Here is a 57671-nt window from a genome sequence, read left to right on the forward strand (position 1 = left end):
CAACTCCCCGGCGATCAGTTGATCGCGGATTTTTGTTACCAGTCGCTCCGCCAACGAAAGGCTTTCATCCTCGTCTGCCATAGGTCCCTCTTGTCCAACCGCGAACATGTTCAGCGGCGGCCATCCTTCGCCGGGACTATTGCCGATGCCCTCCGGCAGAGCAAGGCAGTGCGGAAAACGGGGCAGACTTGCCCACACCATTGGCATGTCATGCCGATATCGCAGGCAAGTCGCCCATGAAATAAACAGAATGATGGAACGATAAAATAAAATTGTTCAACAATATTGACGGAATTGTGAAACGTGGCAGACTGCCTGCATGGATCATCCGCAGAGGGGCGGATGACGATAAAACGGAGCAAATCCATGGGGCAAAATAAGCTCGCCACCGCAGACGCAGATTCAGACGCCAACGGCAATCCGGGCAAGCCGAAATCGGCCAAGGCAAAGCGTTACGCCTTGCTATCGGCCATGTTCCTGATGTCGATGTCGGCTGTTGGCCCAGGTTTCATTACTCAGACAGCCACTTTCACCGTCAAGCTCGGTGCAGCTTTTGCCTTCGGCATCTTCGTTTCCATTATTATCGATTTCATCGTCCAGGCGAACATCTGGCGGCTCGTCACAGTCACCCGCATGCGCGCCCCGGCCATTGCCAACAGCGCCATTCCCGGCTCAGGCTACGTGCTGGCCGTGCTGGTCATCATTGGCGGGTTGTTCTTCAATATCGGCAATATCGGCGGCGCCGGTCTGGGCTTCAACGCCATGATCGATCTCGATCCGAAGATCGGCGGTGCCATCGGCGCACTTGCGGCCATCGGTATTTTCCTGTCTCGCCGGGCAGGTGTCGCCATGGACCGGGTGGTCTTTGTTGCGGCCTTCGTCAAACTCGCCCTCATTCTCTACGCAGCAATCGTCTCCGGCCCGCCGGTTGCCGAAGCGCTGCGCCAGACCATTTTGCCTGACACGATTGATTTCGCCACCATCACCACCATCGTCGGCGGCACCGTCGGCGGCTATATTACCTATGCTGGTGCCCACCGCCTGCTCGACAAAGGCATGGGCGGCGTTGAGAATATCGGTGCCGTCAACCGCGCGGCGTTCAGCGGCATCGCCATTACCGGCGTACTGCGCTACATCCTGTTTCTCGCCATTCTCGGCGTTGTCGCCAGCGGCACGGTCATCGACCTCTCCGGCAAGGCTGCCAATCCAGCCGGCCAGGCCTTCCATGCGGCAGCTGGCAATATCGGCTTTCGTCTGTTCGGCGCGGTGCTGCTTGCATCGGCCATGACCAGCATTATTGGTGCGGCCTATACATCCGTCTCCTTCCTCACCGCCTTCAAGAAAGACATGACAGAGCGTCAGCGCAATTTTGCCACTGTCGGCTTCATCGCCTTCTCGCTGATAAGCTACATGCTGATCACCACCCCGCCCGCGGCCATGCTGGTCTTCGTTGGCGGCCTGAACGGTCTCGTCCTGCCCATCGGCCTGTCGATCTTCATCTATGCCGCCTGGGCGCGCTCCGACCTGATGGGCGGCTATCGCTATCCGCGCTGGCTTTTGATCCTCGGCGTCCTCACCTGCGCGCTGACATGGTACATGGCCTATAAATCGGTCGGGCCAATCTTCGCCCTGCTCGGCCTGTAAAAAGCTGGCCCTTGATAAACAAGGAAGGAAAGCACATGGCTGCCATCGATCTCAACAGCGACCTTGGGGAAAGCTACGGCGCATGGAGCATGGGCGACGATGCGGCCATGCTGGCCGTGGTTTCCAGCGCCAATATTGCCTGCGGTTTTCATGCGGGCGACCCGTCCGGCATCTGGAAAACCGTCAAGGCCGCCGCTGAAAATGGCGTATCGATCGGCGCCCATGTCTCCTATCCTGATCGCGTCGGCTTTGGCCGGCGCGACATGGACGTGACCAGTGAAGAGCTGATCGCCGACGTGATCTACCAGATCGGCGCACTGAAAGGCATGGCGGCGGCGGCCAACACCCGCGTCACCTACGTCAAGCCGCATGGGGCGCTCTATAACCGGATCGCCAATGATGCCCGTCAGGGCCAGGCGGTGATCGATGCCGTCAAAGCCATCGATCCCTCGCTGGTGCTGATGGGTCTCGCAGGCGCACCCATCCTTGATCTCGCCCGCACGTCCGGCTTGAGTACCGTGGCGGAAGCCTTCGCCGACCGGGCCTACACGCCGCAAGGCCAGCTTGTCTCGCGCCGGGAAGCGGGCGCGGTGCTGCATGACGCGGAAAAGATTGCCAGCCGCATGGTGCAGCTTGCCCGCCAAGGCACGTTGGAAGCCATCGATGGCAGCGTGATCAAGGTGGAAGCGCAATCAATCTGCGTGCATGGCGACAGCCCCGGCGCGGTCGCCATTGCCCAGGAAATCCGCAGGCGATTTGAGGCTGAGGGCATTGCCATGCAGTCGTTTGTAACTGCTTAAAGCGTGTTGCGGCTTATCAGCCTCAAGCAACACGCTTTAAGTTTTTGTTTTTACGCATGTCGTTACCGCAAAACCGCTGCACACTTTTGCGCGACATGCTCTAGGGAGAGAGACGATGATTGCCTTGAAGCATCTGGCGCATTGGGATGTCGAACCGGCGCGTGCTGCCCGCGCCCGTTATCGCAGTGGAGACGTGGAGCCGACTTCCGGCATTGCCCCTGGCTTCACTCAGGCTAATATGATCGTCCTGCCGCGCGACTGGGCTTTTGACTTCCTGCTCTATGCGCAGCGCAATCCCAAAGCCTGCCCGGTTCTTGACGTTTCCGATCCCGGCTCGCATCTGACGGAACTCGCCAAAGGTGCCGATCTGCGCACCGATCTGCCGCTCTACCGGATCTGGCGCGATGGCAAGCTGGCAGAGGAAACACCCGATGCCACCGCCGCCTGGGCCGAGCATCCCGATCTCGTCAGCTTCCTGATCGGATGCAGCTTCACCTTTGAGACGCCGATGGTGGAGGCCGGCATCGAGATCCGCCACATGACCGATAAAAGCAATGTGCCGATGTATCTGACCAATCAACCCTGCCGCCCGGCAGGCCGGTTGCATGGCAATATGGTGGTGTCGATGCGGCCAATTCCTGCCTCGCGGGTGGCCGATGCTGCGACGATTTCCGGGCGGTTCCCGGCTGTGCATGGCGCACCGGTTCATGTCGGCGCGCCGGAACAGATCGGCATTGTCGATCTGGCCAAGCCGCAATTCGGCGATCCCGTCCGCATCGAGCCGGGCGAAGTGCCGGTGTTCTGGGCCTGTGGCGTCACCCCGCAGGCAGCCGTAATGGCATCGGGCGTCCCCTTTGCCATCACCCATGCGCCCGGCCATATGTTCATCACCGATATTCCCGATTCCGCCTATCACGCCTGAGGTTCCGATGCGCTTTCTCCCCGTCAGCCTGACGACGATGCTGGTCGAGCTTGCCGATCTCGATGAGACGCTGGCGTTGTTCGCATCGCTTCAGGCAAGCCCCATCCCCGGCATCGACGAAATGGTGCCTGCCGCCCGGACCTTGATGATCCGGTTTCGTCCGCAGACCATCAGCGCGCAAGCCCTGGCGGCTGAGGTCAGTACCCGCGACCTTTCAGCCAAACTGGCCCCATCCGATCATCTGGTCGAAATACCCGTAGACTATGACGGCGAAGATCTGGCCGATGTGGCAGAACTGACCGGACTTGCGATTGAAGAAGTTATCCGCCGCCATACGGAAAGCACGTTTACGGTTGCTTTTTGTGGCTTTGCGCCGGGCTTCGGCTATCTCGTCGGTGGCGACCCGGCCTTGCACGTGCCGCGCCGCAAAAGCCCGCGCACCCGCATTCCCGCTGGCGCCGTGGCACTGGCAGGCGCCTTCAGCGGGGTCTATCCGCAGGCCAGCCCCGGCGGCTGGCAAATCATTGGCGTCACACCGGTGAAAATGTGGGATCTCAGCCGTGATCCGCCAGCACTGTTTCAGCCTGGCTATCAGGTTCGCTTCACCGATATGGCAAAAGCGGTCCATCCCGTTGTTATTCCTGCAAGCGCAGCAGCTCCTGCCAGTCCGTCTGGTGGGCTTTCCGAGACGAATGGCGCGGGGCATTTGACCGTACTGACTGCCCCCATGCCTGCGGTGTTCCAGGACCTTGGCCGTCTCGGCCAGACCGGCCAAGGCGTTTCCGCCTCCGGCGCTTTGGACCAAGGGGCTTTGAAGGCCGCCAATCGTGTGGTGGGCAATCCATCTGGCTATCCTTGCCTGGAAATTACCCTCGGCGGATTTTCCTTTGAAAGCGATAGTCGCGCCGTCATTACGCTGACCGGTGCGCCCTGCCCGGTCACTATTCGGGATGTCTCAGGCCGAGTCACTCAGGCTGAAACCTATCAGCCGATTGCGCTGGAATCCGGTGATACCATCAGCCTTGGCCAGCCACCTAAGGGCATGCGCAGCTATCTTGCCGTGCGCGGTGGCTTTGCAGTCCAGCCGGTGCTGGGCAGCTATGCCACCGATACGCTGGCCGTGGTTGGCCCTGAGCCGGTGACGGCAGGCACGGTTCTAACCCTGAAGGGCAACAGCGAGGGCCTCACCGCCGTTTCACTGCACGAATCTGCGCCGCAGAACCTCCCGAGCACAGGTGATATCGTCACGCTGGACGTTGTGCTTGGGCCGCGCACCGATTGGTTTACCGAAGATGGTCTGGCGACGCTGACGGACCAGCTTTGGCAGGTGACGCCGCAATCCAGCCGCGTCGGTATCAGGCTTGCGGGCGACGTGCCGCTGGAACGGATCGATACCGCCGAACTGCCAAGCGAAGGCACCGCCACCGGGGCCATTCAGGTGCCGCATAGCGGCCAGCCGGTGCTGTTCTTGGCAGACCATCCGCTGACCGGTGGCTATCCTGTCATTGGCACGGTTGCCGAATATCATCTGGATCTTGCGGGACAGATCCCGATCAACGCCCGCATCCGCTTCCGGCCCATTGCACCCTTCGCAGACATCGCACCCACCCCTGTCCTTGGCCCTGCCGCGAACGCATAGTGATAAAAGAGGAGACACCGATGAAGAAAGTGCTGATCGCCAACCGGGGCGAAATCGCCGTTCGCATCATCCGCGCCTGTCGCGATTACGGGCTACAATCCGTTGCGGTCTATGCCGATCCGGATATCGACGCGCTATTTGTGCAGCTTGCCGATGAGGCCTATGGGCTGTCCGGTGCCAAGCCGTCTGAAACCTATCTCGATATCGCCAAGCTGATCGACATTGCCAAACGATCCGGCGCGGACGCCGTCCATCCCGGCTACGGCTTCCTGTCGGAGCGCGCCGAATTTGCGCGGGCGGTCATCGATGCCGGTCTGACCTGGATCGGCCCTGATCCGCAAGTCATCGAAGCGCTGGGCGACAAGGTCGAGGCACGGCGGATTGCCACCAGCGTCGGTGCGCCACTGGTGGCGGGCAGCGATGGGCCGGTGGACACCGCCGAGGAGGTGATTGCCTTTGCTGAGCGCCACGGCCTGCCGGTCGCCATCAAGGCGGCCCATGGCGGCGGCGGACGCGGCTTGAAAGTCGCCTGGAAAATGGAGGAGATTCCGGAGCTTTACGCATCGGCAGTCCGCGAGGCGACCGTGGCTTTTGGCCGTGGCGAATGCTTTTTGGAGCGCTTCCTCGACCGGCCCCGCCATATCGAAGCGCAGGTGATTGCCGATAAGCACGGCACCGTGCTGGTGCTCGGCACCCGCGATTGCTCCTTGCAGCGACGCAATCAGAAACTGGTGGAAGAAGCCCCGGCTCCTTTCCTCATCGATACGCAGCGCCAATCCATCCATGACGCGGCAAAAGCGATCTGCGCGGCGGCGGGCTATAGCGGCGCGGGAACGGTGGAATTTCTGCTGGGCGTTGACGGCACGATTTCGTTCCTTGAGGTGAACACCCGGCTACAAGTCGAGCATCCGGTGACGGAAGAAACCACTGGCATCGATCTCGTCATCGAACAGTTCCGCATTGCAGAGGGCCTGCCCTTGGCGATTACGGAAACACCCGTGCCACGCGGTCATTCCATTGAATTTCGCATCAATGCCGAAGATCCGGGCCGGGGCTTTCTGCCGACACCGGGCACGATCACCCGGTTTGCGGCCCCGTCCGGCCCCGGCGTGCGGCTCGATAGCGGCGTCGATACCGGCTCCACTATTCCCGGCGTCTACGATTCGCTGATGGCCAAGCTGATCGTCACCGGTGCCACCCGCGAGCAAGCCTTGCAAAGGGCGAGACGCGCCCTGAAGGAATTCCAGATCGAAGGCGTGGCAACCGTGCTACCCTTCCACCGTGCCGCGATGGAAACCGACGATTTCATCGGCACTGATGGTTTCAAGGTCCATACCCGCTGGATCGAAACCGATTTCGCCGCCATGCCTGAAGCAGCTATGCGACCAGAGCCAGCCGCCGACACGTCGCTGATCCGCACCCATGTTGAAATCGATGGCAAGCGCCATGCCCTCGGCATTCCGGCCCAGCTTCTCGCAGGCTTTGGCAGTCTCTCAGTCAATGCCGGACAGGCCGTAACAAGTGATGCGGGAAATACGCCGGAAAAAGGCGCAATAGCCGCCCCGGTGTCCGGCACGGTTCAGTCTTTCAAGGTGAAGGATGGAGATCGGGTTGCGGCAGGTGATCTTCTCGCTGTCATGGAGGCGATGAAGATGGAAACCCAGATCACCGCGACAACAGCCGGAACCGTCAATCTCGTTGCAAGCGAAGGTGATTATCTGGCTGCGGGAAGCCTGCTCTTGAAGATTGTCGCTTAACGACGCGCCGCAACGCTTCGTCATGCTCGGGCTTGTCCCGAGCATCTGCCTGCGTTGGCGTCACAACGATTTTCCAGCCGATGTAGGAGGTTGCCTTATCGGGCAGCAGACCCTCGGGACAAGCCCGAGGGTGACGAAGAATGTGGGTTTCTCGAAACTTACGAAAAATCCAGCGCGCGGTCGCCGTCTTCATCCTTGATGCGGGTCGGCAGGCCGATATGGTTGAGGATGTTGAGGAAAGGCCGTGGCGGTAATTCTTCGACATTGGCCATTTTCTTCACGTCCCATTCGCCGGTCGCAACCAGCATGGCAGCCGCGACGGGCGGAACGCCAGCCGTGTAGGAAATGCCCTGGGAGCCGACTTCGTTATAGGCTTCCTTATGGTCAGCGACATTGTAGATGAAGACGGTCTTTTCCTTGCCGTCCTTCAGACCCTTCACATAGTCACCAATGCAGGTCTTGCCTTCATAGTCGGGCGCTAGCGATGACGGGTCGGGCAGGCAAGCCTTGACCACTTTCAGCGGCACGACTTCGGAGCCATCGGCCAGCTTGACCGGCTGTTCGGAAAGCAGACCAATGCTCTTCAGCACGGTAAACACGTTGATATAGTGGTCGCCGAAGCCCATCCAGAAACGCACATCGGCACCGTCCATGTTCTTGGCCAGCGAATGCACTTCGTCATGACCGCAGAGATAGGCTCGGCGCGTGCCGACCACCGGCAGGTCGTAATCCTTGCCGATCTCGAACATCTTGTTGACCTGCCATTCGCCCTTCTGCCAGGAATAGACGACGCCAGTGAACTCACGGAAATTGATTTCCGGGTCGAAGTTGGTGGCGAAATATTTGCCATGGCTGCCAGCATTGATATCGACGATATCGACATCCGTGACCTTGTCGAGATATTCATCCTTGGCAAGGCGGGCATAGGCATTGACCACGCCGGGGTCGAAACCAGCACCGAGAATGGCGGTAATGCCCTTCTCTTCACACTCAGCAGCCCGCTTCCATTCGTAGTTTCCATACCATGGCGGCGTTTCACAGATCTTGTTCGGCTCTTCGTGGATTGCGGTGTCGATATAGGCAACGCCGGTATCCATGCAGGCGCGCAGCACCGACATGTTGAGGAAAGCCGTGCCGACATTGATGACGATCTGCGAGCCGGTCTTTTCGATCAGCGCCTTTGTGGCGTCAATATCCAGGGCGTCAAGCGCATGGCCTTCCAGCACGCCCGGCTGCTTCATGGCGTTCTTTTCATGCACGGAGGCGATGATGGCGTCGCATTTGCCCTTGGTGCGCGAGGCGATATGGATATCGCCCAGCACGTCGTTGTTCTGGGCGCATTTATGCGCAACGACCTGGGCGACGCCGCCAGCGCCGATAATGAGCACGTTCTTCTTCATGATGCGGACTAACTCCTTTTGTCCAATCGTCAGAAGCCTCAGGAGAGGCTTTGTTCAAAGTCCGCATAGGAAAACTCGCGGACAGTCCTGATGCTGCCATCCAGTTCACGGATGGCGATGGACGGCATTTTCACGCCGTTAAACCAGTTCTTCTTGACCATCGTATAGCCTGCGGCATCCTGGATGGAAATCCGGTCGCCGACCTTCAAGGCTTCAGGGAAACGAAACTCGCCAAATACATCGCCTGCCAGGCACGATTTGCCGCAAATCATATAGCTGTGGTCACCTGCATTTGGCTCCAGCTTAGCGGTTTCGCGGTAGATCAGCAGATCGAGCATATGTGCTTCGATTGAGCTATCGACGATGGCGAGGTTCTTGCCATTATACAGTGTATCCAGAACCGAGACCTCCAGCGTGGTTGATTTGGTGATCGAGGCCTCGCCCGGCTCCAGATAGACCTGAACGCCATATTCGCCTGAAAACCGCTTCAACCGCTCGGCAAACTGCGCCAGCGGATAATCCTCGCCGGTAAAGTGAATGCCGCCGCCAAGGCTAACCCATTCGGCACGATGCAGCAGTGAACCGAATTTCGCCTCGATGTACGAGAGCATGCTGTCAAACAGCGCGAAATCCTTATTTTCGCAATTGTTATGGATCATGAAGCCGCTGATCCGATCCATGACCTGTTCCACCTTGGCCGCATCCGATTCCCCAAGCCGCGAAAACGGCCGGGCCGGATCGGCAAGATCAAAACTGGATGAACTAACCTGCGGGTTCAGCCTCAGACCACGAGTAATGCCGGAGGCCTTGTCGCCATAGCGCTCCAGCTGACCGACCGAATTGAAGATGATCTTGTCGGCGTGGGAAATCACCTCGTCAATTTCATTGTCGCCATAGGCAACGCTATAGGCATGGGTCTCGCCGCCGAATTTCTCGCGGCCGAGCCGGACCTCGTAAAGCGAGGACGAGGTGGTGCCATCCATATAGTCACGCATCAGGTCGAAGACCGACCATGTGGCAAAACATTTCAACGCCAGCAAAGCCTTGGCACCGGAGGTCTCGCGCAGACGTGCAATCTTTTCCATATTGGAAAGAAGCTTGCTCTTGTCGATGAGATAAAACGGGGTCTGAAGCACGATGGCTACGCCTTTCCATGAATTCGAAGGGGTCGTTTAAGAAATCTGGCCCTTGAAGGCAAGTCGCTCCGGCCTTTTCCCGGAAAAATGCTTCAACCTGATGACATTCCATTATTTTTCCAGCCGAAAAGAGCTCATATCCACCCGGATGAAAATATTACGAATATCTCAAATGCATCAGTGACTTGAGCTTGTCGCAAATTAGAGCGGATTTTCGCCATGGAGATGCTAAACACTGGCGGAAGCATTGCGGAGAAAGACCATGATGGACAAAGCGGTTCTGACGGATCATCGCGAATATCCTGCCGATCAGGGCAATCTTCTGGACGCATGGTCCATCGAGGTCACTCCGCGCACGGTAGCGAAAATCGACAATTTCCAGGCGCTGCTGCCAGCGGGGACCCGAATCTATATCGCCCATGTCGATGGCACACCTTTCGAGGACATGGTTGCGACCGCCAGGCGCCTTCATGGGCAAGGCTTTCCGGTCATGCCGCATATTCCAGCTCGCAGTATCGCCGATGTCACGCAACTGGAAGACCTGTTGAAGCAATACCGGGATGAAGCCGATGTGCGTCAGGCCCTTCTGCTGGCCGGCGGCATCGCAAAGCCACGCGGCACGCTTTCCAATTCGATAGAGCTGATTGAAACCGGGCTGTTCGACAGACTCGGCTTTACGCATCTGCATATTGCCGGCCACCCGGAAGGCAATCGCGATATCGATGCCGATGGCTCCACCACGCAAATCGATGCGGCCCTGCGCTGGAAAGTTGATTTCGCCAGCCGAACGGATGCGCAGATGGCCATCGTCACCCAATTTGCCTTCGATGCCACGGCCATCATCGACTGGGCCGAGCGAATCGACGCCCTGGGGATAGACCTGCCGATCCATGTCGGCATTGCCGGCCCCGCCAAGCTCCAGACACTGATCAAATATGCAATCTCCTGCGGGGTCGGCCCTTCCTTGAAAGTGCTACAAAAACGCGCGCTCGACCTGCGCAAACTGCTAATGCCTTATGAGCCCACGGATATTGTGGGGCAGTTGATCGCCTACAAAGCTGAAAATCCGCAGAGCAACATCAGCAATCTGCATCTGTTTCCGCTTGGCGGCATCGAGCCTGCGGCGCGCTGGATCGGCCAACACGCTCCCTGAGAACGACTATCCGGCTTTGGTTTTTGACCCTGCAAAAGCAGCAATGACAGCCACGCAAAATACCGAGATGATGAAAATCGCCCCGGACATCGCGTAGATCGTCGGCGACGCGCCGCCATTCATCTTGCCGAACAGCACGACCGGAAGCGTATTCTGCCGCCCGGCCAGATAAAAGGCGCGGGTAAACTCGTTCAGCGACAACAGGAACGAGAAAATGAAGGCGCTGATCAGGCCGGGACGGATCAGCGGTAGGGTAATGTCACGAAACTGCCGCCAGCGGCTGGCCCCCAGATCCGCTGCCGCCATCAGGAAGACGGGCCGCACGGCGGAAAAACCGGTGAGGATGACGATAAACGCAAAGGGCATGGCCCAAAGCAGGTGTCCGGCTGTCAGTGTCCAGATCGAGGCCTTGATGCCGCTGCGGCTGAACACGGTGGACAGCGCCAATCCCTGGATAACGCCCGGCACGAACATCGGCAGAATCACGCCTAAGAACCATATGTCGCGGGTCTTGCGCAACTCGAAATAGGCAAGCGCCGCCATAAGCGATAGCAACGTAGCGCCCGTTGCCGTCAACAGGGCAACACTGGCCGATTGCCAGAGAGCCGCCATCAGCGCCGTTTCCGCTGGAAGGGCGGCATACCATTTCACCGTCAGGTCCGACAGGTTTGGCAGGCCGGGCTGGAGCGACGGATTGAAGGAAACTCCGAGCAGATAAAGTGGCGGCGCATAGATCGCGACCAGGCCGACGATCGTCATTGCCCAAATCAATATCTGATTTGCCCGACCTTCCGCGCTCATCATGCCGAACGATCCCCAAACAGAGCCGCTAGGCCGAACAGCCGGTTTCCAACTAGCACCATGCCGAACACCACGATCAGGACGATGGTGGAAATTGCAAAGGCCAGTGGGTAATTTGCCACCCGCATCACATCATTGATCATCACGGTCACGATTGAGGCCCCGGCCCCGCCAAGCATTTGCACTTCAGTAGAAGACCCAGCGACCATGACGAACACGAACAGGAAGCCGGCAAACAAACCGGACCGGGTGAGCGGCAGGAGAATGGTGACGAGTATGCGCCAGAAGCCGGCGCCGAGATCCTGCGCGGCTGCAAGTACGGTCGCATCCACCCGGCGCATGGCGAGCAGCAAGGGAAAGGTGGCAAACGGCAGATAGGAGGCGACCAGCCCGACAATCACAGCGAAGTCGCTGAACAGCAGCCAATCGACGGGCGCGTTGGTCAAGCCGAAGTGTTGCAGCCAACCGTTGATCACACCGGTCCGCCCCAGCACCAGCCGCCAGGAAAACGAGCGGATCAGGTAGGAGGTGAAGAACGGAATCGTCATCAGAGCTAGGAGCACCACTGACAGCCTGCGGCCAGCCAGAAAATGCACCGCATAGGCGGCAGGATAGGCGAAAACCAGACAGATCACCGCCGTCAGGAAGGCCTTGGCAAGCGTGGAGACAATCACCGTCCAGCGTCCGGCCTGGAGAATGGCGGCGTAGCCTGCCAGGCTGAGATCCGGCTTGATCCAATAAGTCAAGGGGTCCCAGGACCATAAGCTCCACACCAGCACCACCAGCAACGGTGCCAACCCAAGCGCCAGCAGCACCAGCAAAGGCGGCGCCATCAGCAGGACAGGCAGTCGTCCGGTCGGTCTCATGCACGCTCCATCGGTGATTATGCAGTGGATTTAAAGCGTTGCGACATTTTTTACGTTTTACAAGACACTCGACACGGTCAAATTATCATAGGCCCGCCGACGGGCGAAACTCGGCGAGAGGCTGTCTTTAGAGCATCGGACCGATTCCTATTTTCGGTCCGATGCTCTAGTATTTATGCCCTATGAGAACCACAGATGCCGTCTTACAGCCTGTTCAAGAATTGCTGCTGGCCTGGCGAAAATGGTGATTTCGAGAACCGGAACGGAGCGTACTTAATGTACGTGAGTACCGGAAGCGCAGAAATTGCCATTTGCAGACGGCCAGCGGCGATTATTGGATAGACTGTTAAGCATTGCGGAGTTTCTGCCACCACTCTTCATAGAGCTGGAAATTGTCCGGCCGGGTATTCTGCCAGAAGACCTTGCCGGCGAACTTGGCTTTGACGTGTTCGGCCCGTGCCTGAACCTCTTCGGGATTGTATTCGTCGGGATGTGCCTTGGCATAGACGACGTTGTTGTCAGTTGGGACGAGATAGCCCCGCGCCTTGCCAAGCTCGCAGCCATAGAGACCGCCCAAAAGGCCATTGACGAATTGATGCGCGGCATCGCTCACACCGCGTTCGCCTGCGCCCTTGAGCAGAACCGTATTGTTGGCCCAGCCTTCATAGCCCTCGACGGGGGCGGCATAATCGACTTTCAGTCCGCGCTTGCGACCTTCATAGACAATCGGCTCCCAGCCGGTCATCGCATCGACTTCTTCATTGGCAACCAGTTGGACGCCCTGTTCCCAGCCATTCCAGAAAGTGCGGAACTGTCCGTCCTTTTTATGCTTGATCAGGAATTCCATCACCAGACCAAGTTCGGATTCGCTCAGATTGCCCGGGTCCTTGATCGGCTTGTTTTCGCTTTCCTTGAGGTAGATCGCAGCGAAGACCGCGCTGTTGATCCAGGCGTCCTCCATGGCGACCTTGCCCTTCATCTTTGGGTCGAAGATCACGCCATAACTATCAACCTTGCCAAGTTTATCGGAGCGATAGATGATCGAGTCAGCATTGACCACGGTCGGAATGCCGTATTGCTTGCCCTCGTGCTTGAGGTAGGGAATGTCGCGCGCCCATTGCCAGATACTGTCGTAATTGGCGATTTTGCTGACATCCCAAGGGATAATCGCGCCCTGACGGGCCAATTCCTTTTCAGCACCGCCCTGAAAACCGCCAATGTCGAACAGATCATTGGCATTTCCAGCGGCCAGACGGGCAATGACAGGACCAAGGTCGTTGCCATTGTCGGTAAATTCCGGCTTTATACCATTTTGGGTGGCAAATTCCGCCCATTTCTCACCGATATCAAGCGTCGCCGTGCCCCAGAAAGCCACAGACTTGGCCTCTGCGGCAAAGGCAGAACGGCCAAGGCCCAGATGACCGGCCGCCAGTGCCAACCCGCCGGCACCGGCAAATTTCAAGAGGTCGCGCCGTTGCATATTGCTTCGGTTGACCGAAAATCCATTTTTCAAAGTCGTTGTCATTTTTGTTCCCTTGTTCTCACTGATGAGACCCCATTTTATGCACGTCTCATGCCACAGACGGCGGCTTTACACCGCATGCGGCAATCCCTTGTCGTATGTCAAAAGAGCGGCACCCGGCTTTATCGACAGGCCCACATCCTGCCCGACGGTCAAAGACGGCGCATCTGCATCACAGATCGCCGTCAAGGTCTGCCCGTCTCCAAACGCCAAAGTGACATCCCGATGCAATCCGCGAAAAGTGGTCGAAACCACACGCAGCGCCAATTGACGGGGTGCCCCGCCAGCTGTCGTTCGGACCTCGGGCTCGATGACCAGCCGGTCGGAGCGGATCACCACCAGGTTGGCGCTAACATTTCCATCCGGGACCGTGACCGGCACGGACTGGCCAGCGATGATTGCCACAGTGTCCGCTCCAGATCCTTCCAGCCGCTCAGGCCGAAGCAGATTATCCATGCCGATGAACCGGGCGACAAAGGCATTGGCAGGCGCATGAAAAAATTGGTCGGGGCGGCCAAGCTGTTCGATCCGGCCCTGATGCATGATGGCCATCCGATCAGACAGGCTGAGAGCTTCGTCCTGATTATGGGTAACGAGAATGAAGGTGGCACCGGTACGCTTGTGGAGGCGACCGAATTCATTGCGCATCTGCTGGCGAAGCCGCTCATCAAGGCCTGTCAAAGGCTCGTCCAGCAGCAATATCCCAGGTTCCATCACCAGAGCACGCGCCAGAGCCACGCGTTGCCGCTGGCCACCGGACAGAAGATTGACATCACGCTCGCCAAATCCGGACAGTTCCACCAGATCCAGTGCCTCCCCAACCTTCGCATCGAGTGCTGCGCCGGAAAGACCGCGCAGCTTCAATCCGTAACCAATATTACGCGCCACCGACATATGCGGAAACAGACCCAGCCCCTGGAACACGGTATTGACCGGGCGGCGATTGGCAGGCACCCCCGCCATATCCTTGCCATCAAACAGAATCCGTCCCGCATTCGGCTGGTCAAATCCGCCAATCAGCTTCAACAGCGAGCTCTTGCCACTGCCGGAAGACCCAAGCAGGGTGAAGAATTCCCCTGCCTTGATCTCCAGCGATAGATCATCGACCGCCCGGATCGGACCATGACTGCGCGTCACAGCATCTATGCTGATGGATATGGCCATCCTATGCGGCCTGCATGTCCGTTTCGTGAATAACGAGAATGCCAGTCTCGGTCAGGCTGGCCGTTTGGCCCTCGAGCACTAGCGTTGTCGCCGTCGCCTCTTCGATCAGTAGCGGACCGAATACAGGCTGACCGACAGGAAGCCGGGCCCGCTCGTAAACGGCACAGCTCTGCCAGCCAGTGGAGCGACCAAAATAAACCTTTCTTTCGCCAACCCTGGCCCCTTCAATCGTCATATCTTGCCTTTTCAGTTTTGGCAGGGAAATGACCTGCCCTTTCAAAACGGCTTCGAGATGCAGCGTCGTCAGTTCGATCTCGGCTGCGGGCAGGCGAAAAGCATAGGCGCGTTCATGAACATCATGAAACCTTTGGCTGAAAGTTTCAATGGTGTCGCCCGCCTCGAACCGCGCAAAAACACCATGTTCCTGACCTTTATAGCGCGCTTCAATCTGGTGATTGAATGCCACCTGCGCCTCGGCACCCGCCGAGAAATAGGCGATGGCTTGCCGCTCCAGCAATGTGAACCGGGTAGCGGCCTCTTCCAATGCCCGGTCGGCCAACAGGTGAAACCAGGTTTCGCGGAAGTCGGCACGGGGTTCGGCTGCCAGCATGCCCCAGGCGGAAAAAATCCCGGGATGCGGCGGCACGACCGTCGCCTTCACACGCAATTCCCGTCCGAGATGGCTGGCCAGCGCCGGACCGGCGCCGCCACTGATCACCAGATTGGCGTCACGTGGATCATGGCCGCGCTGAACCGTCACCAGTTTCAGAGCATTGATCATGCTGGCATGGGCAATGTCCATGATCGCGCCCGCAGCATCCTCAATCGACATATTCATTGGCCCGGCCACGGTTGCAATGGCGCTTGCCGCCTTCTCCTTGTCCAGATGCAGCGTGCCATCGGCAAAGGTAGCGGGATCGAAAATGCCGAGCGTCAGCAATGCATCTGTTAGCGTCGGCTTTGTGCCGCCGCGCCCGTAACAGGCAGGTCCAGGGGCCGAACCGGCGCTTTCGGGGCCGACGCGCAGGCTGCCGCGCGCATCGATCCAGGCGATAGAGCCACCGCCGGAACCGATTTCGACGATATCAACGACCGGCACCTGCACGGGATAGCCAGGCTGGATGCGGGTGTGTTCCAACCGGTATTCGGTATTCAGCGTCGGACGCCCATCATGGATCAGCGAGCATTTGGCTGTTGTGCCGCCGACATCCAGCGACAGGATTTCGCTCTCGCCAAGCTCCACGCCGATGCGTGCCGCCCCGGCAACCCCGCCCGCCGGACCGGATTCCACCAGCGTCAGCGGCTGTTGCACAGCCTGATCGAAAGAGGAAATGCCACCATTGGATTGCATGGCATAGTAAGGGCACGTCAGATTGCGCCGGGCGAGCGCGAATTCCATCATTTCGAAATATTGCTGGATGGCCGGCTGCACATAGGCATTCAGCACGGTCGTATTGGTGCGCTCATATTCCCGCCATTGCCGCGAAACCTCGTGACTGGCGCAGATCGAGGCAAATGGCAGGGCATCGGCCAGAATATCGGCGCAGACCTTCTCATGCTCGGGATTGGCATAGCTGTGCAGAAACAGGATGGCGACCGCATCCACATCTTCGAGTGTGCAGACGCGGATGATTTCGCGCAAATCGTTCAGTTCGATCGGCAGAAGCACCTTGCCGGACGCATCGACCCGTTCACGCACCTCGAAGCGAAGATGACGAGGCACGAAAGGTTCGGGACTATGGAAATGCAGATTGTAAAGGTCCGGCCGATTGCCACGACCGATTTCCAGCACATCGCGGAACCCGGCGGTGGTGATAAGTGCGGTCTTTGCCCCCTTGCGCTCGGTAATCGCGTTGATCACCGTTGTGCCGCCATGGGCAAAGAAGGTAATGTCGCGAACCCGCAAACCATCCTTGCGCTCGCTGACATCGATCGCATCGAGCACGCCGCCGGACTGATTATCTGACGTCGTCAGGCTTTTCGCGGTAAAAATCTCGCCGCTGCCCTCATCATAGCCGACGAGATCGGTAAAGGTTCCACCTACATCTGTTGCCAATCGGATCATTCTTCAATCCTCCCACGGTAACCATAGAGGCTGGTCGCTGCCTCCGCGCTGACAAAACCATTCTTCAAATCTGTTTCAATCAAAGCCGGATCGCGATCGCCGGGATCGCCCCATCCGCCACCGCCGCCGGTGACGATGCGCACGACATCGCCCGTCTTCAGCGCAATATCGGCAGAGCGGCCATAGCAGGCGTTTTCGCCCGATGCGGCCAGAACCTGGAGACTATTGGCCGTACCATCATGGCCACCGTCCATGCCCCATGGCAGGGTGCGGGTGCGGCCAAAGCTGCAATAGGCAGACGCCTTGTCGCCGAGGATCTCATATTCCCTGATGATCCCGAAACCGCCGCGCATCCGCCCAGCCCCGACGCCACCTTCGATATTCAGGCCATACCGCCGCACCAGCAAAGGAAACCGCGCTTCGATCACTTCGACAGAATAATTGTAGGTATCGCCATCCGTCAGCGAAATCAGCGCATTGGCCCCGTCCCTGTTAATACTCGCACCCCAACCGCCATGCTGCGGCTCGATGTGAATGAACGGTCGGCCACTACGGTCATTTCCTGAGATATAGGCGACACAAAGGCTGGAATAGGAACCGGCGGAAAAACGCTCCGGCACCAGCGCCGCCAGCGCCTTCCAGACCAGTTCCGAAGCATGGACCGACCCTTCGTAATACCATCCGGTCGGCGAGGGTTTTTCGGCGGTAAACACCGTTCCTGATGGCGCGATCACAGTCAAAGGCCGGAACCAGCCCTCGTTTGATGGCGACTGTGGCGCCACAAGCGCCTTCAGGATCGTCCTGACTGCCGATTCCAGCGCGCCGCGTGAGCAATTGATCGGTCCCGCCACGGCGGGAGGACAACCGGTGAAATCGGCGGTGATTTGATCGTCAGCAATGGTCACCGCCACTTGCACGGTAATTGGATCGACTGTGACGCCATCGCCATCGATAATGTCGCTGGCCCGGTAAACGCCGTCGGGAAGTGCGGCAATTGCCTGACGGCTCTGCCGTTCGCTGACATTGAGGATATGGTCGAATGCGGCGATCAAGGTCGGAGCGCCGTATTTGGCCGTGAATTCCTTCATGCGCCGGGCCGCAACCCGAACCGTGGCGATCTGTGCCGTCAAATCGCCAAGCGCGATCTCGGGCATGCGGACATTTTCCGAGATGATGTGCAGAATGTCAGAGGAAAGCATGTCGTTGCGAACGATTTTGACGCCCGGCAACCGTAGACCTTCCTGGTAAACTGAAGTCGCAGCCGGCGAAAGACTGCCCGGAACCGATCCGCCGACATCGAGATAATGAGCGACATTAATGGCAAAGGCGAGCAGCACGTCATCGACGAAAATCGGCTTGACGATCGCGAAATCGCAAGCATGCGTTCCCCCGGCATAGGGATCGTTGGTCAGGAGAATATCACCATCGGCCATATCCGCCCCGAAACGGTTGATCAGTGATTTGACCTGACGGCCGAACGTGCCGGTAAACAGGGTGATGCCGTTCATCTGGGCGATCAACTCACCCTTTGCCGTCAAGACACCGCACGCAAAATCCAGCACCTCGTAGATCACCGGGCTCATGCTGGTGCGGGCCATAACGATGCCCATTTCATCGACGGTGGCAATCAACTTGCCCTCGATGATTTCCTGGGTCACCGGATCGAATGGGTGCCTGCCCGCCATCATGCCACTAACGTCTCCCTACTGAAACTCATGAGGGAGAGTTTAGGCTCACAACTCAGGCGCGACCAGCCTGCCAGAAGAGTGGGGTTGCAAGACCCAACCCCACCCGTTCGGGTAGGGTGCGCATTCAGGCCACACGCGACCTACATTCGCCCGCGCCACACTGACACGACAAGCGTCGATAACGATTATGAATATTAGAATTCAATGAATTAAATATCTCAGGCGCTTGAGATATTCGCAAAGGGAATACCAACTGCCATTTTCAATGACCCTTGATATTACAACCATGCTTCACGACAGAGCCGGGAAAATGAACACGCCAGCAATCGAGCCATTATGGCTGCCGAGCGCACAGGACTTTCCCATGCAAAAGACCGGTTGTTTGGTCGAAAGGCTTTTGACGATTACGGTGGAATAGTAAAAAGAGGACACTGTGCTGGCTGCTTTTTCAAATATTTCGAGAATAGACATCCTATCCTTATAGTCATAGCAGCGCGTGATGGTTAGAAGGCCACATTCCTGGCTGCTCAAGCCATGAAATGTCGCGGTTTTTGCGCCAATTTTGACCACGCCATTGTTAAGGTCGCCAGACCATTGCTCGATAAGGCCGTAAGGCAAGGTCCAACTGCCGATACCGTTGTTATCGACAAGCTCTTCGGCGTCTACCGTTTGCATCAATCCTGCAATTTCAAACAAGACATTCCCCATCAGACGTATTGTTCAACCGGCACGATCCAAATATCGATCTGGAATTCTTTTCGAGAGCAATGCCGCAAAAGCAGGATGCGTTTTTTGCAACCCAGAACGAACGGCCACGTCAAACTTTCACGGCTCTCACGCTTATTCTTTTCTTCTGAATCTTGCGTTTTTTCCGTGCAGCCATGCCGCACATTCAAAACATTGCCGCGATCTTCAGCGTGGGATGCGTTATAAATAATGAATGTAATTCATATACTCAGGAAAATTGATAAAAAAAAGTTAAATTTAAGCGTTATTTTGAATGAAATGGATTTTCTATTTTATGGGAACGACGAAGAGGAATAATAAATCCAATAACGTTGACAGTATCCCTAGTCGAAACGACAGGAGAGATAATCTTGGCTTCAGTTGACGAGGCATTCAAATCGCATCTGGATTGCTTGCGCATCCAATGACAGGCTGAGCAACACTCACTGGAAATTTTTGGCGCAAATGCGGGGCACAGGGTCCTTTTCAACAACAAAAGGGCGGCTTAAAGCCGCCCTTCAGAGAGTCTAAACTCTATCAAGATGTTGAGTAATAAGGCTTTCGCCTTATTACATCATACCACCCATGCCGCCCATGCCGCCCATGTCAGGCATGCCGCCGCCAGCCGAATCCTTCTTCGGCAGTTCGGCAATCATGGCTTCCGTGGTGATCAGCAGCGAAGCAACCGAAGCTGCGTTCTGCAGGGCTGTGCGAACAACCTTAACCGGGTCAACGATACCCATGGCAATCATGTCACCAAACTCGCCGGTCTGGGCATTGTAGCCGTAGTTGTCGTTGTCCTTGTCGAGGATCTTGCCAACGATGATGGAAGCTTCGTCGCCTGCGTTTGTTGCAATCTGGCGAACCAGAGACTGCAGAGCGCGGCGAACGATGTTGATGCCAGCTTCCTGGTCGTCGTTTACACCCTTAACGGTGATCTTGGTAGAGGAGCGCAGCAGAGCTGTACCGCCGCCAGGAACGATGCCTTCCTGAACAGCAGCGCGTGTTGCGTTCAGAGCGTCGTCGATGCGGTCCTTGCGTTCCTTGACTTCGATTTCCGTCGAGCCGCCAACGCGGATCACGGCAACGCCGCCAGCCAGCTTGGCAAGACGTTCCTGAAGCTTTTCGCGGTCGTAATCGGAAGAGGTTTCTTCGATCTGAGCCTTGATCTGGGCAACGCGGCCTTCAATGTCGGACTTCTGACCAGCGCCATCAACGATGGTGGTGTTTTCCTTGGTGATGGAAATCTTCTTGGCGCGGCCGAGCATGTCGAGGGTGACAGTTTCGAGCTTGATGCCGAGATCTTCGGAAATAACAGTACCACCGGTGAGGATAGCGATGTCTTCCAGCATGGCCTTGCGGCGATCGCCGAAGCCAGGAGCCTTGACAGCAGCAATCTTCAGGCCGCCACGCAGCTTGTTGACAACCAGCGTTGCAAGAGCTTCGCCTTCAACGTCTTCAGCGATGATGACGAGTGGCTTGCCGGTCTGCACAACAGCTTCCAGAACTGGCAGCATAGCCTGCAAATTGGAGAGCTTCTTTTCGTGCAGCAGAACGTAGGCGTCTTCCAGGTCAGCAACCATCTTTTCAGGGTTGGTGACGAAGTAAGGCGACAGGTAGCCGCGGTCGAACTGCATGCCTTCAACGACTTCAAGTTCGGTTTCAGCGGTCTTGGCTTCTTCGACGGTGATAACACCTTCGTTGCCAACCTTCTGCATGGCTTCAGCAATGTCTTTGCCGACCTGGGTGTCGCCGTTTGCAGAGATCGTACCAACCTGAGCAACTTCTTCAGAGGTGGAGATCTTCTTGGCCTTAGCCTGAAGGTCCTTCACAACTTCAGCAACAGCCAGATCGATGCCGCGCTTCAGGTCCATTGGGTTCATGCCGGCAGCAACAGCCTTGTTGCCTTCGCGCACGATAGCCTGGGCCAGAACGGTAGCAGTGGTGGTGCCGTCGCCTGCGATGTCGTTGGTCTTGGAAGCAACTTCCCGAACCATCTGTGCGCCCATGTTTTCGAACTTGTCTTCCAGTTCGATTTCCTTGGCAACAGAGACGCCGTCCTTGGTGATGCGTGGAGCGCCGAAGGACTTGTCGATGATAACGTTACGACCCTTGGGGCCGAGCGTAACCTTGACAGCGTCAGCGAGGATATCAACGCCGTGCAGCATCTTTTCGCGCGCAGTGCGGCCAAATTTGATTTCTTTAGCAGCCATTTTTCAAACTCCCGGGTGTCTAACCCATTGGTGAATTGTCTAAAAGGAAGAAGGGGTATTCGGCTCAATCAGCCGATGACGCCCATGATGTCGGCTTCCTTCATGATCAGCAGGTCAACGCCGTCGAGCTTGACTTCGGTGCCGGACCACTTGCCGAACAGAACACGGTCGCCAACCTTGACGTCCAGGGCAACGAGCGCACCCTTGTCGTCGCGAACGCCTGGGCCGACAGCGATGATTTCGCCTTCAGCTGGCTTTTCCTTGGCGGTGTCAGGAATGATAATGCCGCCCTTGGTCTTTTCTTCGGACTCAACGCGCTTAACAACAACGCGGTCGTGCAGTGGGCGGAAATTGGTGCTTGCCATTGTCTAATCCCTCGATCAAATGACATTCGCGGGCCGAAACGGCCCCGCATGGATATTGTTAGCACTCTGTCTGTTTGAGTGCTAGCGAGCCTGAGATAAGCACGGCCTCTGACTGAGTCAAGGAGGCCGTTCAAAAAATATATGCCTTAAAGGGACGACGGGCGCATGACGGAACTCTCTGACATGGCAAAAGGGCAAGAGCATGTTCCGGTCGTGCCATTGGGGACAATCTGTGCCGTATTCTGGTCCGTTGGCCTCTTGAGCTTCGGTGGTCCTGCCGCACAGATCGCCCTGATGCATCGCATCGTCGTCGATGAAAAACGCTGGCTTTCCGAAGCGCGCTTCCTGCATGCCTTGAACTACTGCATGCTTTTGCCGGGGCCAGAGGCTCAACAGCTCGCCACCTATATCGGCTGGTTAAACGGCGGAATTCGTGGCGGACTGATTGCCGGATTGCTTTTCGTCTTGCCCGGCCTGGCGGTGATGATCGGTCTTTCGGCGGCCTATGCGCTCTACCACGATATTGTCTGGGTTTCGGGTCTGTTTTTCGGGTTGAAGGCTGCGGTGCTGGCGATCGTCCTGCAAGCGCTGCTCCGCATCGGCACTCGGGCGCTGAAATCAACCTTTCACCGGCTTGTCGCAGCAGTGGCCTTTCTTGCGCTGTTTTGTCTGGCATTACCCTTTCCTGTCGTCGTCCTGCTGGCGGCCTTGGCCGGGCTGATCCGCGCCTATGGGCAGCCTGTCCCAACATCCGGGCCTGCCCCAGTGAAAATACCGCTGAATTGGTGGCATATGGCGCTGTCCCTTCTCGGCTGGGCAGGTCTGTGGCTGGCGCCGCTGGCCCTGCTGGTGCTGTTTGATAGCGGGAGGCTCACCGAGATTTTCCTGTTTTTCGCCCGCATGGCGCTTGTCACATTCGGTGGGGCCTATGCCGTGCTGGCCTATGTGGCGCAGGTGGCAGTGGAACATTATCAATGGCTGCGCCCCGGCGAGATGGTCGATGGGCTGGCGCTGGCCGAAACCACACCGGGACCGCTGGTCCTGGTCCTCTCCTTCGTCGGTTTCCTGGCGGCGTTTCGTGATGCCGATAGTGTAATGCCGTTGATCTCAGGCATGGCCGGGGCATTGCTGACGGCCTGGGCAACCTTCGTGCCAAGCTTCGTCTTCATTTTTGCTGGTGCTCCGTTGATCGAGCGTTTGCGCGGCAATAGGCTGGCGGATGGAGCGCTTTCGGCCATTACCGCTGCCGTGGTCGGGGTGATCGGAAATCTCGCCGTCTGGTTCGGGCTGCATGTGCTGTTTACAAAAGTGGATCGAATTGCCTTCAGCACCTTATGGCCGGGCGAGCGTGCTCCAGGCCTTTGGTGGCCGCATCTTGCTTCGCTCGATATCCCATCGCTGTTTCTGTTTGCAGGCTCGGCGCTTCTGCTGATGCGTTTGAAGATCAACATGGTAATCGTGCTGGGTCTGGCTGCTGTGGCTGGATTGCTGTGGAATCTTGAAGCCGTGTGATCAGCGTCAGAACGGAGCTGAAAACCCTGATGTTCCGGCAAATCTCTTGCAATTGCGGCGCAGCTTTGCCATGTCAGGCCAGTTCTTTCAGCAGGCAATGGATTCCATGGCAAAACGCATCGATACGCTCAATGAAATCACCCAGGGTTACGACGTCATCCTCTCGGATGTCTGGGGCGTTTTGCATAATGGAATTGATGCCTTCCCGGCGGCAGGAGAGGCCCTATCGCAAGCTCGTGCCGATGGCGTTTCCGTCGTGCTGATTACAAATGCTTCACGGCCATCTGACCGTGTGAAGGTAATGCTGGATCAAATTGGCGTCCCAGAAACGGCCTATGACGCTATCGTCTCTTCCGGGGACGTGACGCGAAAACTGATTGAAAAAGCCCCACGCCGCGCTTTTCTGATCGGCCAGAGCCAGGATCTGTCGCTGTTTGAGGGGCTCGATGTTGAACTGGTTCCGGCGGACGAGGCCGACGCCATTATTTGCACGGGATTGTTCAATGACGAAGAGGAGCAGCCGGAAGACTATCGCGGGATGCTTGAAGGCTTGAACCAGCGCAAACTTCCGATGATTGTTGCCAATCCCGATCTGATCGTGGAGCGTGGCCACAAGCTCGTCCCCTGCGCCGGCGCTCTGGCAGCGATATACGCTGAAATGGGTGGTGAAACCCGCTATGCTGGCAAGCCGCACAATCCGATTTATGAGGCGGCCCTGGCAAAAGCACAGGAAATACGCGGCACTGAGATTGACCGCAGCCGCATCATCGCCATCGGTGACGGTATGCCAACCGACGTGAGGGGCGCGCTCAGCTTCGGCCTTGACCTTCTCTATGTGAGCGGCGGTATCCATGCAGCCGAATATACCAATAACGGCAAGACAGACGAGACGATGCTGAACGCTTACCTGGAGCGAGAAGCCGCGACGCCAAAGTGGTGGATGCCCCGCTTGGCCTGACGGAAAAGTGCAATGACCGTTTTTCACCGCAATGAGAAGAAGACCCCGCTGCCCGACAGCCTGAAGGGCGGCGTTGTTGCCATCGGCAATTTCGATGGTGTGCATCGTGGCCACCAGACCGTGCTTAATCGGGCGCTCGAACTGGCACAGCAACGCGGCGCTCCCGCTCTGGTTCTGACTTTTGAGCCGCATCCCCGTGCGGTGTTCGCCCCACAGGCCCCGGTGTTTCGGCTGACCCCGGCGCCGCTCAAGGCCCGCCTTCTGGAGGCGATGGGGTTTCAGTCGGTGATCGAATATCCATTCGACCGGGAATTTTCGCAGCGTTCCGCCGAGGATTTCGTCAAGACCGTGCTGGTGGACTGGCTGGGGGCTGCTCAAGTGGTGACCGGCTTCGATTTTCATTTCGGCAAAGGGCGCGAAGGCGGCCCGGCCTTCCTGATGGGGATGGGCGCGCAATACGGTTTCGGTGTCACACTTCTCGATGCCTTCCGCGATGAAAATGCCGAGGTTGTTTCTTCCACCCGTATTCGCGGTCTGTTGGCAGAGGGTGCTGTCAGCGAAGTGGCTGGCCTGCTCGGCTATCGCTTCACGGTCGAGGCCGAGGTTATCAAGGGCCAGCAGCTTGGCCGCACCCTGGGCTTTCCCACCGCCAACATGGCGCTCTCGCCCCAAACCACCTTGCGACCCGGCATTTATGCCGTGCGACTGCGCCGGGCCGACGGTTCGATACACGATGGCGTTTCCAGTTTCGGTTATCGCCCGACGGTAACGGACAACGGTGCGGCGCTGCTTGAAACCTTCGTCTTCGATTTCTCTGGCGATCTTTATGGGGAAACCTGTGGCGTGTCCTTCTTCGGTCATCTGCGTGACGAGTGGAAATTTGAGGGCCTGGATCCGCTGGTCGCCCAGATCAGGCAGGATGCTGAGGAGGCCAGGGCGTTGCTGGCGGGCGTGAAGCCCCTTGGCGAACTGGATCGAAAAATAGCCTTTTGACGCCATTGTCAGCCCTTCAACTAAAGGCTTCGGTTTTTTACAGCCTGAATGCCGGGCATTTGCCGGTTGCAGCCCAGCGATGAATCGGAAATGATCGGAGATACGTTGAGGCGCGCAATGCAGTTGCGCCTCTGCTTTTGCGGGAGAGGGTTTCATGCAAAAACGTATTTGGACAGCGGCCTGCTGGCTGCTGGTTATTCCGTATATTGGCCTGTTATGGGTTCCATTTTATAATATTCGTGAGCCGTCGCTGTTCGGCTTTCCATTTTTCTACTGGTATCAGTTGATGTGGGTGCCTCTGACATCGCTCCTGATTTACATCGCCTACAGGAGCATGCCCCATGATGACTGAGATCGATCCCACGGCGCTTGCCGTCTTCATCTTCTTCTTTGCACTTGTCACCGTCATGGGCTTTGTCGCCTCGCGCTGGCGCAAGCCGGAGACCATGGCCCATATCGATGAATGGGGGCTTGGCGGGCGCAAATTCGGCACCTGGATCACGTGGTTTCTGGTGGGTGGCGATTTCTATACCGCCTATACGGTCATTGCCGTTCCGGCGCTGGTCTATGCGGTTGGCGCCTATGGGTTCTTCGCGCTGCCCTACACGATCATTGTCTATCCCTTTGTGTTTCTGGTCATGCCGGTTTTGTGGCGGCGTGCAAAGGAGCACGGCTATGTGACGGCAGGCGATGTCGTGCATGGCCAATACGGCTCTCGTGCTTTGGAACTGGTGGTAGCGCTGACAGGGGTGATTGCCACCATGCCCTATATCGCCCTTCAGCTGGTCGGCATGGCCGCCGTGCTGAAAGCGCTTGGCCTGCATGGCGAAGTGCCACTGATGGTGTCCTTTATCATTCTGGCGCTCTACACCTATTCCGCAGGCTTGCGCGCTCCGGCGCTGATTGCGTTCGTCAAGGACATCATGATCTATATCGTGGTGATTGTTGCTGTCGCCGCGATCCCGATGAAGCTTGGCGGCTATGCCAACGTGTTCGCCAGCGCCGATGCTGCCTTCCAGACCAAGGGTTCCGGCGGTCTTTTGCTGGGCGGCAATCAATATGTGGCCTATGCGACGCTGGCCTTCGGTTCGGCGCTGGCGGCCTTCATGTATCCGCACACGCTGACGGGCATTTTTGCCTCCAACGGTGCCAATACCATCCGCAAGAATGCCATGCTGCTGCCCGCCTATACGCTGCTATTGGGGCTTTTGGCGCTGCTCGGCTATATGGGCCATGCCGCAGGCCTGAAACCGGCCACCCCGAATGACATTGTGCCGATGCTGTTCCAGACGCTGTTTCCAAGCTGGTTTGCGGGCTTTGCCTTTGCTGCCATCGCCATTGGCGCTCTGGTGCCAGCAGCGGTGATGAGCATTGGTGCCGCCAATCTCTTCACCCGCAATTTCTGGAAGGCCTATGTCAACCCGGATGTGTCGCACGCAGGCGAAGCGCAGGTGGCAAAAATCACTTCGCTGGTGGTCAAGGTCGGAGCGCTGCTGGTCATCGTCTTCCTGCCGACCCAGTTTGCGCTGGATCTTCAACTTCTGGGCGGCGTCTGGATCTTGCAGACCTTGCCAGCGTTGATCTTCGGGCTGTTTTCCAACTGGTTCCGGGTTCCCGGCCTGCTGGCGGGCTGGGTGGTCGGCTTTGTCGGCGGCACCTGGCTGGTCTGGCTGAATGGCTTGAAGCCGCTGCATACGCTGAGCTTCGGGGACACGCAGTTCACCGTCTATACCGGCATTCTGGCGCTGCTGGCCAATATTGTCGTGGCGGTGCTGGTCAACCTTGTCACCCCAGCCAAGGTACCGGCGCGGGCGTGAGATTGTCAACCAGCGCGGCGGCTTCTACCGACTCGCTGGTGGTGCTTCGTTTGACGGTGCCGTCATCCTCGGGGCCGTCACCCTCGGGCTTGTCCCGAGGGTCTGCCGTGGCATGATGTTGCGCTGACGTAAGTTGACAATCGTCCGTGGCCAATGGGGTTAGATACTCGGCACGAGGCCGAGCATGACGAAGAAAGGGAGGCTGCCCCTTAAAAACATCATAGAGGTCGCAAGGCTTTGTTGTTTTCCCTCGTCTCTTTCCCTCTTCTCTTTCGGTGTGAAACCGCTTAAACAAACGCCATCATGAGAACAGTCGGGTTGACCATAGCTTTCCGTAGTATCGGGCGAATTATTGGCCCGGCCTTCCGCGCGCTCTAGGAGCAGCCGGAGGGTCCGGGTTTTCGGCGTGTGTTCTTCCACGCCCCGTCACCGACTTTCTCTTCTTTCAGGCGCACTCTTGCCGCCTCTCATCTATGGCTAGATCATGACCGAGACCACTGATAAAAAAGACTATTCCGCCACGCTGGCCCTGCCGCAGACGGAGTTTCCGATGCGCGCCGGATTGCCGCAAAAAGAGCCGGAAATCGTTGCCCGCTGGCAGCAGATGGGGCTTTATAAGAAACTCCGCGCCTCCTCGGCTGGCCGCGAAAAATTCGTGCTGCACGATGGCCCTCCTTACGCCAACGGCAATATCCACATCGGCCACGCGCTGAACAAGATCCTGAAAGACGTCATCACCCGCTCGTTCCAGATGCGCGGCTATGATGCCAATTATGTCCCCGGCTGGGATTGCCACGGCCTGCCAATTGAATGGAAGATCGAGGAAAAATACCGCGAAAAAGGCAAGGACAAGAACGAGGTTCCGATCAACGAATTCCGTCAGGAATGCCGTGATTTTGCCTCCGGTTGGATCAAGGTGCAGTCGGAAGAGTTCAAGCGTCTCGGCATCGAGGGCGATTTTGAAAATCCCTACACCACGATGAATTTCCATTCGGAAGCCCGCATCGCTGGCGAATTGTTGAAAATCGCCAAGAGCGGCCAGCTTTATCGTGGCTCCAAGCCGATCATGTGGTCGGTGGTGGAACGCACCGCCTTGGCCGAGGCCGAGGTGGAGTATCATGAGGTCGAAAGTGATACGATCTGGGTGAAGTTTCCTGTGGTTGAGGGTGGCGCTGATCTTCAGGGAAACTCCGTTGTCATCTGGACCACCACGCCTTGGACTATCCCCGGAAACCGCGCCATCTCATTCTCGTCCAAGATCGAATACGGTCTCTATGAAGTCACCGAGGCGACCAATGATTTCGGCCCGCAACCGGGTGAAAAGCTGATCTTCGCCAAGCGTTTGGCGCAGGATTGCGCAACCAAGGCCAAGATCACGCTTGAACTGCGTCGTGATGTTTCCGGTGACGAACTGGGAGCCATCGTCTGCGCCCATCCATTGGTCGATCTTGGTTACGATTTCAAAGTCCCCCTCATCGACGGCGATCACGTCACCGATGACGCTGGTACTGGCTTCGTCCACACCGCTCCAAGTCACGGACGTGAAGACTTTGATGCATGGATGTCTGCTGCCCGCGACTTGGAAGCCCGTGGCATCTCGTCCAAAATCCCCTTCACCGTCGATGACGCAGGCTTCTACACCGAAGACGCCCCCGGCTTTGGCCCATCGGCCGAAGGTGGCGCTGCCCGCGTGATGGACGACAACGGCAAAAAGGGTGATGCCAACGAGCGTGTCATCAAGGCACTGATCGTTGCCAACAACCTGTTTGCCCGTGGCCGGATCAAGCATGATTATCCGCATTCATGGCGCTCCAAGAAGCCGGTGATTTTCCGCAACACGCCGCAATGGTTTGTCTATATGGATAAGGAATTGGGCGATGGCACCACGCTGCGCTCACGCGCCCTTGGTGCCATTGACGATACCCGTTTCGTACCCGCCGCTGGCCAGAACCGCCTGCGCGCCATGATTGAAGGTCGCCCGGATTGGGTTCTGTCGCGCCAACGCGCATGGGGCGTTCCCATCTGCGTGTTTGCCGATGAGGCAGGCGAAGTCTTGCAAAACGAGACCGTCAATGCCCGCATTCTGGAAGCCTTTGAGGTTGAGGGCGCGGATGCATGGTTTGCTGACGGTGCCAAGGAACGCTTCCTCGAAGGCGTGAATGATCAGGAGCGCTGGACGCAGGTGCGCGACATTCTCGATGTCTGGTTCGATTCGGGCTGCACCCACACCTTTACGCTGGAAGACCGTCCGGACCTGAAATGGCCTGCTGATGTCTATCTCGAAGGCTCTGATCAGCATCGCGGCTGGTTCCACTCATCCCTGCTGGAATCCTGCGCCACTCGTGGCCGTGCGCCTTACAATGCCGTCATCACCCATGGTTTCACCATGGCGGAAGATGGTCGTAAAATGTCGAAATCCATCGGTAATACCATTTCGCCTCAGGATGTTATGGCCCAGTCCGGTGCCGATATCCTGCGTCTGTGGGTGATGAACACCGATTACTGGGAAGATCAGCGTCTGGGCAAAGCCATCATCCAGACCAATGTCGATGCCTATCGCAAGATCCGCAATACGGTTCGCTGGATGCTCGGCACGCTGGCGCATGACCATGGCGAAGACATTGCCTATGAGGCCTTGCCAGAGCTGGAAAAGCTGATGCTGCATCGGCTGGCCGAGCTGGATGTGCTTGTGCGCGACAGCTATGACGCTTTCGAGTTCAAGAAGATCACCCGTGCGCTGACCGATTTTGCCAATGTCGAGCTGTCGGCCTTCTACTTCGATATCCGTAAGGATGCGCTCTATTGCGACGCGCCGTCTTCGCCGCGCCGCCGTGCGTCCCTGTTCGTGATCCGCAAGCTGTTCGACTGCATGGTGCTGTGGCTGGCGCCAATGCTGCCCTTCACCACAGAGGAAGCCTGGCTGTCGCGCAAGCCGGATGCGGTTTCCGTGCATCTGGAACAGTTCCCGCCGATCCCGGCGCAGTGGCTGAACCAGGTGCTGGACGGCAAATGGGCAAAGATCCGCAAGGTGCGCTCCGTCGTGACCGGCGCGCTGGAAGTGGAGCGCAAGGACAAGCGCATCGGCTCCTCGCTGGAAGCGGCTCCCGTCGTACATATTGCTGATGCCGATCTGCTGGCCGCCCTTGAGGGTCAAGATTTCGCTGAAATCTGCATCACCTCGGCCATTTCGGTGGTGGCGGGCGAAGGTCCGTCTGATGCCTTCCGGTTATCAGATGTGGGTACGGTCTGCGTCGAACCGAAACTGGCGGAGGGCCGCAAATGCGCCCGCTCCTGGCGTATCACCGACGATGTCGGCTCCGACCCTTGTTATCCCGATGTTTCGGCACGGGATGCGGCGGCCTTGCGCGAACTGACACTTGGCTGACAGATGAATATTTACCGGATGATTTGCGCTTTTTAGGATCATCCGGTAGAAGCTGCCTGAAATTGGCCGGAATTTTCTATCAGGCGGGAAGATGCCGCCTGATAATTATTCAGGATGGTGCCGGTATGGTCGATTTGATGTTCTCCTAAGCTTGCTGTATAAGGCGCGCGGGAGGTTCCGATCTGAAGCCATACGCGACAGCGATGCGAATATCCGTTGGTTCAGCATGAGGCTGAATGGAGAGATGTTCACGACGACTGACGGAGCTTTGTATCCGGGACATGAAAAAGGCTGGAAGGTATTAATGGTTAAGGCACGGATGGTTCTTGTTGGCATGTTTGCTGCCTGCTCTGCCTTGAGCAGCTGCACCAGCAGCCCGACCTATGGCACAGATAAAACGTCTATGGAACAATTGGTGGAAGATGTTGGCTCTGCCGCCTCTATCGGTAGCAAGAAGAAAACGACAGTCACGGCATATAACCCGCGCCCGGACCTCGTCCTGCCACCCAAGGGTGAGACCGCGCAGCTGGTGCAGCCGCAGCAATCCCTGGCCAGCAAGGATAATCCCGAGTGGGTCGAAAGCCCCGAGGACACCCGCACAAGGCTTGTGGCCGAAGCCGATGCCAACCGTGGCAACCAAAGCTATCGTTCGCCGCTTCTCGAAGGCAACGGCACCAACGGGACGATGACTGAAACCCAGAAATGGCAGGCCTTCCGCGACGCCCGCAAGCTTCAGAAGGGCGCCTATATCGACCAGCGCCGGGTTCTGTCCGATCCGCCAGCTTCCTACCGTGAAGTTGACCAGGCCAAGTTGGACGATCTGGGTGAACCGGAAGCCAAGAAGGAAAAGCGTCGCCAGAAGGAAGCGGAAATGTCCAATTCCAATAAATCCTGGTGGATGCCTTTCCAATAAGCTCTGGTCTTTCCAAGCCTTTGTGTTTTCAGCTAAATATCAAGCAGGCCCGAAATGGCCTGCTTTTCTTTTGAGGTTCCTATATGGATTTCTCCATCCGCAAAGCGCGTCCAGACGACGTGCCCGTTATCCTTCGCTTCATCACCGATCTGGCGATTTTCGAAAAAGCCGAACACGAAGTGAAGGCTACAGCAGAAAGCCTGCATCAATCGTTGTTTGGTGACGGAGCCATTGCCTTTGCCGTAGTCTTGGAAAAGCAGGGGACCCCTGTTGGTCACGCGATCTGGTTCTATAATTACTCAACCTGGCAGGCCCGCAAGGGACTCTATCTCGAAGATCTCTACATCGATCCAGCCCATCGCGGCGGCGGCGCTGGGCGGGCCATGCTGCGCTATCTGGCAAAGCTTGCTGTCGATACCGGCTGTGGCCGGTTCGAATGGAGCGTGCTGGATTGGAACGAGCCAGCCATCCGGCTCTATGATGCTGTTGGTGCAGAGCCGCAAACCGAATGGATCCGCTACCGGCTTTCCGGCGACAAGCTTGCGGATTTTGCCGCCGGAAGATGATGACTCTTATTCGGAGACGCGCACCAGCAATTTGCCGAAATTCTTGCCCTCCAACAGGCCGATAAAGGCTTGAGGGGCGTTTTCCAACCCATCGACAATGTCTTCCCGGTAGCGCAGCAATCCATCGGCAATCCAGCCTGCCGCCTCCCGCTGGAATTGCGGAAACTGATCAACAAATTCGCGTTGGATGAAACCCCGCACGGTCAGGCTCTTGGTTAGAATATCGCGCATGGTCATCGGCAGACGGTCCGGGCCGGACGCATCCTCCACGGACTGGTTATATTGGGCGATCAGACCGCAGACCGGCACACGTGCAAAGCTATTGAGCAGCGGGAACACCGCTTTCCAGACATCACCACCGACATTTTCGAAATAAACGTCGATGCCATCAGGGCAGGCCTGTGCCAGCTCCTGGGCAAAGTCAGGAGAGCGGTGATCAACGACCGCATCGAAACCGAGTTCGTTTTTGATAAAAGCGCATTTGTCAGCCCCGCCAGCAATGCCAACCGCGCGCGCACCTTTGAGGCGGGCAATCTGACCGACCGCAGAGCCAACCGCGCCGCTGGCCGCGGCCACCACGACCGTTTCGCCGGGCTTTGGCTTGCCGATGGTCAGCAATCCCGCATAGGCGGTAAAGCCGGGCATGCCCAGCACGCCGAGCGCGGTACTGATCGGGGCTGCCGACGGATCGATCTTGCGCAACGTCTCACCTTTGGCAATCGCATAGCTTTGCCAGCCGGAATGAGAGAGAACGATATCTCCCTCTTGAAAATCATTGTGTCTTGAGCGGAGCACGCGGGCGACTGTGCCGCCCTCCATCACAGCGCCAATCTCAACCGGCTTGGCATAGGATTTTGCAGCGCTCATGCGTCCGCGCATATAGGGATCAAGAGATAGATAGAGGATTTGCAGCTGAACCTCGCCGTTAGTGGGTTCGCCCACAGAGCCTGTTTCCAGCCGAAAATTATCGGCCGCTGGAGCGCCGGTTGGGCGGGACGCAAGCTGAACTTGAAGGTTTTGTTGATGTGTCATGATGTCTTTCATTCCAGAATTCACATTGGCTTGAGGACACGCTCTCGGCGGTCCTGTCGTCTTCCATGACAAAGTGATATAGCGTCCATCATGGGACGAACAATAGAGGCATGGCCAGCATTGGAACGACGAGCGAGATGACAGGCGAGACGCAAATCCTGTTCGACAGCGAGGCCCAACCTGACCCTTTGCAGCCGAAACCGCGGATGATAGCCTGGGCGCGCAACTCTGCCGCCTATCGCCTTGGCCGACGGATGATGAGCGAGCGGGAATTGCGCGATGCCGTCTCCCGCAAGGCACGACAGAAATATGAGGGCATCGAGCCGGAGACGGTGGAGGCGCTGGCCGCCGAAGCCGTGCGCTTTGGCCGCCAGATGCTGGCGCTGGACGATGATGCGTATGCGCAGATCAAGTCGCAATCGGCGGCGCGCAGCGGCAAATCCAGACGTGCTATCGCCCAGACCCTGGCGCGCAAGGGTATCGAGAAGGACGTGGTGAGGGCAGCGCTAGAGGATATGGACGACCTGCCCGCGGCCATTCGATTTGCCAGAAAGCGCGGCTATGGCCCCTTTCGCCGCAGCGACGGCGATGAACGGCAGAGAATGAAGGAAATGTCGGGCATGGCACGCAATGGCTTTGGCTTCGATCTGGTGCAACGCGTGCTTGCCATGTCACGCGAAGAGGCCGAAGAGTATTTGTTGCAACAACCGCTGTAAGCGAGGCTTGCCGGTGGGTTGATCTGCATTTCTTTCAATTCAAGACGTATTCAAGGGTTTTTCATGAGCCAGCGGGCCAATAATCAGGTGGAAATATACTCCTCATGCCCTGTGCCTCCGCTTTTCGAGGCCTTCATCTCGCATCGCGCTGTTTGCTTCCGTCACAATGATTTTACGCCCGAAGCGGCGATTGAACTTGGCGTGCCCCTGCCGGAAAGCATGGGAAAGGCGGTCGCCAAGCGCAAGGCGGAATATGTGGGCGGACGGTTCTGCGCCATGGAGGCGATTGCGGCGCAAACCGGCCAGCCTGCGGCACCCGTTACATCTGGACCGCGTGGCGAACCGGTCTGGCCCCCAGGGCTGGTCGGCTCGATCACCCATACGCACGGATTTGCTGCGGCAGCCGTTGCCGATGCGGCTCGAGTTCGCAGCCTTGGCATGGACACAGAACAGATTATGACAGCGCAGGTCATGGGCAATGTCCGAGAGCGGATCTGCGGTCCGGAAGACAGGTTTGGGGCCAGCAGCTCTCTTTTGCCGGAACTTCATACCACCCTGGTGTTCTCTGCCAAGGAGAGCCTGTTCAAATGTCTTTATCCATTGGTTGAAAAAATGTTCTGGTTCGAAGACGCGCTGATCCGGATCGATCCGGATCGGGATGGTCTGTTTACCGCCGAATTGCTGTCACGCCTCCATGTGGAATTTCCGGCGGGAACAGTGATCGAAGGACGCTTTTGCCTGACGCCGGGTCTGGTTCATACCGGCATCAGGCTTGCGAAAGATGAGGCTGCGTTATAATTTAGCTTTTGCAATAATACCCTAAAAATTACATGGGTTTTGCTTGGTTAATATAATTTTTTACCGGTTGATATGTTTGTAATCTTTCGATTACATCAGAACAGGCTTGCCAAAGCGGATGCGACATAGCACGTTTTCTTCATGAACTTCACTCTGCGATTTCAGCCCCCGATCAGTACCCAGAGCGCGATCAAGCGCAGGGCAATCCTGTCGCATCTTTCCGCTGGCGGATTGAAACGGGTGACCACCATCATTGCGCCGGCTGGCTATGGCAAGACATCCCTGGCTGCGCAATGGTTCGATACCCTGCGCGCCGAAGGCTACAGCCTGTCCTGGCTTGCGCTGGATCAGGAATATAGCGACCAGACACAGTTCCTGCTGCTGCTGCTGGAAGCCGTCAATGCCCTGCGTCTGGAAGAAGGCACGGGTGTCGACTCCAGCATGACCGTCGCCTCGCTTCTGGCCTTGTTATCCACGCGGTTGCGCAAGATCACCGAGCCGGTCATCCTGTTTCTGGATGACTATCACTTCGCCCAGACGGATGCGACCGAAGCAATCGTCGCGCGGCTGTTGGGCGACCAGACGCTGAATCACCTGAAACTGGTGCTGATTTCGCGCACGCCACCGCGCTTTCCGGTGTCCGCCCTGCGGTTGAAAGGCGAATTCCGCCAGGTCAATATTGCCGAACTGGGGTTTTCCGACCAGGAAGCTGAGGAGTTTTTTGCCGGACAGACTGCCAGCTTGAGCCGGGCGCAAGTGGCTGGGCTCAATAAAAGGACGGAAGGCTGGGCGGTTGCCTTGCAGATGATCCGGTTGCTGATTGCCGAAAATGTCGATGGCGGCACGCTGTTCACCACCTTCGACGGCGGCAACGCCGAAATGGGTAGCTATTTGTCGGAGCAGGTCTTTGCCAACCTGCCTGAAGATGTGCAGGAACTGCTTTTAAAGACGGCGCCTTTCCCCACCGTCAACCGCGATCTGGTTGAGGCCGTCTTCGCCGATGCCCATAGCGCCGACTTGCTTGGCAAGTTGGGAGATCATGCCCTGCCAATCGCTATGCTCGCAGGCGGAGGAGGCTGGATCCGCTATCACCCGGTTTTCAATGCCTTCCTGAAGGAAGAGGCCGCTCGACGTGGCTATCAAGTCCAGGATGTTCTGGAACGGGCGGCGCGCTGGTTCCAATCGACCGGCGATTTCGATGCTGCCGTGCGCCATGCGCTGATGAGTGGCAATGCCAATCTGGCTGCGGAAATCGTCGAGACCAGCGGCGGCTGGCGGCGGGTCTATACGACCAGCCGAGGGGGTGCCAGCGTGTTCAACTCCATCATGGCCAATGTTTCGGCCATTGATCTCACCTGTTTTCCACTGACCACGCTTGGCCTGTCGGTGGTCAGTGCCAAAGCCGGGCATCTTGATGCCGCCAACCATTATCTCGGTATTGCGGAGAGAGCCGACACGGCTGCTCCGGATACGTTTACCAGTGATCTGCGAGTGGTCCGTGTCCTGCTGGGGCTGTATTTCGACCGCCCTGCCTGCGCCGAAGACTTGGCCGCATTGGAAAACGATCTGACAGACATTGCCAGCACCGAACTCGTACACCGCGCCATGGTGTTGAATATGCTGTCTTATAATTTTCTCGACCGCAGCGACATGGATCGGGCCTTGCATTACGGCCATCTCGCGGTTCAGACGTTCCGTGACGGCGGTGCTGATTTCGGCGCGGTACATCTGTACACCCATATCGGCCAGGCTGCTTTTTTCAGTGGCGATTGCTCCGGCGCCGAGGAGTATTATCAGCAATTGATCGATGAAGTGCAGGCCTGCATTGGCAAGGGCACCGATCTCGACGCCTTGGGACAGGTGCTCAAGGCAGAATTGCTGGTCATGCGTGGCGATCTGGAGGCCGCCGGTGCTTGTCTGCGCTGGGCCTTGCCGCATCTGGAACGCCATGATGCCTGGTTCGATCTTCTGGCCGCTGGGTTTACCGCCCAGCAGATGATCTTCCGCCTAGAAGGCGACATGACAGCAGCCCATGCACTGGCGGACCGGACACGGTCGGCGGCCAAGCGGCGTGGTTTTCATCGGTTGATCCGGCTGATCGACGGCGCCCGGGTGTTGCTCCTGTTGGAAAGCGGTGATGTCGAGCAGGCGATTCGCTACGCAAAGGCCCATGGCTTTGGCATGGAAGACATCACCTCGGTGCCGGATAATAGTCTGGCGATCCATTTGCGTGGATTGACGCCGGCTCTGCTTTGGGCACGCATCCATTTGGTTCGCGGCGATCTCGAGCGCTCCAGACAAGCGCTTTCCATCCTGATCAGCCAGCAACCAACGAAAATCCACGATCTTCGCAGCGTGGAACTGGCGCTTCTCGACATGCGTCTGTTGATTGCCGAGGAAAAACGCGAGATCGTTGCGGCCCGCCTGGAAGATCTGCTGTTGACCTTTCCGATGGAAGATTTTCGGGCCATGATCTGGATTGAAGGCGACGATTTCCTGGGCGATCTCAGGGCAATTGCCGAGGAAAGCCCGATGTCGGCAGTTCTGCGTCAACGGCTGCAAGCCCTGCTACCGGAAGGAAAGGTGGCGCCGGAGATCAGCGAAGACGTGCCGCTTCATGGTCTCTCGTCATCCGCGCTGACAGACAGGGAGCTTGCTGTCATGGCGCTGCTCAGCCAGGGCTTCAGCAATAAGGAAATCGGTCGTAAACTGGCCTTGAGCGACAACACGATCAAATTTCATCTGCGCAATATTTTCGCAAAGCTCAAGGTCACTACCCGCACCGCCGCAGTCGGTGCCGCTCGCCGCGCTGGCATCTCACTGTAATTGCAGTTTTATAGCAAGGTAAGTAGATGGCCGAATTCTTGTTTGGTTTTGCAAGGCGCGGGATCAGCTTAGCCTGGCTGCACCAAGCAAGTCGTCGTCAAATTGCATATTATAAGAAGAGTCATTGAACACGACTCTTCTAATTTCGCTTTCGAATATCTCAAGCCTTTGATGCATGTGAGATATTCGAAATTTCTCGACAGCGAAAACCCGGCATCAGCCGCCGAAGATCGTCCGCAACAGGTCGATACCACGGTCATCGAAACTCACTTCGCCCTGCTTATTTCCAGGACCTACCACGATAACCTTGCTGCCGATTTCGGCGCGGGCATAGAGATCCTCGACATCCTTGTTGTTCATACGGATACAACCCGAGGACAGGTTCAGCCCGATCGACCATGGCTGATTGGTGCCATGGATGCGAAAAATTGTATCGCGATTGCCCTTGTAGAGATACATGGCGCGCGCACCGAGCGGATTATCAGGCCCTCCTTCCTGTACGACGGGCAGGATATGACCGCGACGCGCTTCACGCACACGCATTTCTTCCGGCGGACGCCAGCTTGGCCATTCCACCTTGCGACCGATATTGACGACACCCGACCAGCCGAAACCCTCGCGCCCGACGCCGACGCCGTAGCGGATCGCCCGGTTATTGCCCTCGACGAGATAGAGGAACTTGTTATTGGTATCGATGATAACAGTACCCGGCGCCTCATCGGTTCTGAGCCGCACCAGCCGCCGCTTGAACTTGTCGGGAACTTCCCGCTTCATCATCTGCGGTGTTACAACGCTGCTGGCCGTCGAGTTGGCCGGATCGTCCGCTCTCGGTGCTGCTGCCGCGCCTGAAGCTGGCAAGGCCAGTGCTGCCATCATCAACGCGGCCATCGCCACACCCGTTCCCCTCATCCGCATAGGCAATTTCCCTCTCCAAACAGTTCGAGTAAAACTATCCAAGCTTAGCAATGTTGCAAGCCGTCTCCGGTCGATTTTGTCAAAAAAGTGACAAGAGTGTGACGTAAACTCAGCAGCCTGCCTCTGGTCACATCACGATGACTTTCGTACCCACGGGTACGCGGCCATAGAGATCGGTTACATCCTGATTGCGCATGCGGATGCAGCCTGAAGACACGCCATAGCCGATTGTCCATGGCGCGTTGGTCCCGTGAATACGGTAGAGGGTCGAGCCAAGATAAAGCGCCCGTGCTCCCAATGGATTTTCCGGCCCACCCTGCATACGGGCTGGCAGATAATGGCCCTTGGCAGCTTCGCGCGCGATCATTTCCTGCGGCGGAATCCATTCCGGCCACTCTGTCTTGCGGGTCACCTTGTGCTCGCCCGCCCATTCAAAACCGGGCTTGCCGACGCCGACGCCATAGCGGCGGGCCATTCCTCCGTCCATCACCAGATATAGAAAGCGATTATTCGTGTCGATCACCAGCGTGCCCGGCTTTTCTCTGGTCTGGTAAGCGACAACCTGCGGCAGGAATTGTGCGGGCGTCGATGACATCTGTCTGGGCGCGGGCATGGCCGTCGCTTGTTGAAGCGCAGGCCGCAGCGGTGCGGCGGAAGCGGCAGGTTGGCGGTATTGTTGCGGAACCGGCTTGGTCACCGGGCGATAGTAAACGGGCTGGGCGACAGAAGGCCTGCTCGGATTAACGGCTGGTGGCTCGACCCGCACACCCAATTGCAATAGCCATGGCGCTGCAAGGTCCGGACTGACGACAACCGGTGGCCGGGTTTGATAGCGATCCTGCGCCACAGCTTGCCCGACTATAGCGGGCCAGGTGAGTGTCACTGACAAGGCAAAACAGGCTTTCAGGAGAAAACGCGGTGACAGCATCGGCTAAACCCATTTTTTAAAACGATCAGGACCCACAGTCCGTTGGGATCAACCTGCCACCGCCACTTGTGGAAAAGGTAAACACGCATTCATTCAAATTGCCGCCAAGCAGGAAAGCTTTTGTCAGGGTTAGTATTTCGTTTGAAAATACAGTGAACAAAGAGTAAACAAAAAATCGAACAAGGGGAGCGGGAATGGATAGTGCGGGATTGATTGCAGATGACGCTGGCGTATGGCGCTGTTCGTGGCACGGGGGACTTGCCGATTACCGTCGCTATCATGACGAGGAATGGGGCCGCCCTGTTACCGACGACCACCGCCTGTTTGAGAAAATCTGCCTGGAAGGCTTTCAATCCGGCCTGTCCTGGCTAACCATTCTGCGCAAGCGGGAGAATTTTCGCGCCGCCTTTGCCGGTTTCGACTTTGCAAAAGTGGCACTATTCGATGATGCGGACATAGCCCGTTGCCTTGCCGATACCGGCATCGTACGCCATCGCGGCAAGATCGTTTCCACCATCAACAATGCCCGGCGGGCCTTGGAATTGCAGGCAGAGTTCGGCTCCCTCGCCGCTTATTTCTGGCGTTTTGAGCCTGGTCCCGAAGAACGCCCGGCAAAAATGGATTATGCGACGCTGCGCGCCAATCCCACCTCGCCCACCTCAATCCGGTTGTCGAAGGAATTGAAGAAGCGCGGCTGGAGTTTTGTCGGCCCTACCACCGTCTATGCCTTCATGCAGGCGATGGGACTGGTTAATGATCACCTGGAAGGCTGCGTCTGCCGGGAGACTGTGGAGCAGTTGAAGGCCGGATTTGTAAGACCGAGCCAACCTTCAGCCAATTGAGGCAACAAGTTCCGGCAAGGCGCTGATCTCAGGTAATTCTCGAAAGCGCGGTGCATCGACAGGCTTTTCCACATGCTCAAAAACCCAGGTCAGTTCATGCGGCACGAACACACCCCAGGCACCGACCGCCAGCGCTGGGACGATGTCGGATTTCAGTGAATTGCCGACCATCATCGCGCGTTCCGGCTCATCGCCGTGCTTTGAAAAAAGCCGCCGATAGGTAGTGGCGTTTTTATCGGAGACGATTTCAACCGCGTCGAAAAAGTCGCCAAGCCCCGATTGCGCCAGCTTGCGCTCCTGGTCGAACAGGTCGCCCTTGGTAATCATCACCAGGAAATATCGCCCCGCCAAGGCTTCCAGCACATCGCGCACGCCGGGCAGCGTTTCCACGGGATGGCTGAGAAGATCGCGGCCAATCGCCAAAATCTCGCCGATCACCGTGCCGGGCGCCCTTCCCTCGGTAATTTCCAGCGCGGTCTCAATCATCGACAGGGTAAAACCTTTGATGCCGAAACCGTAATGGGCCAGATTACGCTTTTCCGCCTCCAATAGCCGATCCGAAATCATCGACGGCTCGGCGTAATCGGCCAGTAGCGACCGGAAATGCTCTTCCGTCAGCCGGTAGAATTGCTCGTTCTGCCACAACGTATCGTCGGCATCGAGGCCAATGGTGGTCAGAGCCCGCGTCATCTCTTCCTCCAAGCTACAGCGCCGTGCGTTTTATAAAACGCACAAAGGACGCTGTAACACTTTAAATCTGCTGCATAATTTTCTCCCTAAATCGATTCCGAGTTAAGGAATTATGCAGTAGGCAAGCCGCATGGCTGCCTCAAGCGCATCAGTTGCCCGAGACAGCCGCAGCGGTTTATTGACCGTGCATCTCAAGCCATTGCTGCATCATGGCAATTTCGCCCTGCTGCGCCTTGATGATCTCTTCGGCCAGCGTGCGGATCTTTTCGTCCTTGCCATATTGCAACTCCACCTTGGCCATGTCGATAGCGCCCTGATGGTGGGCAATCATTCCGCGCACGAAATCCACATCGGCATTGCCGGTCATCGGCATGGCCATGGCCTTATGCATCCTGGCGTTGGCGGCTGTAAAAGCCTTGCTGGATGGCGCGTTCAACGTGGTCGAGGGCATGGAATGATCCATGCCTTTCATGGTGTCCTCAGCATAAGCGGCAGTGGTGGCAAGCAACAGGCTTGCGGCAAGAAGTATGGTTTTGACCATGACGGTCCCTTTCTGATGATGACAAGTCAGTCGAAATCCGGCTTTTCCCGGATTCAGGGCTCTTTCATCCATCAGAAACGGGGCGGCGGCACCAAGGGCAGAGGGGCAAGCGACAGCAGCCGAGGAGCAGATGACGGCAACGGCGCATCCCCCACCATTGGCTTGCCCAAAAGAGTGGAAAAATCCGCAAGCAGGCTCACGCAGGCCGCGCAATGGCCACACCCCATTGCCTGGTGCTGGTCGGGACAGTTACGATCCATCTTGTGGACATGCTCAGATGGACTTGCTGCGTGAAATGGCGATGCAGTCGGCATCGCATCATGGCCTTGGTGTGTTTCGGCACCCTGCATCGTCATCGGCGAAACCATGCCGACAGGTGCTGCCATGCCGCTGACGGGCATGACACCGTAAGCCAGAGCGGCAATAACCAGCATAAGGCGAAGAACGAGAGCCATGGAAGCAGTGTATGCCAATCGCCTCATGAGGCAAGCATTTTCGATCAGCCCTTCCGGCTCTTGAGCTGGCCTGCCAGATCCAGCCATTGCTGCGCCCGGCGCGCCCAGGTGAAGTGGGTCCGGACATAGTCCGTCCGTTCCTGGCGCCGTGCTGCGGCCGCCGCTGGATCTCGCTTCATCGCAACCAAAGCCTCGCTGGCAAATTCGATATAATTCTGCGCGAGTTGCCGGTAGGATGGTGCCATATCCATGAACTGACCGAGTCCATTTAGAACTTCCGGTAACGCACCAAGTCGCGTCGTCAGCACATCCGCCCCGCTAGCCAAGGCTTCGACAGCGGCTATGCAAAATGTTTCCGCGAATGTCGATGGATAAGTCAAAGCAGCTGCATTCCCCATGACATCAGCCAGTTTTTTCTGCGAAACCGAATCTTGGTAAGTCACACCCGCTAGGCTGCGTGCAACTTCATAGAGATAGGCATTGGGGTCATTCTGCCCATCAGCTGTATAAATCTTTACGCCCGAGAAAATTTTAAGCTCTGCCCCTGACACCCGGGCGCGAATGGATGGAAAAGCTAACAGTAGAATATCCAATCCGCGAAAGGGTGTGCTGGTATAGGTCAGGACTGGCGGAGCGCCGATCTCAAACCATGCCGGTTGCAAGGGACGCTCCAGAAACGCAGGAGATACTGCATTGCCGATCACCGCCGCCCGCGTTGGTTCAAGGCCAAAGGCCGTGGCATAATCGTTGAGCTGCCAATCGCTCACCATGACAAAGGCGTCCCAGACGGCACGTTCCTCCGCATTGCGCAGGGTCGAAACCGACACCTGATCGGCAGCATGATGGCAATAGAGCACCATGGGAATACTCTTCGGTACGACCTGACGAAATTTGATGCCCAACGCCACCGATACCACGACGACGATATCGAATTGGCCGAACCCCTCACGCCCGATCGTACTGCTTGCCACCAGCCGAACACCTCTGACCACCCGCTCCCGGCTGGGATTGTTCATCAGGGTCACCGTGGCACCAGCCTTGACCAATTCCTCGGAAAGATAGGCAATGGCGGATTGCGTGCCGCCGAGTGGCTTTTGCAGCGGCGTTTCCGGGTCGTAATCACCACCACCCGGATCGAGAAACAGAAAATTCACGCAGCCCCCAATGACTCACGTCAGCAATATTTCGAATCAACCTGACAAAGTATAGATGACCTTGTGAACAATCCGGTAGTCCTTGCTCTCTTCCCCCAGCGGCACGACGGGCCAATCCCAGCCATGCTCTGCTTCAGGCGGAGCAATACCCGCCAGAAGATCGGTTTCCTCGCGCAGCACATCATTGCGGTCGATGACGGAGAAGGAAATATCCGTGAGAAGACAGGTGCGGGCGGGCAATAGTGCCAGCCCGTCGAGATGGGCGCGGATCAGCCGGGCGACGCTATCCCAGGGCATCGCCCCCGCCTGCTCCCCGGCCAGGCGCTTTTTGGCACCCATACCGATCTGGGAAAGAAGATTGGCCGAGACCACCAGATCAAGCCAGGGAACGCGACGCAGGAAATCCAGCGGTTCCGGCACCTCTCCCTGTTTCAGTGCATCGTAGCCGGAGAGATCGCGCTCTATAAAGCGGACGTTTTTCAGCCCCTTCATCGCCACCCAGGCCCTAACACTGGCAACATGCACCAGATCCACCAACACGACGGTATCGAAGGCCCGTGACAATTCCAAAACAGGCACATCGCGCAGCAGGCCGGAGCCAAGCACGACAACCGTTCGGCGCGGCATGATCGGCTGTGCCGCATGTAGGATCGACCGCTTGCAGTTGCGCTCATGCTCGGCCCAATCGCTGGCGCAGCGACGAGCGCGCGACCAGAGATTGATGGAATAGCGGATATAAGGCCGATGCGCTTTCGACGTCACCCACCATGTTGCCGCGTAATTCAGCGCTTCGAGGATCATTCCCGGCCTATAGCATCGGCGTCGGGCCGAAACCAGCCTTCGGCCTTGCCGCTCAAGGCGTCATCCACTAAGACAGCCGCAACACACACTCCCCTAGCATTCGGTGCCGATCATGAGCGAAAAGACCAAAAAGCCCCAGAAACTGAGAGCCCGCCTGCCGCGTGGTTTCGTGGATCGGCAAGCCCATGATATCCGCGCTGTCAACGAGATGACCGCGAAAATCCGCGAAGTCTATGAGCGCTACGGCTTCGATCCCATTGAGACGCCGCTGTTTGAATATACCGATGCGCTTGGCAAGTTCCTGCCCGACAGCGACCGCCCCAACGAAGGCGTGTTCTCGCTTCAGGACGATGACGAGCAATGGATGAGCCTGCGCTACGACCTGACCGCACCGCTCGCCCGCCATGTCGCGGAAAATTTCAACGAGATCCAGCTGCCCTACCGCACCTACCGCGCCGGCTATGTGTTCCGCAACGAAAAGCCGGGTCCGGGCCGCTTCCGCCAGTTCATGCAGTTCGATGCCGACAGCGTTGGCGCGCCGGGCGTGCAGGCTGATGCCGAAATGTGCATGATGATGGCCGATACTCTGGAAGCACTGGGCATCAAGCGTGGTGATTACGTGATCCGGGTGAACAACCGCAAGGTGTTGGATGGGGTGCTTGAAACAATTGGTCTTGGGGGTAACGATAAAGCCACTCAACGTTTGAACGCACTACGCGCCATCGACAAATTAGATAAATTCGGTCCGGAGGGCGTGAAGCTTTTGCTCGGCCAAGGGCGCAAGGACGAATCTGGCGACTTCACAAAAGGCGTAGGGCTTAGCGAGCCTCAAGTAACCAAATTGCTCGAGTTTATCGCTATCTTGCAGACCGCTGAAGCTATGCTTGGGTCTCATCCTCTAATGCAGAATCCGGTTCCCGGCATTGTGCTGGACGGACCTAAAGCAGTGCGCGGCGCGATATTTGACACTCTTCACAATAACTTCAAGGACTCCCCCATTGGAGTTGAAGGTATCTTTGAACTTAAGCAAATTTGGCAATTAGTTGAGTCAGCAGGCTACGGCCCTGACCGCATCAAAATAGACCCCTCCGTCGTCCGCGGCCTAGAATACTACACCGGCCCCGTCTATGAAGCCGAACTGACCTTCGACGTCACCAACGAAAAAGGCGAAAAGGTCGTGTTTGGCTCGGTCGGCGGCGGTGGGCGGTATGATGGCCTCGTATCGCGCTTCATGGGCCAGCCCGTTCCGGCCACCGGCTTTTCCATTGGCGTCTCCCGCCTGATGACGGCCTTGAAGAACCTGGGCAAGCTGGGTGCTGACGAAGTAATCGCGCCGGTTCTGATCACGGTCATGGATGGCGATGTCGAGAGCATGGGGCGCTATCAGCGCTTTACCCAGGCGCTTCGCAATGAAGGCATTCGCGCTGAAATGTATCAGGGCAACTGGAAGAAATTCGGCAATCAGCTGAAATATGCCGATCGTCGCGGCTCCCCCATCGCCATCATCCAGGGCGGCGATGAGCGCGAACAGGGCGTGGTGCAGATCAAAGACCTGATCGAAGGCAAGCGTCTGTCGGGCGAGATCACCGACAACACCGAATGGCGCGAAGCCCGCGTGGCGCAAATTGTCGTGCCGGAAGCAGAGCTTGTTGCCAAGGTGAAAGAAATTCTGGCCGCCCAGGCGGAAGATCGGGCGCGGGCGAAGTAGGGTTTTCGAAGTCGGCAAAAGAGAATATTACGCCCTCTAACGCCCCCTTCCCCCTCCACTCTTTATACGCTAGAACCAATTCAGGATCGGTTGTAACGCACCGATCCCGGAGCGTAGAAACTCCTCGAGAAGCGGCCGGTGTCGGTCGTTATAAAGACACCCCTCAGCCATAGGTTTGTGGCTGAGGCGGTGGGCTATGTCTATATGGTCCACTCTCCATCCTTCTATGGTCGGGGAGGCCTTGGCGTATGTCCAGAGCTTCGGCTTAAAGGCCAGGGCGGTCGTTCTTCTTGCGGCTTTTCTACCTCCCCGATCGCCAGAGACCGTTCTCTGGCGATCGCTTGGTTTTCAAGCGTGGGAGGCAATGGACAATGGCCGATTACAACCTCTGGGCCGATCTTTTCGATACGTGGCAATCCTCATCCGACTGGATCAAGGCGCTGGTCATCGTGACACCGCCGGTTTTTGCGATCAGCGTGTTGGCCCTGCTGCTGCGCCACAGGCGGGAGAGACCGGGAACACCACCCGAAGTGGCAATTTACCAACCGCCCCAGCGCCCGGAAGACTCGGCGGAGATTGTCGACGTCACCATTCTCGACGCGGCAACAAACCTTCAAACCCGGATCGAGGAAGCCCGCAACGCCCTGCTGCCACAGAACCGCACCCTGCCCGACAGCGAAGAATTGGGGCGCCGGACCATCCGTCAGCAGATCGAACAGATCATTCTCGAAGAATACCACCGCCAGTCCGATCCGGCTGACGCCCTTGAGCGCGTGCGGCAATTCTTGAGACAACACCAGACCCTCGGATAGGCCCAGACTGCTGACAAAGCCCTTGCATGTATCCTCAACGTCATGCTCGGCCTTGTGCCGAGCATCTAAGCACGATAATTTAATCCATCAACGTCAAAGACTTATTCGGAGACAGCAGACCCTCGGGACAAGCCCGAGGGTGACGAAATGCCGAGATCGGAGTTTGTCAATAAACTGGACCCTCTCAGGGGGCCGTCATTTGCCTGAGGATTGACGATAACCAAGGCGTTTGCGGGGTGACGCCCCGCTCTAGCTCCGGTAATCTGAAGCGGCAGCGAAGGCCACGGAGACCGTTTTGCAAGACAGCGCCCCCATTCCAGTTTCGCAATGGAACGAGATGAAAAAGCTCGAAGCCTCGTGGTTCGACCGGCTGTCCACCGTCTGCCTCACCGTCGGCGTGGCCGCGCCCATCGCCGCCAGCAGCCTTTCGCCGAATGGTGATCATAAATTACCGCTGCTTGGCTTCGTCTTCTGGATTTTTCTGGCAACACGACGTCACTTGATGAATTGGCTTCGCCCCCCTCATCCCCCTGCCGGGGACTTCTCCCCGCTGGGGAGAAGAGGTCAACACGACAGCACTGAGTCTTATCGTGAGGCTGCGGGAAACCGCTTTTGCTGCGCGTAGAAGGCACAAGGATGCCGCAGGTCTCTTCTCCCAATCGGGGAGAAGGTGGCGGCAGAGGCAAGAGGGGGCGGCGAAGCCGAAAAACGTTTGCGGCGTGTACTGTGCTTTCCGAACCTCACAGACGCTCGATTCTTTTGTTATCGTTTGTCTTTTCGGGACAGCCGGGGTCCACTTTTCCCTGCCAAACTGGTAGGTTCTCTATTCTGGAGATGAAACAGTGACAAGTTTTGAGCAGATATACACTGTCATGCCGCTTGGCCTGCTGGTTCTGGCCGGGGGCCTGCTGGCCTATAAAAAATGGCAGCATAGCCAGACCCATCATTGACATAACAGTCAAAGGGTGGTGTTCGGATTATCCCGAATGCATGCGTAACTGACCGGGATAGTCAATGCCTCTGATCAATATGCCGGATTTCGCCGGTGCTCTTCTTGACGACTTTGCCGCGCGTGGCGCAGCAAGGGTCGATACCCCGGTTATCCAGCCCGCCGAGCCGTTTCTGGATATGGCGGGCGAGGATCTGCGCCGCCGAATTTTCCTTACCGAAAGCGAGACCGGCGAAAGCCTGTGCCTGCGGCCGGAATTTACCATTCCCGTCTGTCTCAGCCATATCGAAAACGCCACCGGCACGCCGAAACGCTACGCCTATCTGGGTGAAGTGTTTCGCCAGCGTCGCGAAGGCGGCAATGAATTCTATCAGGCTGGCATTGAAGATCTTGGCGAGCCCGCCACCGCCCGCGCCGATGCCCGCGCCATTAATGATGCCATCGGCATTCTGCACAAGCTGCTGCCCGGACGTCCGCTGACCATCATGCTCGGCGATCAGGCGGTGTTTGAGGCCGTGGTCAAGACGCTGGGTCTACCCTCCGGCTGGCAAAGACGGCTGATCCAGGCGTTTGGCGACAGCACCCATCTCGATCAATTGTTGAAAACCCTCGCCAGCCCACAAACGGCGCATGGTCTCGATCCGGCTGTGGAAGCGCTGCTATCGTCCGGCGACGAAGCCGGGCTGATCGCCCATCTCGACCGGACCATGGAAGACACCGGCTATTCCACCAATGCCAGCCGCAGCCCCCGCGAAATTGCCGCGAGGCTGAAGGAAAAGCTGGCGCTGGCCGAAACCCGGCTGGATGGCGCCGCCCTTTTGCTGCTGCGCGAGTTTCTATCGCTGGAATTACCACTGAGCGAAGCCGCCTCAGCCTTGGCGGGCTTTGCTGATGCGGCGGGTCTGTCGCTGGGTGCGGCTCTTGCAGGGTTTGAGGCACGGATCGCCGCACTGACCGACCTTGGCGTCGATCTCTCCCGGATCACCTATCGCGCCGCCTTTGGTCGACCACTGGATTATTATACCGGGCTGGTGTTTGAAGTGGCGCTTTCCGGCGAAGCCGCCGTTTTGGCCGGTGGCGGACGGTTCGACCGGCTGCTGACCCTGCTCGGTGCAAAACACACCATTCCCGCCGTCGGCTTCTCCCTCTGGCTGGACCGCATTGAACTGGCGAGGGCACGCTGATGACCATTACCATCGGATTGCCCTCCAAGGGCCGGATGAAGGAAGACGCCTCGGCGATTTTTGCCCGTGCAGGGCTGACCATTACCGCTGTCGGCAATGACCGCTCCTATCGCGGCCGGGTCGAAGGCGAGGATATCGAGATTGCCTATCTTTCCGCCTCGGAAATTTCCCGCGAAATCGGCAATGGAACCGTCGATTTCGGCGTCACCGGTGAAGATTTGATCCGCGAAGAGCTGGCGGATGCCGATAAGCGGGTGGAAATCGCCGCACGGCTTGGTTTTGGCCATGCCGATGTGGTGGTGGCCGTACCTGACATCTGGCTGGACGTGGACAGCATGGCTGATCTGGGGGATGTGGCGCAGGAATTTCGCGCCCGCCACGGCCGAAGGCTGGCGATAGCCACCAAATACTGGCGCCTGACCCAGCAGTTCTTCTCCCGCCAGCATGGTATCCAGCTTTACCGGATCGTCGAAAGCCTCGGCGCCACCGAAGGCGCACCCGCCGCTGGCCAGGCCGACATAATCGTTGATATCACCTCCACCGGCTCAACCCTGCGGGCAAACCACCTGAAAGTGTTGAGTGATGGCATCATCCTGCGCTCACAAGCGTGCCTGGTTCGCGCCCGCAAGCCAGAGCATGAAGGCAATGCTCAGATTGGCAAAATCATCGACGCTGTCAGAAGCGCACTCTGAATTATCAGAGTAAACGTAATGTAGTTGACTGCTTCCAACATTTCCCAAATTCAATAATGACGTAAAAGCCCAGGGTCTGAATAGACGCTGGGCTTTTTTTCGGAAAAATTTATATTTCACTAAATAGAATTGAATACATGTTTATTAAACCTGAATATATAAAACACACAGAATGTAATTTTTGATAATTATTTAAATTTGAAATATCGTATCATCGTTTTTATGTAAAAGTACTTTATGGCGCAAATCGATGGCTAAATTGATTTAAAATATCTATTTTACGACATTTTCAGTATGTATTTATGGAAAAAATATCAAATAATGATATTTACTTCATAATAAATAATTGACTCCCGCAAAAATAAAAACCTAAATGATGTACACGGAAAAATGATGATAAATGAATTTATATTTTACAACAGAATATAAATGAGCGTTATTTCCATGTATTTAACATGCAATAACTTTTCTAATTTTTCCGTGATTGTTCATTTTATCATATCTGGGGGTAATGATGAAATACCATATGAAAGCACTTCTTATTGTATCGTTGTTCTTGGGCACTGGTGAAACACTCACCATAGCAAACGCAGGGGTCTGCAATCCGTTCACTAAGGTTTGCTCCGGCCCTCACGGTGGCTAAGGCTGTTTAGAGTTTGTCAGGGAAAACAGGGGTTCCTTTCCCTGACAAATTACCAGCCGATGACCGTGATCCATAACAGCATGCCGTTCAAAGCAAAAAGCCCGTCGGATCGCTCCGGCGGGCCTTTGTATTTATCCCGGCTTGAAAAGAGCCGGTCGATACAGGAAATTTTTATCGGCTATATTGAATAGCCCCCTGCATATCAGGCAAGCGCCAGCTTACCACCGCGACGGGCGTCCAGCGAGTAGGCGCCAGCTCCGACCGTTGCCAGCAGGATATAAGCGCCAGCAAGGGTGAAGTTCTTCATCATCATGATGCCGTTCAGTGTGTTGATCCAGCCGAGTGCTGCATCCGGCCAGCCGGGAACAGCAACCGTGCCGCTATGGAAGACAGCGCCGGTGAAGATGCAAAACAGCGCCAAGGCCCAGCCAACGATCTTCGTCTGAAAGCCGACGAGGACGGAAAGACCCGTGATCAACTCAAACGCACCGGCCAGATAAGCCAGAGCCGTCGCAGCAGGCAGTCCAGCGCCAGTGATCATGCCGGCCGTGGAAGCCGGATCGGTCAGTTTGCCAAAGCCAGACAGAATGAAAATGAAGGAGAGAAGAATTCTGGCGAGCAGAAGGATCGCGTTATTGGTATTTGACATGGAAGGCTCCAGTGTGATGACTGCGGGGCGCAAATTGGTTAGAAAACTGTGAAGCCGTTTTCCCACATCTCTACTGTTTCAGATAGGTGGACAATAATTGACGTATCGTTCACAATTTGAGAACAAACACCATCTTCGACACCCTGGCATTCATTAGGATATTGTCATGACTGACCTTTCTTCCTTCCCGATCACCCAGCGCTGGCCTGCCCAAAATCCAGAGATCATTCAGCTCTATTCGCTGCCGACACCAAATGGCGTCAAGGTATCGATTGCGCTGGAAGAGCTGGAATTGCCCTATGAGGCGCATCTGGTGACTTTCTCCGACAATGCGCAGAAATCCCCCGAATTCGTCTCGCTCAATCCGAATGGCCGCATCCCGGCTATCCTCGACCCGCACGGGCTGGACGGAAAACCGATCGGCGTGTTTGAATCGGGTGCGATTCTGGTCTATCTGGCCGAAAAGACCGGACGGCTTTTGCCAAAGGACGGTCCGGGCCGCTACAGCGTCCTGCAATGGCTGTTCTTCCAGATGGGCGGTGTCGGGCCGATGTTTGGCCAGTTCGGCCATTTCCACAAATATGCCGCCGATAAGGTCGCCAACAATTCCTACCCGATGGAGCGTTATCGCGACGAAACCCGTCGCTTGTTGGCCGTGCTCGAGGCAGAACTTGCTCACCGTCCCTGGCTTGCCGGTGACGAGTACAGCATTGCCGATATTGCCACCTGGCCGTGGGTACGCTGCATTACCGCTGGTTATGAAGCCGCCGAGGTCATTGGTCTTTCCAATTATCCCGCCGTCATGGATTGGGCCGCTCGCGGCGAAGCCCGTCCCGCCAGCCAAAAGGGCCTGAATATTCCTCCGCGCCCAGTGTGAGGCTCATCTTGATCGAACTGACCTGGTCAGAAACGCTTGCAATTCAACGCACCATCCCGCTCCACTGCGGCAGCGGGATGGGTGTTGCCTTGCGGGCGTACCGTCACGGCATAGTTGCCAGCAAAACGGTTGATATCCTCTCCCTGCATGCTGGCATTCAATAGGATATCGACAATCATGATGTCTCCATCCTCACCCGAGGTGGATGAGGTTCGTAGTTGAAAGCTGCGATCATCATGCCTCGATTGCACACTGTCGGCCATAGCGAGCCGAACGGCACCCGTCACTGTCCTGCCCTCGCCCGGCACGCTTTGCCCCGGCTTGAACACCATGACGCCGCGCAGATTTCCAAGCGGCCAGCCCGGTTCTTCCTTGAAAGCGGCCTCTATCGACAATTTCAGTTGGACATCATCAACTGCACAATAATAACGATCCATGGCCTCAGCCCCTGGTGTCAGGCACGCGAAAATCACCAAGGCTTCATTCAGGATCAATACAAATCGGTTTATCATCGCCCGCCCTCCAGACAGGACCCAGCAACAGGGTTGCTAAAAACCGATTATTGCATGCCGCGATTATAAATCCTTTAATTTCTGGGGTTTTTCTCCGCCAAATGCCCAGTTGAGCAATTCGACAGTGTGGACGACAGGGATGTCGGTTCCCGAACCGATCTGAGTCATACAGCCAATATTACCAGCAGCGACGACATCGGGGTTGACAGCCTGGATGTTGCGCAGCTTGCGGGCTTTCAATTGCTGCGAAATGTCCGGCTGGAGAATATTATAGGTTCCAGCCGAGCCGCAGCATAAATGCCCTTCCGCCGGATCACGCACCGTAAACCCCGCCGTTTTCAGCAGTAATTTCGGCAGGGCCGTTATCTTCTGGCCGTGTTGTAGCGAACAGGCGGAATGATAGGCAACGGTCACGCCCTTATCCGCCTGCTGCGGCAGATCCAGACTGGCCAGGTACTCGCTCACATCCTTCGCCAGCGCCGAAACCCGTGCTGCCTTGGTGCTATAGATGGGGTCGTGGCGCAGCATATGGCCGTAATCCTTGATGGTGGTGCCACAGCCGGATGTGGTGATAACGATGGCATCTAACCCACTGATCTCACCCGGCCCGATCTCCACCATCCAGGCATCAATATTACGCCGGGCCGCGGCAAGCGCATCCGTCTCACGCCCCATGTGATGCACCAGCGCCCCGCAGCAGCTTTCCCCTTTCGGCACGACGACCTCGATACCCAGCCGGGTCAGCAGCGCAACAGTCGCGTCATTGATACCGGGATCAAGCACCGACTGAGCGCAGCCGGTCAGAAGCGCCACCCGGCCTTTGCGATTGCCCCGCGCCGAATGCAAACCCGGGCGTGAGATGGGCGATGGATAAGGCACATCCTGAGGCGCCAGTCGCAACATCGCCGCCATCGGCTTCAAGGCGGCAACACGCTCCATCAGTGGCGCAAACGGGCGTCCAAACCGGGCAAAGGCCAGCGCCACCCGCATACGCCCCGGATAGGGCAGCACCGCTGCCAGCATTTTGCGGAGCAACCGGTCGGCCAGCGGCCTCTTATAGGTATTTTCGATATGGTTGCGGGCGTGATCCACCAGATGCATGTAATCGACACCGGAGGGACAGGTCGTAGTACAGGCCAGACAGGACAGACACCGATCGATATGCGTGACGATTTCCTCATCCGCCGCCCGCCCGTTTTCCAGCATATCCTTGATCAGATAGATGCGCCCGCGCGGACTGTCCAACTCATTGCCAAGCGTGACATAGGTGGGACAGGTCGCGGTGCAGAAGCCGCAATGCACGCAGCGGCGCAGAATGCTCTCGGCTTCTGCGGTTTTTGGATCGGCAAGTTGGGTTATGGAAAAATTGGTCTGCACCTATTCCTTCTTTCTCCTGAAGAGCACTGCATAGGCCTGAAAGGCGGTCAATTCCGGACGCCGTTTCTTAACAGCGGACTCTGCCTCGACCCCAACTTCTTCGCATCGTCCTTTGAACGTAAAATCTGGGAACTTCTCTTCACATTTGCTGAGAAAGTCTTTCAGCACAGATTTCTTGTCCTTGGTAGAAGTATTGGTCGTTTCTCTCATGGAAGCAACAGCGCCCCATTTCAACGTACCTTCTTCCTGAGTATCCAGACGTGACAAAAGCGAAGAGATTTTGCGGATATCATCTTCGCAGTTTGAAAAGGAAAAATGTCGTTTTACCTCAACCACACCTTCCGGCAAATTGTGCCGATTCCAGTAAACGACGTCGGCCCTCTGCCCGTCGCTATCCTTGTAAACACTGTCTTCCACCTCGCCACCCAGCGACCACTTCACCAGCTCCCAACACGTTGTTTCCAGAGTAACGAAGCACTCCTCTCCTCTCTCGGCACCTGAATTGTACAGTGTTTCGGCAATCGTTGCCGAAATCAAAGGCTCAATCCCATATTCATGAACGGTAGCACCTCCCGACATGCGCAAATATTTTCGATTTGCTTCGTGCGTTCCTTCAATAATCAGACCAATGGCATCATCGATTTTCAGCATTTCAATCCCCCTGATGAGTGTTGCAAAAAAGCGCATATCAACAGGTGGTAAATTTTCAGAAAATCCCGTTATGATTGAATACCATTTTTGGATCGAGAGAACGTCGAACCTGTTGCATCAAGGCAGCCACAGCAGCTTGTGATGGATCGAATGAGGATGAGGCACGTCTGGTTGCCTCATCGGCTCGCAGAAGAGAGGCATGTCCCCCACCAAGTGCCATTATCCCCTTCCGGATGAGTTCACCCTCCGGGTCCGCTTCCATCTGCATCCAGACCAGACCGCCCTGCCAGTCGTAAAAGGCATCGATAGCCGCATGCAGGCGTAGGCCTGCGACCAGGTGATGGCCTGCTGTCGGTGCGACGGATACTTTCCAGACCGGCTTGTCCAGCATGGCCGCGAAGGGGCGTACATCGCGGATTTCCCGCCAAACAACAAGACTTTGCGGCTCATCCAGCAGCGTGACGGGTCCAAGCCGTTCCATCACCGCTAAAAGCTTTTCCGTCCGCTCGAGCACCGAGGCAGGCAGGCCTTCCAGCCGCAATACCGTGGCTGGTCCATCCGGTAGATTTCCGCCGATCAGGCGGGGCCGAACCAGTTCCGGGAGATGGGCAGCGCCTGTCACCTCGACCGGCATTGCAAGCGCGACGGCCATGGTATGGGCGGCGGCGGCATCGTCAAGACCTGACACCACGACGGTTTGCGTCACGCGTGGACGCGGCAGAACCTTGAAGGTGACTTCCGTCAAAAACCCAAGCGTACCATGCGAACCGGCCAGAAGTTTCGCCAGATCAAGCCCGGTGACATTCTTCATCACCCGCCCACCTGCTTTGATCGCCTCACCCTTGCCATTGACGAAACGGACACCCAGCAGGTGATCGCGCGCCGCCCCTGCCACAAAGCGCCGAGGTCCTGAAGCATTGACGCTGAAGGCGCCGCCAACCGTCGGCTCCCCTGTCGTCCCCATCAAACCGCGATGATCCGGCGGCTCAAAGGCCAGCGACTGGCCTTTCTCGGATACCGCCGCCTCGATCTCGGCCATAGGTGTCCCGGCTTTCGCCGTCAGCACCATTTCTGCCGGATTATAGGCAATTACCCCGGAAAGCCCGGTGGATGACAGTATCGCATCCGTCTCGAGAGGGTTGCCGAAGCCTGAGCGCGTACCGCCACCCTTGATGGCCAGCGTCCGGCCCGTCGCGGCGCTCTCGGCAATGATCGCTGCGGCCTCATCTTCCGTTTGCGGTGCCAGAAACGCGCTCACGCCCGGCCCTCCAGCGGAAAGACCTTGCTGGGGTTGAGCAGCCAATCGGGATCGAAAGCGGCTCGGACCGCCATTTGCTGGGCAAGATCCGCCTTGGAAAACTGATGGCGCATCAGGTCGCGCTTTTCGATGCCGACACCATGCTCGCCGGTCAGGCAGCCACCGGCATCGACGCAGAGCTTGAGAATTTCATTGCCCGCCGCCTCCGCCTTGGCGGCATCTTCGGGATCGTTGATATTGTAGAGGATCAGAGGATGCATATTGCCGTCACCAGCATGAAAGACATTGGCAACCCGCAGGCCGTAACGGTCAATGATCTCCGAGGTCTTTTTCAAAACATAGGCCAATTGACTGAGCGGCACCGTGCCATCCATACAGATATAATCGGCAATCCGGCCCGTCGCCCCGAAGGCGGATTTGCGGCCTTTCCAGATCAGAGCTGCTTCCGTCGCCGATTGGCTTTCGCGGATGGTTTTCACCCCATGGCGGCGGGCGATTTCGCAGATATCGGCCAGCATCGCCTCCATCTCGGCGTCCGATCCCTCGACCTCGATGATCAGCAGCGCCTCGACATCCATGGGATAACCGGCATGGGCGAAGGCCTCGCAAATTTCGATGGCGGGCTTGTCCATGAATTCCATCGCCACCGGCACGATGCCAGCCCCAATGATATCGGCAACGCAGGTACCAGCAGCCTCGGCGCTATCGAAGCCGAACAGGACCGGACGCGCGCCTTCCGGCTTGGCCAGCAGCCGCACGGTCGCCTCGGTGACGATGCCCAACTGCCCCTCCGAACCACAGATCAGGCCAAGCAGATCGTAACCGCTGCTATCGAGTGCCTTGCCGCCCAGTTCAATCACCGTGCCATCGACCAGCACCATCTTCACGCCGAGAAGATTGTTGGTGGTCACGCCATATTTCAGACAGTGCGCACCACCGGAATTCATGCCGATATTGCCGCCAATCGTACAGGCCAGCTGCGAACTAGGATCGGGCGCGTAGAAAAACCCCTGCGGCCCAACTGCTTCCGAAATTGCCAGATTGGTCACGCCAGCCTGCACAGTGGCGGTGCGGTTCATAAAATCGATGTCGAGAATTCGGGTCATGGCCGACAGGCCGATCACCACCGCATCCTCCTGGGGGATCGCGCCGCCGGAAAGCGAGGTACCCGCGCCGCGCGGCACGACTGGCAGCTTATGGCGATGGCAATATTGCATCACGGCCGCCACCTGCGTCGTCGTTTCAGGCAGAGCGACACAGAGCGGCTGGCGGCGATAGGCCAGCAACCCATCGGTCTCGAAGGGCACCAGCTCTCTTGGCTTATGGATCAGCCGCTCCTTGGGCAGGATTGCCGACAGTTCGGCGACGATCCGGTCACGTCGATCAAGAATGCCAGCATCGGGCTTTAGAAATTCAATGGTATCGGCCATCCAGTCCTCCCGAAGCGCCGCTCAGATGAAGCACCTTATCTGCGTCGGCCAATTCCTCAAATGAAAACCGCGCGGAGATGGCCATCCTCTCCATCTGCCGTTTGCTCCTCGAAGCTCACAGCTGCCAGCCGCCCTTTCAGAACCTTGTCAACGAAGGTCTTCGGGCAACAGCATCCAGAACGAATATTTCTTGGCGTGCTTTAGTCTCAGGCTCTGCATGAACCTGACATGATCGTATTGGCCGTTAATGGCCGAAACACGCGGCGCCAGATCGGTCAATGCTGCAATATAGGATGCAGCATGGTGATAGGCTTGTGACGCACTGCGCTTGAGAATGTCACTGACCAGCACCTGGTAAAGCACCGTTGCCGCTTCCGGCTGTTCCTCCGAGAGCTTCTCCGCCGCGGTGGAAAGCAGTTCATATTGGCGACCGTCCCAGTCCTGGGCATGGTCAATCACCAGGCGCGCCGCAAGATCAAGCTTTGGCCAGCCGATCAGAAACCACAGGGATTTGTAGGTATCCTTGCTGTTCATCACCAGGTTCAGCGCCTTGTCCATTTCCTCGAATTCGGCGAAATCATCCAGCTTAGCAATATAGGTTCGCAGCACGTCTGGCTCGAATGTCTCGCAGAACTCCTGCCAGCGTAAAGCCTGGGCATCCCCTCGCCGTTTGAGGCGTTCAAGAATATCGGCCTCCAGCAGTTTACGCTCCTGCACACCATAGTCCGGGCCAGCCGCTGCCGTCATACCGCCGATACGGACGACACGCATGCCCTTTGGCTTTCTGCGCACCCACTCAAGCGCCTGCTCGAAACGCTGGGCGTCAAACAGCAGATGCGCCAGGACAAGACTATCCTGATAGAGTTCCGGCTTCGCCTCTTCCAACCGGATCACCTCATCAAAATCCTGACGCTTCACGGCGAGATCCTGAAGGAGTTGCAGGATGTGTTGTGGCGCGCGACTGTTCTTGAGCGCTGATTCCAGCAATTGCTTCCAGGTATCGGCGGCGGCTGTGCCAAGCACTGCTATCATTTGTGAAAAGACATCGCCCAGCTCACGGTGCTTGTCAGCAGCCCGAACCTTTTCCAGGGCCGGCACCAGCATGACCTGACCTGTCTCTGGCAAAGCCGCAATCATCGAAACCGCAGCAGCAATAATTTCTTCCGACAGTTTTTCCAGCTTGGCGCTGCGGTCGTATAAGCGATGCGTCATCCCCAGCATCACTG

General features: G+C 57.2%; 51 protein-coding genes (2 of these 51 running past the window's edge). 24 read left to right on the forward strand and 27 right to left on the reverse strand.

What is annotated here, in order from left to right:
- Positions 1-81: the 5' portion of a GntR family transcriptional regulator gene (locus H1Y61_RS21890; protein WP_180575249.1), read on the reverse strand. 585 nt of this gene lie to the left of the window's left edge; only the first 81 of its 666 coding nucleotides appear in the window; its start codon is at positions 79-81; the stop codon falls past the left edge of the window.
- 285 nt (positions 82-366) lie between these two features.
- Here H1Y61_RS21890 and H1Y61_RS21895 point away from each other — a divergent pair, with 285 nt between their 5' ends.
- The 5 genes from H1Y61_RS21895 to H1Y61_RS21915 all read left to right on the forward strand — a co-directional run bounded on the left by H1Y61_RS21895 (position 367) and on the right by H1Y61_RS21915 (position 6762).
- Entirely contained in the window at positions 367-1644 is a 1278-nt protein-coding gene (locus H1Y61_RS21895; RefSeq protein ID WP_180574816.1) for an NRAMP family divalent metal transporter, read from the forward strand.
- Positions 1645-1679: 35 nt separating this feature from the next.
- Complete coding sequence (locus H1Y61_RS21900; RefSeq protein ID WP_180574817.1) at positions 1680-2444, forward strand: LamB/YcsF family protein; 765 nt, start codon at positions 1680-1682, stop codon at positions 2442-2444.
- 115 nt (positions 2445-2559) lie between these two features.
- Positions 2560-3366 (forward strand): putative hydro-lyase, encoded by an 807-nt coding sequence (locus tag H1Y61_RS21905; RefSeq protein ID WP_156537196.1) that lies wholly within the window; start codon positions 2560-2562, stop codon positions 3364-3366.
- Between the two features lie 7 nt (positions 3367-3373).
- Entirely contained in the window at positions 3374-5005 is a 1632-nt protein-coding gene (locus tag H1Y61_RS21910) for a 5-oxoprolinase subunit B/C family protein (RefSeq protein ID WP_180574818.1), read from the forward strand.
- Positions 5006-5025: 20 nt separating this feature from the next.
- Entirely contained in the window at positions 5026-6762 is a 1737-nt protein-coding gene (locus H1Y61_RS21915) for an acetyl/propionyl/methylcrotonyl-CoA carboxylase subunit alpha (protein WP_180574819.1), read from the forward strand.
- A 158-nt stretch (positions 6763-6920) separates the two neighbouring features.
- Here H1Y61_RS21915 and H1Y61_RS21920 read toward each other — a convergent pair whose 3' ends face one another.
- A complete protein-coding gene (locus tag H1Y61_RS21920) occupies positions 6921-8162 on the reverse strand; it encodes a saccharopine dehydrogenase family protein (protein WP_180574820.1) in 1242 nt (413 codons plus the stop codon).
- A 38-nt stretch (positions 8163-8200) separates the two neighbouring features.
- Positions 8201-9298 carry a carboxynorspermidine decarboxylase gene (nspC, locus tag H1Y61_RS21925; RefSeq protein WP_180574821.1) on the reverse strand — a complete coding sequence of 366 codons (1098 nt, stop codon included), beginning with the start codon at positions 9296-9298 and terminating at the stop codon, positions 8201-8203.
- 262 nt (positions 9299-9560) lie between these two features.
- On the opposite strand from nspC, the gene H1Y61_RS21930 reads away from it, so the two are divergent.
- Entirely contained in the window at positions 9561-10451 is an 891-nt protein-coding gene (locus H1Y61_RS21930; protein ID WP_180574822.1) for a methylenetetrahydrofolate reductase, read from the forward strand.
- A 6-nt stretch (positions 10452-10457) separates the two neighbouring features.
- Here the strand turns inward: H1Y61_RS21930 and H1Y61_RS21935 are convergent, their stop codons facing one another.
- The 9 genes from H1Y61_RS21935 to groES form a co-directional block, all read right to left on the reverse strand.
- The gene (locus H1Y61_RS21935) at positions 10458-11255 is read right to left on the reverse strand and encodes an ABC transporter permease (protein ID WP_180574823.1); all 798 of its coding nucleotides are present in this window, start codon (positions 11253-11255) and stop codon (positions 10458-10460) included.
- Positions 11252-12118: an ABC transporter permease gene (locus H1Y61_RS21940; RefSeq protein WP_180574824.1), complete on the reverse strand. Its 867-nt coding sequence runs from the start codon at positions 12116-12118 to the stop codon at positions 11252-11254. The genes H1Y61_RS21935 and H1Y61_RS21940 overlap by 4 nt, the downstream gene beginning before the upstream one ends.
- Positions 12119-12464: 346 nt before the next feature.
- Positions 12465-13643: an ABC transporter substrate-binding protein gene (locus tag H1Y61_RS21945; protein ID WP_180574825.1), complete on the reverse strand. Its 1179-nt coding sequence runs from the start codon at positions 13641-13643 to the stop codon at positions 12465-12467.
- A gap of 66 nt (positions 13644-13709) precedes the next feature.
- Positions 13710-14804, reverse strand: a complete 1095-nt coding sequence (locus H1Y61_RS21950; protein ID WP_180574826.1) for an ABC transporter ATP-binding protein — start codon at positions 14802-14804, stop codon at positions 13710-13712.
- Between the two features lies 1 nt (position 14805).
- Entirely contained in the window at positions 14806-16869 is a 2064-nt protein-coding gene (locus tag H1Y61_RS21955) for a hydantoinase/oxoprolinase family protein (protein WP_174112788.1), read from the reverse strand.
- Complete coding sequence (locus tag H1Y61_RS21960; protein WP_180574827.1) at positions 16866-18557, reverse strand: hydantoinase B/oxoprolinase family protein; 1692 nt, start codon at positions 18555-18557, stop codon at positions 16866-16868. The genes H1Y61_RS21955 and H1Y61_RS21960 overlap by 4 nt, the downstream gene beginning before the upstream one ends.
- A 291-nt stretch (positions 18558-18848) precedes the next feature.
- On the reverse strand, positions 18849-19253 hold the full coding sequence (locus H1Y61_RS21965; protein WP_234903476.1) for a hypothetical protein: 405 nt from the start codon (positions 19251-19253) through the stop codon (positions 18849-18851).
- A 599-nt stretch (positions 19254-19852) separates the two neighbouring features.
- A complete protein-coding gene (groL, locus tag H1Y61_RS21970; RefSeq protein WP_012654128.1) occupies positions 19853-21496 on the reverse strand; it encodes a chaperonin GroEL in 1644 nt (547 codons plus the stop codon).
- 68 nt (positions 21497-21564) lie between these two features.
- Positions 21565-21861 carry a co-chaperone GroES gene (groES, locus tag H1Y61_RS21975; protein ID WP_060717088.1) on the reverse strand — a complete coding sequence of 99 codons (297 nt, stop codon included), beginning with the start codon at positions 21859-21861 and terminating at the stop codon, positions 21565-21567.
- Positions 21862-22026: 165 nt separating this feature from the next.
- Here groES and chrA point away from each other — a divergent pair, with 165 nt between their 5' ends.
- The 8 genes from chrA (at position 22027) to H1Y61_RS22015 (ending at position 32005) form a co-directional block, all read left to right on the forward strand.
- The gene (gene chrA, locus H1Y61_RS21980; protein ID WP_180574828.1) at positions 22027-23373 is read left to right on the forward strand and encodes a chromate efflux transporter; all 1347 of its coding nucleotides are present in this window, start codon (positions 22027-22029) and stop codon (positions 23371-23373) included.
- A 106-nt stretch (positions 23374-23479) separates the two neighbouring features.
- On the forward strand, positions 23480-24331 hold the full coding sequence (locus H1Y61_RS21985; RefSeq protein ID WP_180574829.1) for a TIGR01459 family HAD-type hydrolase: 852 nt from the start codon (positions 23480-23482) through the stop codon (positions 24329-24331).
- Between the two features lie 12 nt (positions 24332-24343).
- Complete coding sequence (locus tag H1Y61_RS21990; RefSeq protein WP_180574830.1) at positions 24344-25324, forward strand: bifunctional riboflavin kinase/FAD synthetase; 981 nt, start codon at positions 24344-24346, stop codon at positions 25322-25324.
- A gap of 154 nt (positions 25325-25478) precedes the next feature.
- Positions 25479-25676 (forward strand): DUF3311 domain-containing protein, encoded by a 198-nt coding sequence (locus H1Y61_RS21995; protein WP_012654120.1) that lies wholly within the window; start codon positions 25479-25481, stop codon positions 25674-25676.
- On the forward strand, positions 25666-27141 hold the full coding sequence (gene mctP, locus H1Y61_RS22000) for a monocarboxylate uptake permease MctP (protein WP_180574831.1): 1476 nt from the start codon (positions 25666-25668) through the stop codon (positions 27139-27141). Before H1Y61_RS21995 ends, mctP begins: the two co-directional genes overlap by 11 nt.
- A gap of 484 nt (positions 27142-27625) precedes the next feature.
- Positions 27626-30526: an isoleucine--tRNA ligase gene (gene ileS, locus H1Y61_RS22005; RefSeq protein ID WP_180574832.1), complete on the forward strand. Its 2901-nt coding sequence runs from the start codon at positions 27626-27628 to the stop codon at positions 30524-30526.
- A 304-nt stretch (positions 30527-30830) separates the two neighbouring features.
- On the forward strand, positions 30831-31439 hold the full coding sequence (locus H1Y61_RS22010; RefSeq protein WP_235680926.1) for a hypothetical protein: 609 nt from the start codon (positions 30831-30833) through the stop codon (positions 31437-31439).
- 83 nt (positions 31440-31522) lie between these two features.
- Entirely contained in the window at positions 31523-32005 is a 483-nt protein-coding gene (locus H1Y61_RS22015; protein WP_180574833.1) for a GNAT family N-acetyltransferase, read from the forward strand.
- A gap of 6 nt (positions 32006-32011) precedes the next feature.
- On the opposite strand, the gene H1Y61_RS22020 is transcribed toward H1Y61_RS22015, so the two are convergent.
- Positions 32012-33037, reverse strand: a complete 1026-nt coding sequence (locus tag H1Y61_RS22020; protein WP_180574834.1) for an NADP-dependent oxidoreductase — start codon at positions 33035-33037, stop codon at positions 32012-32014.
- Positions 33038-33174: 137 nt separating this feature from the next.
- Between H1Y61_RS22020 and recX the strand changes: the two genes are divergently transcribed.
- The 3 genes from recX to H1Y61_RS22035 all read left to right on the forward strand — a co-directional run bounded on the left by recX (position 33175) and on the right by H1Y61_RS22035 (position 37377).
- A complete protein-coding gene (gene recX, locus H1Y61_RS22025) occupies positions 33175-33753 on the forward strand; it encodes a recombination regulator RecX (RefSeq protein WP_180575251.1) in 579 nt (192 codons plus the stop codon).
- A gap of 63 nt (positions 33754-33816) precedes the next feature.
- Entirely contained in the window at positions 33817-34551 is a 735-nt protein-coding gene (locus H1Y61_RS22030) for a 4'-phosphopantetheinyl transferase family protein (RefSeq protein ID WP_180574835.1), read from the forward strand.
- Between the two features lie 141 nt (positions 34552-34692).
- On the forward strand, positions 34693-37377 hold the full coding sequence (locus H1Y61_RS22035; RefSeq protein WP_180574836.1) for a LuxR C-terminal-related transcriptional regulator: 2685 nt from the start codon (positions 34693-34695) through the stop codon (positions 37375-37377).
- A 216-nt stretch (positions 37378-37593) separates the two neighbouring features.
- On the opposite strand, the gene H1Y61_RS22040 is transcribed toward H1Y61_RS22035, so the two are convergent.
- Positions 37594-38292, reverse strand: coding sequence for a L,D-transpeptidase (locus H1Y61_RS22040; RefSeq protein ID WP_409068191.1), 699 nt, complete (start codon positions 38290-38292; stop codon positions 37594-37596).
- Between the two features lie 127 nt (positions 38293-38419).
- Positions 38420-39220, reverse strand: coding sequence for a L,D-transpeptidase (locus H1Y61_RS22045; protein WP_234903473.1), 801 nt, complete (start codon positions 39218-39220; stop codon positions 38420-38422).
- 194 nt (positions 39221-39414) lie between these two features.
- Between H1Y61_RS22045 and H1Y61_RS22050 the strand changes: the two genes are divergently transcribed.
- Positions 39415-40062 (forward strand): DNA-3-methyladenine glycosylase I, encoded by a 648-nt coding sequence (locus H1Y61_RS22050; RefSeq protein ID WP_180574837.1) that lies wholly within the window; start codon positions 39415-39417, stop codon positions 40060-40062.
- On the opposite strand, the gene H1Y61_RS22055 is transcribed toward H1Y61_RS22050, so the two are convergent.
- The 5 genes from H1Y61_RS22055 to H1Y61_RS22075 form a co-directional block, all read right to left on the reverse strand.
- A complete protein-coding gene (locus tag H1Y61_RS22055; protein ID WP_180574838.1) occupies positions 40051-40752 on the reverse strand; it encodes an HAD family hydrolase in 702 nt (233 codons plus the stop codon). The two genes, H1Y61_RS22050 and H1Y61_RS22055, sit on opposite strands and share 12 nt — an antisense overlap.
- 175 nt (positions 40753-40927) lie before the next feature.
- Positions 40928-41293 carry a CopM family metallochaperone gene (gene copM, locus H1Y61_RS22060; RefSeq protein ID WP_174112764.1) on the reverse strand — a complete coding sequence of 122 codons (366 nt, stop codon included), beginning with the start codon at positions 41291-41293 and terminating at the stop codon, positions 40928-40930.
- Between the two features lie 71 nt (positions 41294-41364).
- Positions 41365-41748, reverse strand: coding sequence for a hypothetical protein (locus H1Y61_RS22065; protein ID WP_180574839.1), 384 nt, complete (start codon positions 41746-41748; stop codon positions 41365-41367).
- Positions 41749-41792: 44 nt separating this feature from the next.
- A complete protein-coding gene (locus H1Y61_RS22070) occupies positions 41793-42902 on the reverse strand; it encodes a glycosyltransferase family 4 protein (protein WP_180574840.1) in 1110 nt (369 codons plus the stop codon).
- A gap of 36 nt (positions 42903-42938) precedes the next feature.
- Positions 42939-43703: a hypothetical protein gene (locus H1Y61_RS22075; RefSeq protein ID WP_180574841.1), complete on the reverse strand. Its 765-nt coding sequence runs from the start codon at positions 43701-43703 to the stop codon at positions 42939-42941.
- 112 nt (positions 43704-43815) lie between these two features.
- Here H1Y61_RS22075 and hisS point away from each other — a divergent pair, with 112 nt between their 5' ends.
- The 5 genes from hisS to hisG all read left to right on the forward strand — a co-directional run bounded on the left by hisS (position 43816) and on the right by hisG (position 49048).
- Positions 43816-45411 (forward strand): histidine--tRNA ligase, encoded by a 1596-nt coding sequence (gene hisS, locus H1Y61_RS22080; protein ID WP_180574842.1) that lies wholly within the window; start codon positions 43816-43818, stop codon positions 45409-45411.
- A 371-nt stretch (positions 45412-45782) separates the two neighbouring features.
- Positions 45783-46223, forward strand: a complete 441-nt coding sequence (locus H1Y61_RS22085; RefSeq protein ID WP_180574843.1) for a protein kinase — start codon at positions 45783-45785, stop codon at positions 46221-46223.
- 295 nt (positions 46224-46518) lie between these two features.
- Entirely contained in the window at positions 46519-46848 is a 330-nt protein-coding gene (locus H1Y61_RS22090) for a hypothetical protein (RefSeq protein ID WP_180574844.1), read from the forward strand.
- Positions 46849-47237: 389 nt separating this feature from the next.
- Positions 47238-48356 (forward strand): ATP phosphoribosyltransferase regulatory subunit, encoded by a 1119-nt coding sequence (locus tag H1Y61_RS22095; RefSeq protein ID WP_180574845.1) that lies wholly within the window; start codon positions 47238-47240, stop codon positions 48354-48356.
- Positions 48356-49048 (forward strand): ATP phosphoribosyltransferase, encoded by a 693-nt coding sequence (gene hisG, locus H1Y61_RS22100; protein ID WP_012654099.1) that lies wholly within the window; start codon positions 48356-48358, stop codon positions 49046-49048. The genes H1Y61_RS22095 and hisG overlap by 1 nt, the downstream gene beginning before the upstream one ends.
- An 845-nt stretch (positions 49049-49893) precedes the next feature.
- Here the strand turns inward: hisG and H1Y61_RS22105 are convergent.
- Positions 49894-50340, reverse strand: coding sequence for a DoxX family protein (locus H1Y61_RS22105; protein ID WP_012654098.1), 447 nt, complete (start codon positions 50338-50340; stop codon positions 49894-49896).
- A gap of 166 nt (positions 50341-50506) precedes the next feature.
- On the opposite strand from H1Y61_RS22105, the gene H1Y61_RS22110 reads away from it, so the two are divergent.
- Positions 50507-51217 (forward strand): glutathione binding-like protein, encoded by a 711-nt coding sequence (locus tag H1Y61_RS22110; RefSeq protein ID WP_180574846.1) that lies wholly within the window; start codon positions 50507-50509, stop codon positions 51215-51217.
- 26 nt (positions 51218-51243) lie between these two features.
- Here H1Y61_RS22110 and H1Y61_RS22115 read toward each other — a convergent pair whose 3' ends face one another.
- The 6 genes from H1Y61_RS22115 to H1Y61_RS22140 all read right to left on the reverse strand — a co-directional run.
- The gene (locus H1Y61_RS22115; protein ID WP_180574847.1) at positions 51244-51729 is read right to left on the reverse strand and encodes a hypothetical protein; all 486 of its coding nucleotides are present in this window, start codon (positions 51727-51729) and stop codon (positions 51244-51246) included.
- A gap of 63 nt (positions 51730-51792) precedes the next feature.
- On the reverse strand, positions 51793-53106 hold the full coding sequence (gene glcF / locus H1Y61_RS22120; RefSeq protein ID WP_180574848.1) for a glycolate oxidase subunit GlcF: 1314 nt from the start codon (positions 53104-53106) through the stop codon (positions 51793-51795).
- The gene (locus H1Y61_RS22125; RefSeq protein ID WP_180574849.1) at positions 53107-53757 is read right to left on the reverse strand and encodes a hypothetical protein; all 651 of its coding nucleotides are present in this window, start codon (positions 53755-53757) and stop codon (positions 53107-53109) included.
- 55 nt (positions 53758-53812) lie between these two features.
- Positions 53813-55015, reverse strand: coding sequence for an FAD-binding protein (locus tag H1Y61_RS22130; RefSeq protein ID WP_180574850.1), 1203 nt, complete (start codon positions 55013-55015; stop codon positions 53813-53815).
- Positions 55012-56445: an FAD-linked oxidase C-terminal domain-containing protein gene (locus H1Y61_RS22135; protein WP_180574851.1), complete on the reverse strand. Its 1434-nt coding sequence runs from the start codon at positions 56443-56445 to the stop codon at positions 55012-55014. The genes H1Y61_RS22130 and H1Y61_RS22135 overlap by 4 nt, the downstream gene beginning before the upstream one ends.
- A 147-nt stretch (positions 56446-56592) precedes the next feature.
- Positions 56593-57671, reverse strand: partial view of a DUF6880 family protein gene (locus H1Y61_RS22140; RefSeq protein ID WP_180574852.1) — the 3' portion only. The gene runs 328 nt beyond the window's last position; the window shows 1079 of its 1407 coding nt (coding positions 329-1407); its start codon lies off the right edge, out of view — the gene reads right to left on this strand; the stop codon is at positions 56593-56595.

Origin of the sequence: Agrobacterium vitis (assembly GCF_013426735.1) — a bacterium.
Taxonomy (GTDB): Bacteria; Pseudomonadota; Alphaproteobacteria; order Rhizobiales; family Rhizobiaceae; genus Allorhizobium; species Allorhizobium vitis_D.

What these genes read in the sequence shown, in the direction of transcription:
- H1Y61_RS21895 (WP_180574816.1), top strand. Translation starts at nt 367, where the DNA reads ATGGGGCAAAATAAGCTCGCCACCGCAGACGCAGATTCAGACGCCAAC.
- H1Y61_RS21900 (WP_180574817.1), top strand. Translation starts at nt 1,680, where the DNA reads ATGGCTGCCATCGATCTCAACAGCGACCTTGGGGAAAGCTACGGCGCA.
- H1Y61_RS21905 (WP_156537196.1), top strand. Translation starts at nt 2,560, where the DNA reads ATGATTGCCTTGAAGCATCTGGCGCATTGGGATGTCGAACCGGCGCGT.
- H1Y61_RS21910 (WP_180574818.1), top strand. Translation starts at nt 3,374, where the DNA reads ATGCGCTTTCTCCCCGTCAGCCTGACGACGATGCTGGTCGAGCTTGCC.
- H1Y61_RS21915 (WP_180574819.1), top strand. Translation starts at nt 5,026, where the DNA reads ATGAAGAAAGTGCTGATCGCCAACCGGGGCGAAATCGCCGTTCGCATC.
- H1Y61_RS21920 (WP_180574820.1), bottom strand. Translation starts at nt 8,162, where the DNA reads ATGAAGAAGAACGTGCTCATTATCGGCGCTGGCGGCGTCGCCCAGGTC.
- H1Y61_RS21930 (WP_180574822.1), top strand. Translation starts at nt 9,561, where the DNA reads ATGATGGACAAAGCGGTTCTGACGGATCATCGCGAATATCCTGCCGAT.
- H1Y61_RS21935 (WP_180574823.1), bottom strand. Translation starts at nt 11,255, where the DNA reads ATGATGAGCGCGGAAGGTCGGGCAAATCAGATATTGATTTGGGCAATG.
- H1Y61_RS21940 (WP_180574824.1), bottom strand. Translation starts at nt 12,118, where the DNA reads ATGAGACCGACCGGACGACTGCCTGTCCTGCTGATGGCGCCGCCTTTG.
- H1Y61_RS21945 (WP_180574825.1), bottom strand. Translation starts at nt 13,643, where the DNA reads ATGACAACGACTTTGAAAAATGGATTTTCGGTCAACCGAAGCAATATG.
- H1Y61_RS21950 (WP_180574826.1), bottom strand. Translation starts at nt 14,804, where the DNA reads ATGGCCATATCCATCAGCATAGATGCTGTGACGCGCAGTCATGGTCCG.
- H1Y61_RS21955 (WP_174112788.1), bottom strand. Translation starts at nt 16,869, where the DNA reads ATGATCCGATTGGCAACAGATGTAGGTGGAACCTTTACCGATCTCGTC.
- H1Y61_RS21960 (WP_180574827.1), bottom strand. Translation starts at nt 18,557, where the DNA reads ATGATGGCGGGCAGGCACCCATTCGATCCGGTGACCCAGGAAATCATC.
- groL (WP_012654128.1), bottom strand. Translation starts at nt 21,496, where the DNA reads ATGGCTGCTAAAGAAATCAAATTTGGCCGCACTGCGCGCGAAAAGATG.
- groES (WP_060717088.1), bottom strand. Translation starts at nt 21,861, where the DNA reads ATGGCAAGCACCAATTTCCGCCCACTGCACGACCGCGTTGTTGTTAAG.
- chrA (WP_180574828.1), top strand. Translation starts at nt 22,027, where the DNA reads ATGACGGAACTCTCTGACATGGCAAAAGGGCAAGAGCATGTTCCGGTC.
- H1Y61_RS21985 (WP_180574829.1), top strand. Translation starts at nt 23,480, where the DNA reads ATGGCAAAACGCATCGATACGCTCAATGAAATCACCCAGGGTTACGAC.
- H1Y61_RS21990 (WP_180574830.1), top strand. Translation starts at nt 24,344, where the DNA reads ATGACCGTTTTTCACCGCAATGAGAAGAAGACCCCGCTGCCCGACAGC.
- H1Y61_RS21995 (WP_012654120.1), top strand. Translation starts at nt 25,479, where the DNA reads ATGCAAAAACGTATTTGGACAGCGGCCTGCTGGCTGCTGGTTATTCCG.
- mctP (WP_180574831.1), top strand. Translation starts at nt 25,666, where the DNA reads ATGATGACTGAGATCGATCCCACGGCGCTTGCCGTCTTCATCTTCTTC.
- ileS (WP_180574832.1), top strand. Translation starts at nt 27,626, where the DNA reads ATGACCGAGACCACTGATAAAAAAGACTATTCCGCCACGCTGGCCCTG.
- H1Y61_RS22010 (WP_235680926.1), top strand. Translation starts at nt 30,831, where the DNA reads ATGGTTAAGGCACGGATGGTTCTTGTTGGCATGTTTGCTGCCTGCTCT.
- H1Y61_RS22015 (WP_180574833.1), top strand. Translation starts at nt 31,523, where the DNA reads ATGGATTTCTCCATCCGCAAAGCGCGTCCAGACGACGTGCCCGTTATC.
- H1Y61_RS22020 (WP_180574834.1), bottom strand. Translation starts at nt 33,037, where the DNA reads ATGACACATCAACAAAACCTTCAAGTTCAGCTTGCGTCCCGCCCAACC.
- recX (WP_180575251.1), top strand. Translation starts at nt 33,175, where the DNA reads ATGACAGGCGAGACGCAAATCCTGTTCGACAGCGAGGCCCAACCTGAC.
- H1Y61_RS22030 (WP_180574835.1), top strand. Translation starts at nt 33,817, where the DNA reads ATGAGCCAGCGGGCCAATAATCAGGTGGAAATATACTCCTCATGCCCT.
- H1Y61_RS22035 (WP_180574836.1), top strand. Translation starts at nt 34,693, where the DNA reads ATGAACTTCACTCTGCGATTTCAGCCCCCGATCAGTACCCAGAGCGCG.
- H1Y61_RS22040 (WP_409068191.1), bottom strand. Translation starts at nt 38,292, where the DNA reads ATGCGGATGAGGGGAACGGGTGTGGCGATGGCCGCGTTGATGATGGCA.
- H1Y61_RS22045 (WP_234903473.1), bottom strand. Translation starts at nt 39,220, where the DNA reads ATGCTGTCACCGCGTTTTCTCCTGAAAGCCTGTTTTGCCTTGTCAGTG.
- H1Y61_RS22050 (WP_180574837.1), top strand. Translation starts at nt 39,415, where the DNA reads ATGGATAGTGCGGGATTGATTGCAGATGACGCTGGCGTATGGCGCTGT.
- H1Y61_RS22055 (WP_180574838.1), bottom strand. Translation starts at nt 40,752, where the DNA reads ATGACGCGGGCTCTGACCACCATTGGCCTCGATGCCGACGATACGTTG.
- copM (WP_174112764.1), bottom strand. Translation starts at nt 41,293, where the DNA reads ATGGTCAAAACCATACTTCTTGCCGCAAGCCTGTTGCTTGCCACCACT.
- H1Y61_RS22065 (WP_180574839.1), bottom strand. Translation starts at nt 41,748, where the DNA reads ATGGCTCTCGTTCTTCGCCTTATGCTGGTTATTGCCGCTCTGGCTTAC.
- H1Y61_RS22075 (WP_180574841.1), bottom strand. Translation starts at nt 43,703, where the DNA reads ATGATCCTCGAAGCGCTGAATTACGCGGCAACATGGTGGGTGACGTCG.
- hisS (WP_180574842.1), top strand. Translation starts at nt 43,816, where the DNA reads ATGAGCGAAAAGACCAAAAAGCCCCAGAAACTGAGAGCCCGCCTGCCG.
- H1Y61_RS22085 (WP_180574843.1), top strand. Translation starts at nt 45,783, where the DNA reads ATGGCCGATTACAACCTCTGGGCCGATCTTTTCGATACGTGGCAATCC.
- H1Y61_RS22095 (WP_180574845.1), top strand. Translation starts at nt 47,238, where the DNA reads ATGCCTCTGATCAATATGCCGGATTTCGCCGGTGCTCTTCTTGACGAC.
- hisG (WP_012654099.1), top strand. Translation starts at nt 48,356, where the DNA reads ATGACCATTACCATCGGATTGCCCTCCAAGGGCCGGATGAAGGAAGAC.
- H1Y61_RS22105 (WP_012654098.1), bottom strand. Translation starts at nt 50,340, where the DNA reads ATGTCAAATACCAATAACGCGATCCTTCTGCTCGCCAGAATTCTTCTC.
- H1Y61_RS22110 (WP_180574846.1), top strand. Translation starts at nt 50,507, where the DNA reads ATGACTGACCTTTCTTCCTTCCCGATCACCCAGCGCTGGCCTGCCCAA.
- H1Y61_RS22115 (WP_180574847.1), bottom strand. Translation starts at nt 51,729, where the DNA reads ATGATAAACCGATTTGTATTGATCCTGAATGAAGCCTTGGTGATTTTC.
- H1Y61_RS22125 (WP_180574849.1), bottom strand. Translation starts at nt 53,757, where the DNA reads ATGCTGAAAATCGATGATGCCATTGGTCTGATTATTGAAGGAACGCAC.
- H1Y61_RS22135 (WP_180574851.1), bottom strand. Translation starts at nt 56,445, where the DNA reads ATGGCCGATACCATTGAATTTCTAAAGCCCGATGCTGGCATTCTTGAT.